The following is a 57671-nucleotide window of genomic DNA, read 5'->3' as shown; positions in this document are numbered from 1 at the left end:
TCTTCCGCCCCGACAGTCGATTTGTACATCGCGAGCACGCCCGTCGCCGTAAACGCTACCGCGGAAATAATGCTGACAATAAAGAACAGGCGGGCGTTGTCTTTTAAACGATAAACAAGATCAGAAACCCAAATGACATTTTTCCCGCGCAGATAAAAGGTTTTCCACTTCTTCAGCGCGCGCAGAATCCAGATGCTGCTTTGGCTGAAAAAGAAATACGTACCGATGACGGTAAGCAGTAAAATGATAAACGGTTGAGTCCCGTGGACATTGCCTTTAAGGACCATGCCGTACCCGCCGCACAGACAGGCGATGCCGAATAAGGACAGAAGCACGGACGGCTTCGGCTCCGGCTTGATCTTGTCAGTGCCCTTTATTAATTTGATCACCGTATTTGATCTGACAAAAAGGATCGTGAACTGCGATAAAAGGAAAAATAAGAGCAGAAATCCGCCGGCCGTAATGCCGAGCGCTTTCCAAGGCATGTACAGAGGCAGCGCGTCCATTTCTAAAATATAAGCGCCGACCGTAAAGAACGTCTTTGAAAAAATGAATCCTCCGATAATGCCGGCTGCAATTGACATGACGCCGATGATCATATTTTCCGCAGTAATGAGCTTTCTCAGCTGCCCCGGCGTGATGCCCTGCATGAGCAGGATGCCGAATTCTTTATTTCTCGATTTCAAAAATGCGTTAACCGAATACAGAACAAATAAGAAAGAAAAAACAAAGATCATCCATTCCGCGGCGGTTAAGCCTTTTCTGGCGATGTTATTCAGGTAGCCTTCCTTTAGTGCCGGATGAAACAGGAACATCGCAAAGGTAAAGAAAATCAAAACGGAAAAAGCGCTGCTTAAAAAGAAAGCAAGATAGGCCCTTTTGTTTCTCGTGACGTTTTTATAAGCGAACTGAAGAAAGGTCATTTGCGTTTCCCCCCAGCATAGACAGCACATCAAGAATCTGCTCATAAAAGACTTGGCGGTTTTCCCCGCGGTAAATCTCATTAAACAGTTCGCCGTCTTTTATAAAGATGACGCGGCGGCAGTAGCTTGCCGCAACCGGATCATGGGTCACCATCAAAGCCGTGATATGATCATCCTGATTCAGGCTCTGCATCGTTTCCATGACGTCTTTTGACGCTTTGGAATCAAGGTTTCCCGTCGGTTCATCGGCCAGAATGAGTGACGGCTTATGAATGACCGCTCTTGCGATGGCGGCCCGCTGGCGCTGTCCGCCGGATACTTCAAACGTCCGTTTGTTGAGCAGGTCTTCAATTCCGAGCTTTGCCGCGATGCCGTGCAGTTTTTCTTCCATGACAGACGGCGCTTCTTTTTCAAGCGTTAACGGCAGCATGATATTTTCACCGATTGTCAGTGTGTCCAGAAGGTTGAAATCCTGAAACACAAATCCGAGCTGCTTGCGGCGGAAATGAGCGAGCTTTGTCCGCTTCAGCCGGTGCGGGTTTTCTCCATGAATCAGGATATCGCCTGAATCCGGCCGGTCGATCGTTGAAATGATATTCAAAAGCGTTGTTTTTCCGGAGCCGGACGGTCCCATCACCGCCGTGAACCCGCCTTCTTCTATTGAAAACGAAATTTGTTTTAAAGCTTGATAGGACACTTGTCCTTTATAGGTTTTATTTATATGTTTGACTTCAAGCATATTCGCCATGAAAATCCTCCTTATGGTTTTATTCTTGTTGGTCTGGGCTGCTTTCATGTAGTGAGCCGGGGCATTTAACATAAAAATCCCCTTGACATAAATCCATGTTATCAAGGGGAAACAAAACGAGCTATGTTGTTTTCTTAACGCAGCCTTACATTTTTGTAAGAAATGAAAATCGGACCGATGTCCCTTCACCGGGGGACGAAGTGATGTCCACCGTATGATTGAGCTTGCCCGTAATTTCTTTGACGAGATGGAGGCCGATTCCCGTAGATTCTTGGAAACGCCGCCCGTTTTCGCCGGTGTAATAAGGGTCAAACACCCGCTTGATATCTTGCGAGGGTATGCCGACACCGTAATCTTTGACTTCAAGCACCGTCCTGTCTTCATCGCGGAAGACATTCAGCTCAAGTCTGTCACTCTTGCCTGCCGAATACTTGACCGCATTTGTGACCACTTGGCCGATCGCAAATTTGAGCCATTTCGCATCGGTGTAAATCTGATGATCATCGCGAATAACCATTTTCGGATAGACGCGGTATTGAATAAAAAATCGTTTATAGCTTTGAATGACCGATTGGAGAAGCTCTGATAAGGAAACCGCTTCAACTTTAAAATCCCGCTCAAACAGGTCGAGCCTTGAAGAATAAAGAAGCGTCTCCAGCCCGAATTCAATCTGCCGGACCTCTTTTTTGATTTGTTCAAAGACGGGCTCATCCTCTTCCTGAATGATTAAATTAATGACCGACAGCGGCGTTTTTACTTGGTGCACCCATTGGTTCATATACGTCACCCGCGCGTCAAGCTTGGCTTCGGTCTCATGGAGCTTCTGGTGCTGCATCCGGGTCAGCTCCATCTGCTTTTCATACAGCTCTGAACAAAACACTGAAGAACCGAGATACGGGATGTCCGTCCCTTCCTGCTCCGAGCTGAGCCAATGATACACGCCGCGGTCTTTGTACCAGCGATAGGCAAGATATCCCGCCAAAATAAGAAGCTGCACGCCCAATATGTAAAACAGGTGGGAAAAAGAATGAAGACCCGCAAACCAGTAATAAAAGAAAACAAACAGCCCTTGAAGGAGAAAAAGCAGAATCAGCACGGCATGAGACCGGAGAAACAGCTTCATGACAGCGCCCTCAGCTGGTAGCCTTCGCCCCGCACCGATTCAATGGAAACAGGCGCGTTCAGCTCCCGCAATTTTTTTCTGAGCCGCGTGATATACACGTTAAGCGTATTATCATCGACGAAAATATCGGTGTCCCACGTTTTTTCCATGAGCCGGTCTCTTCCCGTCACCTTTTCTCCCCGCTCCAGCAGCACTTCCAAAAGCTTGCTTTCTTTTTTAGAAAGCTCGCTTTTTTCGTCCTGAAAGCGCAGTTCAAACCGTTCCACAAAGAGCTGCACACCGGCATATTCAACCACTTTCTCTCCCTGCTTGGCGGCGTACTCTCCGTACGCCCTCCGGATCTGGCTTTTGATTTTCGCCAGCACAATATCGTAGGAAAACGGTTTTTCGATATAATCATCTCCGCCGTTTTCAATCGCCATCACTTGATCCATTTCCCCGCTTCTGGCTGAGATGAAAATGATCGGGCTTGTAGAATGCTGGCGGATCTGGCGGCACCAATAATAGCCGTCATAAGACGGCAGATTGATATCAAGCAGCACCACATCAGGCTTTTCCCGCAAAAAAACATCAAGAACAGCCGTGAAATCCGCGGCGGCCACGGTTTGATATCCGTATTTTTCAAGGTAATTCTGCAATAGTCCGCGAATGTCTTCACTATCTTCCACAATCATGATTTTATTCAAACTGAACCACTCCCGTTTCTTACACTGCTGCCATCATCATAATCGTTTCGGGCGTACGGGCGCAACACCGCACAAAAAAACCGCCACCTTGGCGGTTTCCGTTCTCATCAGCCGACCTGCTGTTTTACAGCTTTACCGGCTGATCCGAACTCTCTCATTTTGCTTCGCACCGTCTCTTCCACGGCTTCAATGCCGGGTGTCATGTAGCCGCGCGGTTCGTACAGATCACCGTTTTTCTGAAACATGCGGCGTGTTTCGTCTGTCCAGGCTACCATACATTCCGTGTTGATATTGATTTTCGCGTGGCCGAGCGTGATGGCTTTTTTGATCTGTTCCTGCGGAATCCCGGATGCTCCGTGAAGAACGAGAGGAATATCAGTCATGCGGGAGATAGCCTCCATTTCTTTAAATCCGAGATTCGGTTCACCTTGATATTTGCCGTGGACGGAGCCGAGGGCGGCGGCCAGCGCGTCGATATTGGTTTCTTTGACGATCCGCTCACATTCGGCGACATCGGCATAGCGGACCCCGCCGACCAGCCCGTCTTCCATGCCGCCGACCGTGCCGACTTCTGCTTCTACTGAGACGCCGTGCTTAGCCGCATAATCGGCGACTTCTTTTGTCATCGCGATGTTCTCATCAATCGGATGATGGGAGCCGTCAATCATCACTGAGCTGAAGCCGGCGTCAATGGCCTGTCTGCAGCGTTCCGCACTGCTTCCGTGATCAAGATGGAGCACGACGGGAACGGTAATCGCCATTTCTTCCATTAACGCGCCGACCATGGCGGAAATCGTTTTAAATCCGCCTAAATAGTCGACCAGACGATCGGAAGCCGCGGCGATGACCGGCGATTGCTCCTTTTGCGCCGCTTGCAGAATCGCCTTCGTCCATTGGAGGCCGTTGATATTAAATTGGCCGACTGCATAATGCTCCCGTTTCGCTTCTGCAAGAAGATGTTTCATGGTGACAAAAGCCATGTTCACGCCTCCTTCATGAAGTATTTTGATACGACGGCTTCCGTTGTTTCCTTTGCCGTTTTGATCGTTTCCTCCGCAGTCAGCTTATAATATTCAGGTCTGAACAGCTCTACGGAGACAACATCATTGAATCCGATTTCTTTTAACGCTGACAGATGGGCGTCTAAGTCAATCGCACCCTGTCCAGGCCAGACGCGGTCTTCATCTGTTAAAAAGCCGATCGGAAAGTCTTCTGTATCGTCGATATGATAGATGAAAATTTTCTTTCCGTCCGCCTGCTTCAAGCTCTCAATATTGGAGCCCATCGCGTGGAAATGGAAGCTGTCAAACACCAGTCCGACATTATCGCGGCCGACAGCGTTCACGATGTCATACGCCTGTTCAAATGTATTGACCGTACATTGCGGGTGGCCGACAAATTCAAGGGCAATGTTTACGCCGTACGGCTCCGCGATGTCCGAAAGCTCAGTCAGCACCTCTATGCTGCTCTTTTTGATCTCTTCTTTCAAGATCTTCCGCTCTGTCACAAGCGGCACGGCCACCACATATTTCACGCCGAGCGTCCTGCAGGTTTCCATCATGCTTTTGAATTCCGAAATGATCTCCCTATAGCCCTTCTCATCACGGTTGTTGAAGAAAACCAGTGCGTTCAGGGCAAGCGGTTTAATGTGATGGGTGCGAAAATATTCCGCCAGATCGGCCAGTGAATGGTCTTTTAAGTATTCCGGCAGTTTATCCATTGTGCGGATTTCAATATAATCATAGCCGTGCTTTTCGCACAGTTCTAAATCCTGTTTCAGGTTTGAATTCTCCAGCGTAGTCGCTTCATTAAAGCAAAGTTTCATGTCAGCCTCTCCCATCCGCGTTTTCGATAAGAAGGGAGTCCGGCTGGAGGGCTTTTTTGCCCCGCTCCGCCGAACTCCATACTCAGCTTATGCCATACCTAATTCTTCCTTTAATTTCTTAAGCGTGGTCCGGCTTGATTCATCCGCTCTTTCGCCGACCCAAGCAAAAACGGCGTTCGTCGCAATTCCGTCGAATTTCATCTCTCTCATCTTTCTGAAAATCGTTTCAAAATCAACCTCGCCTTGCCCGATGTCCAAATGCTGGTGAACCGTTACTTTCGCGTCAGGCGGGTTGACGATATAGCGCAGGCCATGCGCCGCTTTATGATTAAAAGTATCTGCAAATAAAACATGTGTGAGGCGGTCGCCGGCTTCATCAAACATAGTCGCAATATCGCCTTTGCCGTCATCATAGAAGAACGTATGCGCAGTCGAGTAGACAAGATTGATCCAATCCTTGTCAAGCGCGCGGATCATATCCATCGCCCCTTTGTGCGTTTCGATAAAATCGTATGGATGAGCCTGCAGATTGAGTTTAACGCCTTCTTTTTCAAAGACGGGCAGCAGCTCATCCATGGATTTGATAAATTTTTCTTCACTTGTCAACGGATCATATTTTGAACCGCTGAATTCACTGTTCATCAAATCCACTTCAAGTTCAACCGCAATTTCGATCGCCCGTTTCCAGTTGCGCACGGCGGCCTGACGACGGTCTTCATCAGGACCCGCCCAGTGGTAAAGCGGAAGAAGAGAGGACAGCTTCACACCTGTATCTTTTAAAAGGCGCTTCAATTGTTTGATTTTTGCTGAATCGACTTTCGGATATTTATAGAAAGGACAAAAATCCTCGCGCGGAGACAGTTCGATATATTCGTATCCGAGTTCCGCCGTTTTATAGACCATTTCTTCTAACGTTAAATCATCGCGGTACATGGATGGATCTAAGGCCAGTTTCATTTCTTTCACTCCCGATCTATTATTTGTTCACAGTCGTAAATGATTGGTAGAATGCCGGTTTCTCTTGCAGCGCCACTGGCTCTTTCTGGCCGGATTCCTGAGCTTTTACGCACGCGTCAGTTGTCACCGCGGCAATATAACCGTCCCATGCCGTCGGGCCGCTGACTTCGCCTTTATTCCGGATCGAATCAATGAAGTCTTGAATTTCCACATCATACGCAGCCACAAATCGGCGCTGCCAATCCATCAGGATATCGGTGCTGAATTTCCCTTCTTTTCTCAAGCTGATGCTTGATGGTTCCGGAAGCTTGATAACGCCGTCTTCCCCAACGATTTCACATTGAATGTCATAGCCGTATTTACAGTTCACGTAGATTTCGGCATTGATGACGATGCCGCCTTTTGTTTCGATGATGACCATCTGCGGATCTTTCAGATGCGGCAGCGCATTTTTTGATTTCTTCGGATAGATCACCTGTACGGATTCATAGTCGTCATTGACGAGCCAGTGGAGGACATCAATTTCATGAACGAGCGTATCGACGACGGCCATGTCCGTTGAATAATTCGATGCGACTGTCGGGTTGCGGTGCGCACAGTGAATCATGAGCGGCTCGCCGACCACGCGGTTGTCAATCGCTTCTTTCAGCTGAACGTAACCGCTGTCATACCTGCGCATGAAACCTACCTGCACCAATCGTTTTCCCGTCTTCATTTCTTCCTCGACAATGCGCATACAGCCTTCTGCCGTTGTCGCAAGCGGCTTTTCACAAAACACGTGCTTGCCGTGCTGAATCGCTTTCAAAACGCTGGACTCGTGAGCCGGGCCCCAGCTTGTCACTAAGACGGCATCCACATTTTCAGCAGCGAGGAGGCTGTCGTCATCAGGATAAACGGAGGCGTTCAAATTGAAATCCTGAACGGTCTGCTGCGCGGCCTCCTGATTCACATCTGTGACAGCGGTAATTTCCGCTCCGGACAGCTTATTTGTGATGCGGTTGATGTGCTCTTTTCCGATAGCACCGGTTCCGATAACACCTATACGTAAATTCATTGATCGCCACTCCTTCTGATAATCAAATAATGGTTCTCGTCTTTCTTTTCTCGCTGCCGTCCTGAGGAGCACCGTACAGTTCCTCCTGTATCTGTTCAAGCGACTTGCCGGACGTATTCGGCGCGAAGACAAGCCCGATGATCATACTGGCCGTCACACATATGAGCAGAATACCGGCCATAAAACCGATGCCGAATTGTGACATGATGACCGGCACAAATAAACTCCAAATTCCGATTGAAATACGGACGAGAAAGAACATGAGCCCTTGTGCTGACGCTCTGTGTTCTGTCGGGAACAGCTCGCTTGCCCACAGCTGGTAGTTCGCCTGCTGGCCGGCTCCGTTATTGATGCCGATCGCTAAAACAAACAGAAGCAGCATCGGGAGTCCCTGAAAGGGCAGTAAAAACAGCGACCAGCCGACAACGGCCATACATGCGCAGATTCCGAACACCGTTTTCCGATATTTATCTGCAAAAGGCATGAAGATACAGGCGACGCCGAGCCCGGTGAAGATAAACAGGGCCATCTGCAGAATGTTGGCCGTATTTGCGGATACGCCGCCGACCTGCTGGTAGATGTACGGCATGAAGAATCCCATGACGCCCGCTGCGAGATTCCATACGAGAAACACACCCATTAAAAACAAAATGTTCTTGAAAAATTTCGGCTGAAGCAGGTCAAAATAAGATGTTTTTTTCACGGCGGCAGGCCGCTCTTCACTGTTTTTCCAGGCATCCGACTCAGGTAAACGCTTTCTTATCACATATGTGATCAGGGCAATCACCAATAGATGCGCAAAGACAATTTTATTTCCTAAAAGCCCGAGGTCACCGACCAAAACGGATAACAGCAGAACCACAACGGCTCCTGCGGCCCACGCCACCTGCGCCACTCCGCAATGCCTCGCCCGGTTTTTCTCGGGGGCGTTTTCCGCGATAATGGTCCATGAAGCCGTAATATCCGCGCCTACAGAAATCCCGATAATCATGTATCCGCATAACAGCATGGGAAAGTTGAATCCAAACAAAACCAAACAAATTCCTAAGGCGTAGACGAGCATACTGTTTGTGTATACAGCTTTTCGGCCGACCTTATCAGCCAAATACCCGCCGAGCAGCGCTCCGATGGCCGCTGATATCGCGTTTGCGCTGAAGGCGCCGAGCAATCCGATCTGGCTGTCGGACAGCTTCAAATAGCTGACCCACATAGATAAACCCGCTGATCCTGCCACAATGGAACCCGCATCAATGTAATTTGCTAATGCTGCGGCGATGGTCCTTTTGCTGAAAGCTGATTCCGCCTTGGCACTATTCATATAAGTCCCCCTCTAATTTGCAGGATCAAGCAGTTCACTGTCGATGTACTTTCTCGCAATCAGCGCGTACTCAAGCGGATTGGCGACTGCCGGGTCTTGTTCGGCTTCGATGACGATCCAGCCTGAATAATCATGACGGACGAGCGTTCGGTATACTTCGGTAAAATCGATGCATCCGTCTCCGGGAACCGTAAAAATGCCCTGTAAAAACGACTGCCTGAATGACTTGCCTTCCTGTCTGCACCGCTCCATAATGTCAAACCGGGCGTCCTTGAAATGAACGTGTCTGATCCGATCCATATGCTTGTTGAGAATCGTCATATAGTCTCCGTCCGAGATATAGGCATGGCCGGTATCATAAAGTAAATGGACATACCGCGGGTCCGTTCCATCCATCAGCCGGTCAACTTCTTCCGCCGTCTGGACGCCTGTGCCGAGATGATGATGAAACGTGAGGTCCAGCCCGTATTCGCCAGCGATTTTCCCGAGACGGTTCAAGCCTTGGCACAGCGTATCCCATTCTTCATCTGAGAAATGCGGTTTTTCCTTAAATACATCAATGTCCAAGCCCTGAACGCTGTACGTCTGTTCAGAAACGATGGCGACATCCGCTCCGACTTTCTGCAAATAATCACAGTGTTCTGTAAATTGTTCAGCCGTTTTTTCAATACCGTCTTGTATGATAAAGCTGCTGAACCATTTCCCCGCAATCCGCAAGTTCCGGAGAGCCAGCTCCTTATTGAGGACGGAGGGTTCAGGGAAAAACCCTCCCACTTCCGTACCTTGAAAGCCGGCGACAACAATATCGCTTAACAAATGCTGCAGCGTATTCCCGGCTCCGATTTCCGGTATATCGTCATTGCGCCACCCAATGGGAGCGATGCCCCACAGAATATCTTGTTTGCCCATCGTGATGCCTCCCCTCTAGTACTGCTTTGCAGACTTCAGCTTCGTCTCTTTCGCTTCGTATGCCCGCTGAACGCTTTCCTGCTCCGACACTTCCGCCACGCCGACATGCCACCAGCTGTCATAGCCGTCCGTCATCGTTTTCGGCAGAACCTTCATTTCAATTAAAGTGGATACGTCTTGCGTTTTCGCATCTTCAAGCGCCGCTTTCAGTTCTTCAACCGTATTGGCTCTGTATGTTTTAGCGCCGTAGCCCTCTGCCACCTTCGCGTAATCAACGTTTAAAATCTGATTGTCCTCTGTGCGGAACTCGCAAAAATAACTGTCGCTCCCGTGATCCATCTGCAGGTTGTTAATACAGCCGAATCCCGAGTTGTCAAAAAGCAGGACATTGATTTTTTTGTTATATTGAAGCGCGGTAATCAGCTCTGAGTGCAGCATCAGAAAGCTTCCGTCGCCGACGAGTGAATAGACTTCTTTGTCGGGATGGGCCAGCTTGAGGCCGAGCGTGCCTGATATCTCATACCCCATGCAGGAATAGCCGTACTCGAGGTGGTACGTATTCGGGACATTGGAATGCCACAGCCGCTGCAGATCCCCCGGAAGAGATCCCGCCGAACTGATGACGACGCTGTCTTCAGGAATCGTGTCATTGATGGTCAACAGCGCCGTTGTCTGCGGCAGCTCAGTCCCGAGCGCGTCGGCATACTCGTTTAACACGTCCTGTGAAAAATGGTTCTTAATTTCCGGTTCAAACGCGTCACGTGTAAAAGTGACCTTGCCGAGCCGGTCCCGTTCAGCAAGCCATTCATCTTTCCAGTCTTTAATCGCCGTGCCGAATGCACTTTTATATCCGTCTAATAAGCCGTGCAGCCTGCCGAGCGTCACTTTCGCATCGGCTACAACCTGAAACGCGTCAAGCTTGTAAGCCTGCATGCGGCTGACGTTGATATTCAAAAATTTTGCTTTGTCAAAATCAAACGCCGTTTTCGAGGATGTCGCAAAGTCCGTGTACCGTGTGCCGACACCGATGATCAGATCAGCCTGGCGGGCGGCTTTGTTTGCGGCGAGGGTGCCCGTGATGCCCATGCCGCCCAGATTGTTGGCGAAATCGGCTTCAACCGTTGACTTGCCGGCCTGCGTTTCGACAAGCGGAATGCCGTATGTTTCAGAAAGCGCGATTAATTCCTCACGCGCGCCGGAGTACTTCGCGCCGCCGCCCACTAAAATGACGGGACGGCAGCTCTCCTTAATTCTTTCCGCGGCGCCTTTCAGTTCACGCTCGCTCGGCTGCATCCGGTCAATGTAATGAACGCGTTTTTCAAAGAAGCTTTCATCAAAATCAAATGCTTCTCCCTCTACATCCTGAGAAATACAGATGGTCGCCGGACCCGCTTTTGCCGGATCTGTCATCACTTCAAATGCCCGGATTAAGCTGCTCATCAGCTGCTCAGGTCGGGTAATGCGGTCCCAATAGCGGGACACGGGCTTTAACGCATCGTTTGTTGTGACGGCGGCACTGTATTCCTGCTCCACCTGCTGAAGCACCGGGTCAGGCTGCCTCGTCGCAAAGGTATCGGCCGGAAGCAGCAGCACCGGAATATGATTGGCCAGCGCCGTACCCGCGGCAGCCGTCAAGTTAGCGGCACCCGGACCGACCGATGTCGATACCGCGTAAATTTTTCTTCTCAGCATCTGCTTGCTGTATGCCATCGCGGCATGCGCCATGCCTTGTTCGTTTTTGCCTTGATAGACTTTCAGGTGCCCGGCGTCCTGCTCAAGCGCCTGCCCGATCCCCAACACATTTCCGTGGCCGAAAATCGTGAAGATGCCCTCAACGAACGGCTCTTCTTTTCCGTCAACATGAATGTACTGCCGGTTCAAGAATTGAATCAGCGCTTGTGCTGTCGTTAAGCGAATTGTCTTACCCACAAACGATCCCACCTTTTATACGTTCTATTTACCGTTAAGACTGTGCTGCGCTTCAATCAGTTCGATGATTTCACCGGCAGCCGGCATTGCTTCTGAGGAGCTGTGTTTGCTGACGACGATGGAAGCGGAAGCGCTCCCGTATTTTAAAGCCGTTTCAATATCCCGGCCGCTGACAAGTCCGTAGATGAAGGCTGACGCATAGGAATCACCCGCTCCGAAGGTCTTCAGCACCTTTGTTTTATAGGCATGCGCCCGGAAAACTTCTCCCGATCTGCTGTATGCGTATGATCCGTCAACGCCGTGCTTAATGACGACAAGGTCAGCGGAGTGCGCAAACAAATGGCGGACGGTTTCATCGTTATTTCCGCCGCTGCGGTTTTCCATTACGTCAAATTCATCACGCGTACCGATGACGATACCGGATTGTTCCGCCACCAGCGTGTAGTACACGGCTGTTTCTTCTGCCGATTGCCATGTATACGGACGGTAGTCGAGCTCAAACACGACTTTTACGTCATGTTTTTTTGCGATATGCACCGCTTTTAAGACGGCTTCGCGCGACGGGCTTTTCGCAAGCGCCGTACCTGATACGAGCAGCATTTTCGCGTTTGCGATGTAGCCTTCATTGACTTCGGACGGCTCAAGATACAAATCCGCCACGTCATCCCGGTACATCAGAATGCTGCACTCTTCCGGACTGAGAATTTCCGTAAAAGCGAGCCCGGCTTTGCGCCCTTCTCTGTCAACGGTCATTTGTGACGTATCAACGCCCTTTCCCTGCATATAAGAAACGATGAATCTGCCGTGCTGATCGTCCGGGATTTTGCCGATAAAACCGGCTTTTAATCCGAGCTTGGCGCTGCCGATCGCAATATTTGCCGGGGAACCGCCGACATATTTAGAAAACGTCATCGTTTCTTCCATCGGCCGGTTGTATTCCGCCGCGTTCAAATCAATACACGCGCGTCCGATCGCGACAATATCAAACTCTTTTTCTTCATTAAACGTATATTTCATCGTTATCTGCCACTCCTCACTTGTTAGCGTTCCAGGATCCATTCATGGGCCGGATCATTATGAAACTTCCATTTTCGTGTCGGTCCCGCCATTACATTCAGGTAGTAAGAGGTATACCCGTCCGGAACACCAACCGGGTGATAGCCCGCCGGTACGATGACAACGTTTTCATTTTCTGCGGTCATCGTCTCGTCAATCGAGCGGTCGTCCGTGTACACACGCTGGAAGACAAACCCCTGCGGCGGGTCCGTTTCATGGTAATAGGTTTCTTCTAAAAAGGATTCAGCCGGCAGATTGTCTTGGTCATGTTTATGAGGCGGGTAGCTCGACCAGTTGCCGCTGTCCGTGTAAACTTCAACAACGAGAAGGCTGTTTGCCGATGGATCTGAATCGGGGAGAATATTATGAACGGTTCGTTTGTTTGCCAGCTTGCCGCGATGTTCCACACCGTTGTCTTCCGCTTTTATCAGCTTTGTCGGAAGCTGGTGTTCGGACGGAGAATAGCACAGCGCGACCCTCGCCCCGCTGACCGCTGTGATTTCAAAAGAGCGGTCATTGGACACATAAACGCTGTCCGTCGGTTTTCTTTCAAATACGCTTTCACGGGTGCCGATGCTTTCAAATGTCTGATCATAATCAGTGACGGTGATTTTTCCCGTTACCGCAACGATGCAGCACTCCGTCTTTTTCAAATCCTCTGTATATGCGGAACCGGGAGTGAGGTCAACGACTTTAAATCCGACGTATTTGAGGTCTGAATTGGCTGAAGTGACGTCATGTATGATGTTCACGCCTTGAGAAATCTCATCGGCCTGCGGTTTGCGCAGCAAATGACTCATGTTTATTCCTCCTTAATGGATGGTAAAAGAAAACCCGGACGGAATCACAAAGCCGTCCGGGCCGGCTGTCAGATCAATTGAAGTCAGGAGACGGGTATCGTGCCGTCACAACTTTTTTACGTGTATAGAAGTCGACGCTGTCTTTTCCGTTTGCGTGCAATGTGCCGAAGAAAGAAGACTTCCAGCCAGAGAACGGGAAGAATGCCATCGGCGCCGGGACGCCAAGGTTGATGCCGAGCATTCCCGCGTCAATATTCTCACGGAAGTAGCGGATCGCGTTCGCATTTGAAGTGAACAGACACGCGCCGTTCGCAAATTCAGACTGGTTGGCGATGTCCACCGCTTCTTTTAAGTTTTTCACGCGGATGACCGACAGAACGGGCGCAAAGATTTCATCTTTCCAGATCGTCATATCCGTCGTCACGTTGTCAAAAATCGTCGGTCCGACGAAATAGCCGTCTTCCGTTGCGTTTTCACGCCCGTCACAAAGAAGTCTCGCTCCTTCTTCGATGCCTTTTTCAATATAGCTGTGCGTGCGTTTTTTGTTGTCCTCGCGGATGACCGGGCCTAAGAACACGCCGTCATCCAGTCCGTTTCCGATCTTGATGTCCGCTGCTTTTTCCTGTAATTTCGAAATAAACTCATCGGCGATTCCTTCTTCAACCGTCACAACCGCGCATGCCATGCAGCGCTCTCCTGCCGAACCGAATGCCGCGCCGATAATGTTTGCGACCGTATCTTCAAGGTGGGCGTCATTCAGCACGATCGTATGGTTTTTCGCGCCCGTTAACGCCTGCACGCGTTTCAAATGTTCGCTGCCTTTTTTGAAAACATACTCGCCGACAGGTTTTGAACCGACGAATGAGATGGCTTTAATCTCCGGATGTTCAAGAACGCCGTTTACGACGTCATGCGCGCCGTGCACGACATTGAAGACGCCCTTCGGCAGACCGGCCTGTTCAAACAGCTCTGCCAGTTTTTCCGTTAACAGCGGCGTGCGCTCAGACGGCTTCAGAATGAACGTATTTCCTAACGAAATCGCCATCGGGAACATCCAGCACGGGACCATCATCGGGAAGTTGAACGGTGCGATACCGCCGACCACCCCGATCGGATAGCGGTAGTTCGCCGCCTCTACATCCGTCGCAATAGAGGCAAGTGAATCGCCCATCATGAGTGACGGCGCGCCCGCTGCGAATTCGACGTTTTCAATTCCGCGACCCACTTCACCGAGTGCCTCCGTCGTGTTTTTACCGTTTTCCAAAGTAATCAGACGGGCAAGCTCTTCTTTGTTCTGCTGGAGAAGCTGCTGATAGTTAAATAGAATTCTCGCACGGCGCGGCACTGCCGTCTTTGACCATGTTTGAAATGCCTCTGACGCTGAGCGGACGGCGTATTCCACATCCTCCCGCGTAGAAATCGGAACCTGGCACATCACTTCTTTTGTAGCCGGATTGACAACGTCTTCATATTGATCTGTCTTACTTTCAACCCATTCACCATTGATGTAGTTTTTCAGTTTTCTGATCTCTGCCATTCTCATTGCCTCCTTAAATAGTAAACATCCTGTTCAGCTGGATAATAACGGATGAATATATTCATCTTTTACATATAAAAGACATGAATTAAACGCTTACAAATGCTAAAATGATGGTGACTCCCAATCTTTCCATGTAAAAGTTGGTCATGTACCGGAAAAAGCAAACGGTTACATCTTTCACTTTTGATTTTACAGGTTATGTTTTGGTCATTTCTTGGTTACATTGTAAGCCCAACACATCTTCAAGTCAATCTAAAAAATCAAAATTTTTTCATTATTTTTATCATACTTTTTTTGATCGGGAAAACAGGAACTTGGAGAACCGTGTCGAATCGTACGGCGTGAACCCTCTTTTTTATCATTTGTTAAGTAACTATTGATTAACTCTTGGTGTTTATTATATATTTTAATTACTTTAAGAATTCTAGAAGGAGTTTTTTTATGAAACTGATGCGGATTCAGGAGATGGAAGATTACATTCTCAAACACGGAGCCACTTCGCTGGATGAGCTGTGCGAGGTATTCAACGTCTCTAAAAACACGGTCAGACGCGATATTAATAAGCTTGCGGAAAAAGGGGTTATCAAAAAGGTGTACGGCGGCGTGACATCAGCCGAAAAATCTGTGCTCGTCCCTTTTGAGAACCGCACCATTCAACATCAGGACGAAAAAATCAAAATCGCCCGCTATGCGTCACGGTTTATCGAGGATCACGATCTTGTATTTATTGATTCCGGCACGACGACCAAATCGATGCTGGAGACGCTTGATCCCGATAAGAATGTGACGGTTTTGACGAACAGCCTTGATATTATTAACGCTGCTTCATCCATGAAAAATATCGACCTGATCATCATCGGCAATAATTACAAGCGGAAGACAAGGTCGTTTGTCGGCATTGATGATCCGAGCACACTCAATAAATACAACATTAACAAGGCGTTCATGTCCGCTACCGGGACAACGATCACCCACGGCCTGACGAATTCCGACTTACTGGAATACGAGGTGAAAAAGAGAATTTCCGAAAAGGCGAACGAAGTGTATCTGCTCGCGGATCATTCCAAATTCGGCAAATCCACGCTTTTGACATACGCGCCTTTCGACCGGCTTCACAGCATTGTCACTTCTCAGCAGCTCGATGAGGAATATACGAAGTATTGCCAAGAGCATCAAATCGACATTCACTTGGCATAGCGTTATAGTTAATAGAGAACGCTGCCGTATTTTTCCGGCAGCCGCTATGATATCCAATTTTTTCAGGGGGCGAAAACATGAGCAAAGTAACAATCGGCAAAACTGACCTAAAGGTATTTCCGATCGGTTTGGGAACAAATGCGGTCGGCGGACACAATCTCTACCCGAATCTGAATGAAGAGACGGGAAAAGAATTGGTCCGGGAAGCGATTAAAAGCGGCGTTACCATGTTAGATACTGCCTATATTTACGGTGTGGGCCGTTCTGAAGAATTAATCGGCGAGGTGCTGAAAGAATGCAAACGCGAGGATGTCTTCATCGCCACAAAAGCCGCTCACAGAAAAGAAGGCGATGACTTTGTTTTCGACAACTCACCGGCCTTTTTGAAACAATCGGTCGAAGACAGCCTGAAACGCCTGCAGACTGATTACATCGATTTATTCTACATCCATTTCCCGGATGAGCACACGCCGAAGGACGAAGCCGTTCAAGCATTGAATGAGCTGAAAAAAGAAGGAAAAATCCGTTCCATCGGCGTATCCAATTTCTCTTTGGAACAGCTGAAAGAAGCCAATAAAGACGGCTTAGTGGACGTGATTCAAGGAGAATACAACCTGCTGAACCGTGAGGCGGAAAAGACTTTCTTCCCTTATACGACAGAACACGGCATCTCATTCATTCCGTACTTCCCGCTCGTATCCGGACTGCTGGCCGGCAAATACGACGAGAACACAACCTTCCCAGAAGGCGACCTGCGCAATGATCAGGCGCATTTCCAAGGGGAGCAGTTTAAAGAAAACATCAAAAAAGTCAACCAGCTCAAACCGATTGCCGAAAAGCACAATGCCGATACGGCGCATATCGTGCTTGCCTGGTACTTGGCGAGACCTGAAATCGATATCCTGATTCCGGGCGCCAAACGCGCGGATCAATTAAAAGACAACATGAAAGCAGCCTCCATTACGCTATCTGCTGAAGAAATCGCGTTTATCGACAAGCTGTTTTCCTAAGAAAAAAAACACGCCTTTTAAAAGGGGCGTGTTTTTTTTATGTTTATATTTTTCTCTTCGGGGAATGAAATAGTTATCTAAATAAACTATTATGCGTTCCAAAAGATGAGGAGGATCATCTGTGAAGAAAAACACCAAAAAATACCTGATTTACTTTTTCGGAGCATTAGGCGGGCTGCTTTACGGCTATGACACCGGTGTGATTTCAGGAGCTTTGTTATTTATTAACAATGATATTCCTTTAAACACGCTGACCGAGGGATTGGTCGTCAGCATGCTGCTGCTCGGTGCGATTTTCGGGTCCGCCTTAAGCGGGACATGCTCTGACCGATGGGGCCGGAGAAAAGTGGTTTTCGTCCTTTCACTCATTTTTATTATCGGTGCGCTTGCCTGTGCGGCTTCGCAAACCGTCACCATGCTGATTATCTCCCGTGTCATTCTCGGGTTAGCCGTCGGCGGCTCAACGGCGCTGGTTCCCGTTTATCTATCTGAGATGGCGCCGACGAAAATACGCGGAACGCTCGGCACATTGAATAACTTAATGATTGTAACCGGAATTTTACTCGCATATATCGTGAATTACATATTCACCCCATTTGAAGCTTGGCGCTGGATGGTCGGTCTCGCCGCAGTACCGGCGGCGCTTTTATTAATCGGAATCGCGTTTATGCCGGAATCTCCGAGATGGCTCGTCAAACGCGGCCGTGAGCAGGAAGCCAGACAAGTCATGGAAATGACCCACGACAAAGAGGATATCGCCGTTGAATTGGCGGAAATGAAACAAGGAGAAGCCGAGAAAAAAGAATCTACGCTCGGCTTGCTGAAAGCCAAATGGATCCGCCCTATGCTGCTGATCGGGATCGGCCTCGCCATCTTCCAGCAGGCGGTCGGTATCAACACGGTGATTTACTATGCGCCGACTATCTTTACAAAGGCAGGACTCGGCACTTCGGCGTCCGTTCTCGGCACGATGGGCATCGGTGTCTTAAACGTCATCATGTGTATCACCGCCATGATCTTAATTGACCGGATCGGCCGGAAAAAACTGCTAATGTGGGGAAGTGTCGGCATTACCTTGAGCCTGGCGTCACTATCAGCCATTCTCCTTCTGGCCGGCCTGTCAGCTTCAACAGCATGGCTGACCGTGCTGTTTCTCGGCATCTATATCGTTTTCTACCAGGCGACATGGGGTCCCGTCGTTTGGGTCCTGATGCCGGAGCTGTTCCCGTCAAACGCACGCGGAGCCGCAACCGGATTTACGACATTGATTCTGTCGGCAACCAACCTGATCGTTTCGCTGGTATTCCCGCTTATGCTGAGCGCCATGGGCATCGGCTGGGTGTTCGGAATATTCTCAGTCATCTGCCTTACATCCTTCTTCTTCGCCGCTTACATCGTTCCTGAAACGAAAGGCAGAAGTTTGGAAGAAATCGAAACGCACTTGAAAAAGCGGTTCTCTTTAAAGAAGCGCAGCAAACAAAATCAAATTCTTAAACAGCGCACACTGTAATAAAAAAAGGAATCGCCCCCGCTGGGCGATTCCTTTTTAGCGTCATACCATAACTTTGCAAATGTCATTCGTAAATTCGACCGGATCATGGATCGGCAGCCCTTCAATCAGAAGCGCCTGATTGTAGAGAAGATTTGTGTATAATGCAAGCTTTTCCCGATCTTGTCCGTGCGCGTTTTTTAGCGTCTCAAACACTTCGTGATTCGGGTTGATTTCCAGCACTTTTTCCGCTTTGACCTGCTGGCTGTCAGGCATGGCGTTTAATACTTTTTCCATTTCGATCGTCACTTCGCCGTCTGTCGCAAAACAGACCGGATGAGATTTTAAACGTTTCGACGCTCTGACGTTCTTTACTTTATCCGCAAGAATCTCTTTCATGCTTTCGAACAGGTCTTTATATTCGTTCTCTTCGGCTTCAGTCTGCTTTTCATCTTCGTCACTGTCGATGCCTAAGTCGGCGCTTGATACGGATTTGAACTCTTTTTCCTCATAGCTTGTCAGCATTTTGATCGCGAATTCATCAATATCTTCCGTGAAATATAAAATTTCGTAGCCTTTGTCCGCCACCATTTCAGTTTGCGGCAGCTTTTCAATCCGCTCATATGAATCGCCGGACGCGTAATAGATATATTTTTGATCCTCAGGCATTCTGGACACATATTCGTCCAGAGTGACGAGCTTTTTCTCCTTAGATGAATAGAAGAGAAGCAGATCTTTTAATACGTCTTTATTCGCGCCGAAATCATTATAGACGCCGAATTTCAGCTGTCTGCCGAAAGATTCATAGAAAGATTCGTATTTTTCTCTTTTGTTCTTCAGCAGGCTCTTCAGCTCGGCTTTGATTTTTTTATTGATGTTTTTCGCAATCAGCTTCAGCTGGCGGTCGTGCTGCAGCATCTCTCTGGAAATGTTCAGCGACAGATCCTCAGAATCCACCATGCCTTTTACAAAGCTGAAATGGTCCGGAAGCAGGTCGGCGCATTTGTTCATGATCAGCACGCCGTTGGAATACAGCTCCAATCCTTTTTCGAATTCCTTCGTATAATAGTCAAACGGCATGTTTTCCGGAATAAACAAAATCGAATTGTAGCGCACCGCTCCATCAACGCTGATATGCACATGGGTCAGCGGTTTATCAAAACCGTAATGCTTCTCGGCGTAAAAAGCCTCGTAATCCTCATCTGTCAGCTCGCTTTTGTTTTTTCTCCAGATCGGCACCATGCTGTTGACCGTCTGTTCTTCCTGAACTTCTTCAAATTCGTTCTCGCTGCCCTCTTTCGGCTTGTTGACCGTCTCTTCCATTTTGATCGGGTAGCGGATAAAATCAGAGTACTTTTTCACGATCGCTTTGATGCGGTAGTTTTCTAAAAACTCATCATAGCTTTCATCTTCTGTGTTTTCTTTTATTTTCAAGGTGATGTCCGTACCGACGGTTTCCTTGTCACACGGCGCGATCGTGTAGCCGGCAGCCCCTTCCGACTCCCATACATACGCCTCGTCACTGCCGAGCGCCTTACTTTTCACCGTGACTTTATCAGCCACCATAAACGCCGCATAAAATCCGACGCCGAACTGGCCGATAATGTCATGGCCGTCTTTCGAGTCATTTTCTTGCTTGAAAGCGAGTGAACCGCTTTTCGCAATCGTGCCGAGATGCTGTTCAAGCTCGTCTTTTGTCATCCCGATACCGGTGTCTGTGACGGTGAGCGTTCTCGCCTCTTTGTCCGCGGTCACTTTTATATAGTAATTGTCTTGATCAAACGTTAATGAATCATCGGTTAACGCCTTGTAATAGATTTTGTCAATCGCATCGCTCGCGTTGGAAATTAACTCGCGGAGAAAAATTTCCTTCTGCGTGTAAATGGAGTTAATCATCATGTCCAGCAATCGCTTGGATTCTGCTTTAAACTTTTTTTTCCGCACTTCAGATCTCTCCTTTAATTATGCTTTGATGTTATGTAAAATCTTTTCAGCATCTATTTATCATATACAGTGACAATTGTCAACTAAGATTGGCAGATGCATATATTGTAAATTTAACATGTTAATGGATTCATTTCACCCATTTTATCAATAAAAAAGAGAGAATGTTGATCATCCTCTCCTCTCTGCTTCTTTCCGGCGGCCGAATTCCTTCTTCATCCATATGTATGACGGGTAGAAAAACAAACTAAATAAGATAAGAGATCCCAAGTTTCGCAAAGACTCATGCAGAACATTTCTTACAGTGAGAGGAAACGTGATGTCCTGAAATAGAATAGAGATAACGGTGTAAATCACAAATCCCATAGGAACAATGGCATAACAATAAAACGCTATCTCCTTCTTATGCTGTATCTTCAAAATATGTAAACCTCCCAATGATGTATATACATAATATTAACATATTTAATAGGTATTTAGAAACAGACCTTCATATGTTTATCCCCCTATTCAGCGGGAACAGATATAAAAAAAGGAGGAATCGCAATATGGGAAGATTAACAGACAAAACCGCAATCATCACAGGGGCCGCGACAGGCATCGGACAAGCGACGGCACGGGTTTTCGTCGATGAAGGCGCCCGCGTGATCTGCGGTGACATCAATGAAAGCGAACTGAATGAAACCGTCAGCGCCATCAGAAAAAACGGCGGAGAAGCAGAAGCCTTTCACCTTGATGTATCAAACGAAGAAAACGTAAAGTCTTTTGCGGATGGCATTCAGCAAAAGTACGGAACAATTGATATTCTGTTTAACAATGCCGGTGTTGACCAAGAGGGCGGCAAAGTCCATGAATACCCGGTCGAGCTTTTTGACCGGATCATCGCCGTCGATCTGCGCGGCACATTTTTGTGCAGCAAATACCTGATTCCGCTCATGCTCGAAAAAGGAGGCTCCATCATCAACACCTCCTCCATGTCCGGCCGGGCCGCAGACCTTGACCGCTCCGGCTACAACGCCGCAAAAGGCGGAATCACGAACCTGACGAGAGCGATGGCCATTGATTACGCCAGAAGCGGAATCCGCGTCAATTCCTTATCGCCGGGCACAATTGAAACGCCGCTCATTGATAAATTGGCAGGCACGAAAGAAGACGAAATGGGCGAGGCGTTCCGTGAAGCCAACAAATGGATCACGCCGCTCGGCCGGCTCGGAAAACCGGAAGAAATGGCGGCTGTCGCGCTCTTCCTCGCTTCAGACGACAGCTCTTACGTCACGGGAGAAGACATCACCGCAGACGGCGGCATCATGGCATACACTTGGCCGGGGAAAATGCTGATTGATAAGAAGTGGAAGGAAGAGACGGAGTGACGATAGATAATAAAAAAAGCCAGTGTAAAAAAACACTGGCTGAACAAGCTGAGGGCGGGTTACTTAAACCAGCCCTTTTCTTTTGACCGGGTAATGGCTTCAATTCGATTTTTCACTTCTAATTTATCCAGGATCATCGAAACGTAATTGCGGACTGTGCCGCTTTTGATACTGAGGGCGTTTGCGATTTCTTTCGTGTTTTTTCCGTCTGCGACAAGCTCGAGCACCTCTTTTTCCCGTTCGGTCAGCGGGTTTTCTTCACTATAGATGTCCTCCATTAATTCAGGTGCGTAGACGCGTCTTCCTTTCATGACGCTGCGGATGGCGCTGACGAGCTCATCGCTCGGGCTGTCCTTGAGCATGTACCCGCTGACGCCTGCTTTTAGCGCCCGCTGAAAATAGCCGGAGCGGGCAAAGGTCGTCAAAATGATGATTTTCACACCGCTGTCCTTGAGTTCTTCTGCCGCTTCAAGACCTGATTTCCCGGGCATTTCGATATCCATCAGACAGATGTCGGGCGCATGTTTTTCCACGAAATCGATGGCATCCTGGCCGCTTGTACCTTTGCCGACAACCGTCATATCCTCTTCTAAATTCAACAGCGAACCGAGTGCGCCGAGCAGCATTTGCTGATCCTCGGCAATGAAGATGTTGATCATCTGCTACCATCCTTTTCTTTTGATTTTGAATCATTCGGGATTCTCATGGTCAGCTTTGTTCCGGCGGCTGTATCGATGGCTAAACTGCCGTTTGCGAATTCAAGACGTTCCCTCATTCCAAGCAGGCCGTGCCCCTTTGAAAAAAAGCGGTCTTCTTTGCATTGAAAGCTGCCGTCATCTTCTACCGTAATGACAACCTCTTTCCAAAGCTGCTGAATGGTGATGCGGCATACTTTGGCGCCGCTGTGTTTCACGACATTGGTGACGGCTTCTTTAATGCACATGCTGACGATGTTTTCGTTCAGCAAAGAGATATGTTTTGGCGCTTCTTTTTCTTCATACACAAATTCAATTCCTGCCGCTTCAAGAATTTGCCGAACATTGCCGAGCTCATCCTTCAATCGGATGCCTTTCATCGATGAGACGATTTTTCTGACCTCATTTAAGGAGGTGCGGGCCGTCTGCTGCACGCTTTTCAGCTCAGTGCGGGCCTGTTCAGGGTCCTTGTAAATCAGCTTTCGGGCAAGGTCGCTTTTCAGTCCGATTAAGGAGAGCTTTTGTCCAAGTGTATCGTGAAGGTCCCGGGCGATGCGCTGCCTTTCTTCCAGCTTCACAAGATCGGCGATTCGCTCATTTGCATATTCTAATTTCTCTTCAAGGCGCTCCCGTGCCTTTCTGCTTCGAATGCTGAGCGGGAGCAGGATGGCACTGATCAGTGTAATGACGATAAACGGAATCTGTGTCAAAAACCACTCTTTTTTCAGAACAAGGCTGAAGTTGACGGCAACCGCCGCACTGATGATATGAATGTAATATAAGATGTAAAATGGAACTTTGTCTCGGATATGGCCGATGAAGTAGGCGATAAAGAAGGCGAAATAAATATAACTGAACAGCATGGCTGAGCCGGTCGAAATGCCGATCAGAAGAAGCGCCCATAAGTAAAGCGGCCAGCCTTTTGCAACAAACGCGAAGCGGTATGCGCCAAAGAAAACAAGTGTGAAAATGATGCCGGCCACGATGACAAAGGTAGAAGAGCTTTTAAAAATAAAATAAAAAGGCAAGATGAAAAAAATCATCCATATATAAGGAGAAATCCCATTCAGTTTTTGAAATTTAAAATACTTCTTCATCTTTGTTCCACCTTCTGCTGCTTGTGTCTACCATCACTTTATCAAAACACCGCCTTCATTGCATCCTCACGCATGAAGAGAAGGCTCTTTCTGATAAGAGAAAGAGCCGCGCGTCATATCAGGCATTTTTCTTTAAAGGTTCTTTCGGCACCGGATGGGGCGCCGGTTTTTTCCGCGCCTCCCGAAAGGTGACAAATTGCTTTTCGTCCTCATCCCACAAACGGAATTTCATGGATTCAAGACTTGTTTTAAGCGTAATGGTCGGTACGTTTTTTAAAGGCTCGTGCCCCTCATGAGCGGCTTCCAGCTTGTAGTTCGGCACTTTCGGGCTTAAGTGGTGGACATGATGGTAGCCGATATTGCCCGTCAGCCATTGCAAAAGCTTCGGAAGCTTGTAAAAGGAGCTTCCTTCTACCGCGGCCTGCACATAATCCCAATGCTCATCTGCTTCAAAATAAGAATCCTCAAACGTGTGCTGAACATAAAAGAGCCAGACGCCGATTGACCCCGCAATAAGGAAAATCGGACCCTGAACAAGCAAAAAGTTTTCCCAGCCGAAAAGCAGGCACGTCGCAGCAGCCAATAAGACAATCGCCGCGTTCGTGAAATAGGTGTTCCAGCGCTCCTTGCGGCGGGCGCCTTTTACATTGAAACGGTTTTTAATCAGAAATACGTAAATCGGTCCGAGAATAAACATAATAAACGGATTGCGATAAAGTCTGTAGCGTACTTTTGTCCAAGCTGACGCTTCGTTGTATTCCTTGACGGTCATCATCCAAATATCGCCGGTGCCCCGTTTATCTAAGTTGCTGCTTGTCGCATGATGAATGGAGTGGCTGCGCTGCCATTGAAGGAACGGAAACAGTGTCAGCACACCTGAAATAAACCCGAACAGCCGGTTCAGTTTCTTTTGTTTGAAAAAGGATTGGTGGCAGCAGTCGTGGAAAATAATAAAGATTCTTGTCAAAAATCCCGCTGCTATAACAGTAAAGGCGAGGGTCAGAAGATAGGAGACATTGAGGCTGAAGTAAGCAAGAAACCAAAGGGCAAAAAACGGCACAAACGTGTTGAAAAGCTGATTGACACTATGCTTTGTATCGGCACCGGAAAATGCAGCAACCTGCTTTTTTAAAGATGCTTGTTTTTGAGTTGCGGTGTGATTGGTCATGAATGTCATATCCCCTTTTTTTTATTATGATTCCAAGTATACCGAGGCGCTCGCGGCGGTTGTAGTAGCAGCCATCATGCCCCGAATATGACATTTGTCATGTTTGGCGGCAGAATGCTGATCAGGCGGCATATAGAAGGTTTTTTTATAAGGGGTAAAGCCGGACACTTCATATCGGCACTTCTCAAAAAAAACAGCAAAAAAGAACCCGGCCTGTTTTCGGCTGAGTTCTTTTTCATCATCCTCACAGCAAAATCACCCGATACTTCTTTACATCCAAAAACTGCAGAAACTCCCGGGCCAGCATGTCCGGCGCGTGGTCTTTTCCTTCATGAAGACGATATTGAATCAAACCGGCGAGCATGGACGCGACATAATATGCATAGAGTTTTTTGCCCGCCTGAATGTGCAGGGGCTGATGAAGATAAAACGATTGCAGCGCTCTGAACATTTCCGGAATGACGTCAGGCACTCCGGAGCCCTCTCTCAGAAAATGGACGAGCGGCAGGCCTTCCGACAGTGCCGAAAAGAGACGGACGAGCGCGGCTTCCGCTTCTTCCATGGAGCAATCGGCAGGCTCTCCTTTTACCGTCAATAATCCGATCAGATCCCGGCATGATTGATGGATGATCGTTTTCAGCAATGCTTCTTTGTTGGCGTAATGGTCATAAAAAGTGGCACGGCGGAGGTTGCTTTGACGGGCAATATCGGAAATCGTAATCGCCGCGTACTCTTTTTTTTCTGCCATTAAGCCGATCATGGCTTCTTGCAAGGCCTGCCTCGTCCTTGTCACCCGGCGGTCGGCGGGCTTTTTTTCTTCTTGTTCCGGCACCCGGCGGCCGAACAGCCAGTAAAACCGTTTTTGAGAAATCAAATCCCACACCTGTCCGCTGATCGCTTCCGGGGATGCCCCGGGCTCCTCATTCAGCCAGTACAACACAATGGCATACGTGTATAAAGCGCGGTAATGAATGTACATATCCTGTTCAGTCGGTGAGAAATCCGCATTGACCGGTGACAGCAGCACATCATGCCGGAACACATCTTTTAAAAAAGCATGAAAGTGAAAATAGGGCATTTTATTGCGATCCATCATCGTTTGGAAAAACACCCGATGCCGGTCAACAAAAGACAGGGTCGGATGCACTTTTTGCCATCCGCCATGTAAATGAAGCACATCTTTATTCTTCAGCGAATCATACAGCGCTTCGCTCAGTCCGTCTTTCATTTCTTCCTCTATATCCTCTAAAATCGCATATTTATCTTCGTAATAAAGGTACAGTGTCCCCCGGCTCACACGCGCCCGTTCGGCGATGTCCTTCATGGTCACACGGCGGATATCCCGCTCTCCAAGCATGGCCAAAAGCGCTTGTTTGATGTCAGTTGTCACAGAATCCGGCATAAGAGACACTCCTTTCATTAGACAGATCACCGCAATTTGTACGGTAACGTATAGATGTGTTTACGCTGTCTTTGCCGCAAAAACACATCACATTATAATAGGCCCTGAAGAAACAAAAAAGCAACCAGAGGAGGAAGACCGATGGATCAGCATATAAAAGCAGACATCAAACGCGTCTTTGCGCTTCAGAAAAAAAATCAAAAAACACTGCGTGCTTCAACAGCCGGGCAGCGCAGAGAAAAGCTTCAGCGCTTTTTAGATGCCGTCACCGCACATGAAGAAGAAATCATCGAGGCGATCAGACGGGACGTCCGCAAGCCTTATCATGAGGTAAAAAGAGCGGAAACGCAGGGAACGATTAAGGCGATTAAAGATAATATGAACAATCTCGACACCTGGATGGCGCCGAAACGCGTCGGCTCATCCGTCAGTCCCGACGCTGACGGCGTATTAATGTACGAGCCAAAAGGCCTTACCTTAATTCTCGGCCCATGGAATTATCCGTTTATGCTGACGATGGCTCCGCTTGCGGCTGCCATTGCGGCCGGCAACAGCGCGATTGTGAAGCTGTCCGATTTTACGATGGAGACGAGCCATATCGCCGCGACAGTTATTCGCGAGGCATTTCACGAAGAAGAAGTCGCCATTTTTGAAGGTGAGGTCGATGTCGCCACAGAACTGCTCGACCAGCCGTTTGACCACATTTTCTTCACCGGAAGCACGAATGTCGGTAAAATCGTCATGACGGCAGCGGCGAAGCATTTGTCGTCCGTCACGCTTGAGCTTGGCGGAAAAAGCCCGACGATCATCGACAGCGGCTATGATTTGATGGACGCGGCGAAAAAAATCGCCGTCGGCAAATTTGTCAATGCGGGGCAAACATGTATCGCACCTGACTATCTCCTTATGAAGAAAGAAGTGCAGAACACCTTTACAGATCTCCTGCAAACCATTGTCAATGCAGGTTTTATGGAGGATGATCATACGGTTGACCGCAACAAATTCACGCAGATTGTCAACGACCGCAACTTTAACCGTGTCAAAGCCCTGTATGATGACGCCATTGAAAAAGGGGCGAAGACGGCGTTCGGCGGCGTATTCGATGCGCATGACCGCACGATTTCTCCGACCGTGCTGACAAACGTCACGCCTGATATGAAGATCATGCAGGAAGAAATCTTCGCACCGATTCTGCCGATTATGAATTACGAAGATATCAGTGAAGCCGTTGATTACATCACTGAACGGGACAAGCCGCTTGCCTTGTATGTATTCAGCCATAATCAGGAGCTGATCGATTATGTGCTGCAGCATACGACGTCCGGCAATGCTTCTGTCAATGATGTCGTCGTTCATTTCACTGACGTCAACCTTCCGTTCGGCGGTGTCAATACGAGCGGGATCGGTTCATATCACGGTGTGTACGGCTTTAAAGAATTCTCTCATGAAAAAGGCGTATTTATTCAAGCCTCTAAATAAAAAAAGAATCCGCGCAGATGACGCGGATTCTTTTTTATTATTTTTTTGCCCCGAATGCGAGCAGTTTCGTATAAGTACCGACATAGAGCGTGCCGTCTTCAGCCAGAACCGGGGAGGAAATGACATTGCTGTCTGTTTGATAGCGCCATTTTTCATTACCGTCAGCGTCAACCGCATAGACATTTTTATCGTCAGAACCGAAGTACACATTGCCGTCCGCATCAATCAGCGGCGCCGTTCTCACAGGCCCGTCCGTATAGAAAGACCAGTTCATATTGCCGGTTTTGCTGATGGAAAACAGCTCCCCGCTTCCGGAACCGATATACACATTGCCGTTATGGTCGATCGCTAATGAAGAGCTGGAGAAACCGTTTAACGGGAACGTCCACTTTACAGCACCCGTTGATGTATAGGCGTATAAGTTGCCGTCCTGGTTTCCGGCGTAAACGGTGCCGTCTCTATCAATAACCGGATAGCCTTTAAACCCGTTGGACGTCGTTTTTGACCATTTCACTTGGCCCGTTCCGGAATTGATCGCGTAAAAGATATTATTGTACGTTGCCGTATACAGAGTGCCGTTTGATGCTAACACGGGAGCGGAGCCGACCACGCCGTTTGTTTTAAACTTCCACTTTTGCGTCCATGTCGAAGGCGACGTCGGTTTAATCGCATAGATATAGTTATCCAGCGTCGACACATACAGCGTGCCGTCAGAGCCGATAGCCGCATCGGAACTAGGCGCTCCGCTCAGCGGAACCGATGTTAAAATGTTTCCGGTTTCTTTGTCGATGAAATATAGTTTTTTATCGTGAGAAGGAAGATAAATGACACCGTTTGTTCCGAGCACCGGAGTCAGCGTATAGGTCGTCCCGAGGTTTTCCGTCACCCATTTCACAGTACCGTCCGGATGATACGCCGTCAGCTTCCCGTCTTTTGATTGAATAAATACGGTGCCGTCTCCGTCAACCGCGGCTCCCGCACCGTTTTGAGGATTGGCCGGAACATTCTTTTCCCATTTTAATGCGCCATCGGCAGTGCTTGTAAACCGGCTTTCTCTTGACCAGTTGAACATCGTCGGAGACATCGCCTGCGCGTCATACCGTCCCGCCAAGAAACCGGATGCCGCATGATTTTGTTTAAATACCGTTTCCGCGGCTTGAGCAGCCGCCGGATGCAGCCATTTTGCCCCCGGCAGATCAGTAACCGCTCCCACAGATAAAGCCGCAGCAACCGCAGCGCCGGCCGCCAATGTTTTCACTCGCAATGAAGCTGTCTTTTTTTTCAATGTCAGTTCCTCCCGTTTCTATTAAAAGCTGCTATATCACTATGATCATACCATAATTAACCTATGAAATATTTGTATTTTCGGTAGATTTATAGAACAAATGTCACATAGCCTGCTGATGCTTCGGGGATGATCGAAACGCGGCAATATACCACACCACATTGACGATAAAAGCCGCGCCTGACCAAATGAAAAGGCCGTAATAAAGAGACAGCTCCTGCCCTAAGGAAATTGCGGTCAATAACGCCACCAACAAGACAGCCGCGCAAATGATAAGCCCGATTCCGCAAAAAACGGCCATGATGATTTTCATGACACGAATACCGAGAATATACAAAATGAGCGGGACCGCATATATCACAAGGATCTGGCCGACGGCGGCCCACATGCCCGCGGAATTAAAACGATTCGCGTTCGGCCCCGTTTCCGCAAGCGGAGAAAGCGAGACGAGGACCGGCAATAAACAAAACAGCAGAGCGGAAAGCAAGGTCACCGCAACCGCACCTTTTTTCTTTTGATTCATGTGAATATCCTCCTGACAATAACCCGGCTTTTTTACCGGTAATCTGATAATATGTTATATTTTAGCACGATTTTTACTTAATTTGAGAATGTTTTGTTAAAAACGAATTTACAAATCCAGAAAAATAGATATAATAAACGTTATGGAACCGATATTGATTCATAAAGCGTTATCTAACAAAACACGAAGTGATATTATGACGTGGCTTAAACACCCGGAGGACCATTTTGATGAAAGACCTTATCTTGATCAGGGACTCAGTTTCCGCACCGGTATTTGCGTCGGTGATATTCAGGCAAAGTCGGGGCTTGCGCAGTCCGTCATCTCCAGCTACCTGCTGACCATGCAAAAAGCCGGCCTGCTGGAATCCGAACGAATCGGAAAATGGACCTATTACAGAAGGAATGAAAAACAAATTAAAGCCTTTGCTGACTATGTTCAGCACCAGCTATAACCATGAAAGGAGGGCTTTTTTTGTTCTAACATATCTATTTTTCTGTATATGTAGTTATAAAAGGAGGCATACATAACAATGAAAAAAAGCAGTTCCATCTTCATTCTGTTTTTGGCATTAGGGGTTTTCGGAATTATCACGACCGAAATGGGCATTATCGGCGTTCTTCCGCAAGTGGCGGACAGATTTCATATTTCTGCTTCAAAAGCGGGGTGGCTTGTCAGTATTTTCGCGTTCATCGTTGCTGTGTCGGGACCGTTTTTGACCTTGCTTGCTTCAGGTATAAACCGGAAATACATTCTGCTTTTGGCGGTGCTGATGTTTGCCGTTTCAAATGCGGTCTACGCGTATACGGCGCATTTCAGTGTCATGCTGGCGTTTCGGATCATTCCGGCTTTATGCCACCCGGTGTTCTTTTCTGTAGCGCTTGCGGCTGCGGCCCGGCTTGTCCCCGCCGGCCAATCCGGAAAAGCCGTAACGAAAGTCTTTTCAGGCATCACCGCCGGCTTTGCGTTCGGCGTGCCTTTCACGTCTTATCTGGCAATCGTCTCTCCCTTGAAGCCGCCTTCTTATTCGGCGCTATCATCAGTCTCATCGCGTTCACGGGCATTCTTCTCTTTTTGCCATCCATGCCGGTCACAGAAAAAATGTCTTTCAGAAGCCAGCTCGGTATCCTTCGCAAACCGGCTTTGTGGCTCAATATCGCTGCCGTCACCTGTCTCTTTGCGGCCATGTTTTCTGTCTACAGCTATTTTGCGGAGTACCTCGGACGGGTGTCCCATATGAATGGTACATTGGTCAGCTTCATGCTGATGGGCTTCGGAGTGATTATGATAGCCGGGAATTTCGTCTTCGGCGCTTTGTTATATAAAAATATGAAGAAGACCGTCATCCTGTTTCCGCTTCTTTATACAGCCGCCTACTTGCTCATATACGGGTTTGGGACGTCTTTTGCGCCGATGGCCGTCCTCGTCTTCGTATGGGGCGCCGTTCATTCCGGCGGTCTCATTGTCAGCCAGACATGGCTTACTGCGGAAGCAAAGGAGGCCCCCGAATTCGGCAACAGCCTGTTTGTCTCCTTTTCCAACCTCGGCATCACCATCGGAACGGCGGCGGGCGGCTGGTTTATTTCACATTTGGGAGTCCATCAGCTGATGTGGTGCGGCATCATGTTTGCCCTTCTGGCTTTCGGGCTGATCATGGGACGCTTGGCATGGGGAAAGAGGCTGCTCGCCGAAACTTAAGCTCCGTTGCAAAATCCGGAATGATTACGTATAATATTCCAGATTAAAGCAAGGGAGAGAAAAAGATACATGGAAAGACCGGCAGGATTTTGGATTCGGTTTCTGGCTTACGTCATTGATCAAATCATCATAGGAATTCCGATTTTTATCATTCAATTTATGGTCTCTTTTTTATTTGCGGCAGGCGTTGCGGCGGCTGACCCCTTCATGACCGAAAATCAGTTTAACATCTCTTTTCTGGTGTTCGGCGTCATCCCGATTCTTGTGAGCTCTTTTGTGATCAGTATCTTATATTTCAGCCTGCTCACGGCCTCAAAGATGCAGGGGACCCTGGGAAAAGCATTGCTCGGCCTTAAAGTCGTCAATGAGGATGGCGGACGGATATCCATCGGCCAGGCCTTCGGACGCGCTTTCGCATATATCATATCTAAGCTCATTCTTTATATCGGATTCATCATGGGCGCCTTCGGAGAGAAAAAAACGCTGCACGACATCATGTGCAGCACCCGTGTTGTCTATAAATAATGACCTCAAGTCCGGGCCTTTTGAGCCCGGGCTTTTTTATGACGGCTGTGCCCGCCTGATGTCAATGCCGCCCTTTCCGTCAGCCTCAATGCGGATCGTCCCGTTCACAATGACAGACAGCGAATGGAACTCCGCATGCTGATCAGAAAAAATCCAGCGGCGGCCGCTCGGCCCTAAAAGCAAAAACGCCCCATCATTGTAATCACCCATAAAATGAAACCCGTCTTCCCTAAGGGGCGCATGCTTTCTCACCGGAATGCCGAAACGCTGCAGCTCCCTCCCGGTTGATACGACCTCGGCAGCCGTCAGATTCACCTCGCCGATATTCAGAACGGACTCAATCGAAAAACGTTCCGCGCTTGGCGGCGATGTGTCTCTCGCGATGAATTCCGCCAGATTGTTGGACGGATCTTTGAAATAAAAGGAACGCGCCTGAATATGAGAGAAATACACCTCATCCTCCCCATCTTCCGTTTGAAAAACGACTTTATCCTTTATCCACGCCTTCGCCTCATCAAAACGATTATTCGGAATGTTAAACGCGAAATGATACGTCGGATGAGAGTGAGAATCGGCGCGCCTGAATTCCAACTCACTTTCTCCCGCCTTGATAGTAAACGAATCACCGGACTCATCAATTAAAGGAAAACCTAACACCCGTTCATAGAAGTGTTTCGTCTCCTCCAACGCACAACTGTACAAAGTAATGTTATTTATTTGCATGATCATACCCCCTTTGGTTTATACTGCCATATAGAAGGGTTGATTCCTACTGTTTCAATGCACCAATTGAGAATCCCCCTTTCGCCCGGCGCTAAACAGGACAAACAGCGCCAAACCGCTTATACCAGGTGTTTTTGAACGTCTAAAGCAAAAAAAAGCAGAAAATAATACCCCATATAGCTTGACAAAAAATAAATGTTATTTAATAATCTATATATAATTAGAATTATTATTGAAAGATAAAGTGAATGCTTTGTCTTTTTAATATATTTCAAATCACATTTCAGGAGGAAGATATTATGTCTTTAATCGGAAAAGAAGTACTGCCATTCGAAGCAAAAGCTTTCAAAAACGGTGAATTCATCGATGTAACAAACGAAGATTTGAAAGGTCAATGGAGCGTTTTCTGCTTCTACCCAGCGGATTTCTCTTTCGTTTGCCCGACTGAACTTGAAGATCTTCAAGGACAATACGCTGCACTGAAAGAATTAGGTGTTGAAGTATACTCTGTTTCTACAGATACTCACTTCGTACACAAAGGCTGGCATGACAGCTCTGAAAAAATCGGTAAAATCACTTATGCAATGATCGGTGACCCATCTCAAACGATCTCCCGCAACTTCGACGTTCTTGACGAAGAAACTGGTCTTGCTGACCGCGGAACATTCATTATCGATCCTGATGGCGTCATCCAAACAGTTGAAATCAATGCAGGCGGTATCGGCCGTGACGCAAGCAACCTAGTAAACAAAGTAAAAGCGGCTCAATACGTTCGTCAAAACCCAGGTGAAGTCTGCCCGGCTAAATGGGAAGAAGGCGGCGAAACACTTACACCTAGCCTTGATTTGGTAGGTAAAATCTAAGGAGTGCATTCCATTGGTACTTGATGCAAATATCAAAGCACAATTAAATCAATACATGCAGCTAATTGAGAACGACATTGTTCTCAAAGTAAGCGCCGGTGATGATGACACTTCTAAGGACATGCTGGCTCTCGTTGACGAGCTGGCTTCCATGTCATCTAAAATTTCAGTTGAAAAAACTGAATTAAACAGAACACCGAGCTTCAGCGTTAATCGTACCGGAGAAGACACAGGCGTTACATTCGCCGGTGTTCCTCTCGGCCACGAATTTACATCATTAGTGCTGGCATTGCTTCAAGTCAGCGGCAGAGCGCCTAAGGCTGATCAAAAGGTCATTGACCAGATTAAGAACATCAGCGGAGAATACCGCTTCGAGTCTTATATCAGCCTGACGTGCCACAACTGCCCTGATGTCGTCCAAGCATTAAACATGATGAGCGTGCTCAACCCGAATATCACTCATACAATGATTGACGGCGCGGCATTCAAAGAAGAAGTAGAAAGCAAAAACATCATGGCTGTTCCGACTGTTTTCTTAAACGGTGAATCTTTCGGAAGCGGCCGTATGACCATCGAAGAGATTCTCGCAAAAATGGGCAGCGGCGCAGATGCGTCTGAGTTTGCCGACAAAGAACCGTTTGACGTTCTTGTTGTCGGCGGCGGACCTGCCGGCGCAAGCGCGGCGATCTACACGGCGCGTAAAGGCATCCGCACCGGTGTCGTCGCTGAACGCTTCGGCGGCCAGGTACTCGACACCATGAGCATCGAAAACTTCATCAGCGTCAAAGCGACTGAAGGACCGAAGCTCGCCGCAAGCCTTGAAGAGCACGTGAAAGATTATGATATTGACGTCATGAACCTTCAGCGTGCGAAACGCCTTGAGAAAAAAGACCTCTTCGAACTTGAACTTGAAAACGGCGCTGTACTGAAAAGTAAAACAGTGATCCTTTCAACAGGTGCCCGCTGGCGCAATGTCAACGTACCTGGTGAGCAAGAGTTCAAAAACAAAGGTGTCGCTTACTGCCCGCACTGTGACGGACCATTGTTTGAAGGCAAAGACGTAGCGGTTATCGGCGGCGGAAACTCCGGAATCGAAGCGGCGATTGACCTTGCAGGTATCGTCAATCACGTGACTGTGCTGGAATTCGCGCCTGAACTGAAAGCAGACGAAGTCCTGCAAAAACGTCTTTACAGCCTGCCAAACGTCACTGTGCACAAAAATGCACAAACGAAAGAAATCACAGGCGATCAAAACGTAAACGGCATTACGTTCGTTGACCGTGAAACAGGCGAAGAAAAACACGTTGAACTTCAAGGTGTATTTGTCCAAATCGGTCTCGTGCCTAATACAGAATGGTTAGACGAAACGGTCGAACGCAACCGCATCGGCGAAATCATCGTCGATAAGAGCGGCGCGACAAGCGTTCCCGGCCTATTTGCCGCAGGGGACTGCACAGACGGCCCGTACAACCAAATCATTATCTCCATGGGATCAGGTGCAACTGCCGCTTTAGGCGCATTTGATTATTTGATCCGGAATTAATGTGAAAAGCGCTATCCTGCTTACACGGCAGGATAGCGCTTTTTTTATATTAAAACGGCATACTGCATGGCAGTACACCGTCTGAAGCAATTCAATCTGTCTTTCTCCCTCTCGCCCGATAGATAAGAAATAATCCAATAAACCACAGCGGCGTCAGCAGCAAAGCCGGGCGCGTTGCATCCGCAAACAGCATAATCACCAGAATGACGGCAAACAGCGCCAGCACGGCGTAATTGATAAACGGTGCAAACGGCGCCTTGAAAGACGAGCTTGCATGTAAGTCCGGACGGGTTTTCCTGTATCTGATATGACAGACAAGAATCACGCCCCACACCCAAATGAAACAAATCGCGCTGATGGTTGTCACGATGCCAAAAGCCGCTTCCGGTATCAATTTGCTTAAAAGAGCGCCGGCTGACAGTACAATAACCGATATCCATAATGCGCGGCTCGGCACATGATTTTTATTCAGCTTCGCAAAACTTGCAGGCGCTTGTTTCGTTTTGCTTAAGTTATACAAAATCCGGCTTGTTGAAAACATCCCGCTGTTACAAGCAGAAGCGGCAGACGTTAATACGACAAAATTAATGATTCCCGCGGCTAACGGGATACCGACCAGACTAAAGGTCTTTACAAAAGGACTTTCCGCCGCATTCAGCTGCATCCACGGGTTAATACATAAAAGAATGAGCAATGCCCCGACGTAGAAAAATAAAATCCGTAAAGGAATTTTATTGATAGCGGACGGAATATTTTTTTTCGGATTTGACGTTTCCGCCGCCGACACACCCACTAATTCCACACCGACATAGGCGAAGATCACCATCTGGAACGAAAGCAAAAAGCCTGAAAATCCGTTCGGAAACAAGCCGTCGTGCTCCCACAGATTCGCCGCTGAAACCGTTCCGGTATGCGTTTTGAACCCAATCACCAGCAGAACTACACCGATGACAATTAACGCGAGAATCGTGACTACCTTAATTAAGGCGAACCAAAACTCCAATTCTCCAAAAATCTTAACCGTTAACAGATTAAGCCCTAATAAAATGAGCAAACAGATAAGTGCCGGAATCCACTGCGGAATATCAAACCAATATTTCACATACACACCGACGGCGATCACATCCGCCATAGCCGTCATAATCCAGCAAAACCAATAGGTCCAGCCGGTGACAAATGCTGCACGCGGCCCTAAGTACGCCTCGGCAATATCCGTTAATGATTGGTAGCCCGCTTTAGATAACAGCAGTTCTCCCAGCGCCCGCATGACGAAAAAAAGCGCAATACCTACAATAAAATACGCAAAGATGATAGAAGGACCCGCCAGCTGAATCGCCTTACCGGACCCTAAAAACAATCCGGTGCCGATCGTGCCGCCAATGGCGATCAGCTGCACGTGCCGATTCGATAAGTCCCTCTTTAGCTCTCGCTGCTCCACATCTGACTCCTCCTTACCTCTCTAGTGAACGACGAGCAAAAAAAGCCAATAAAAAAAGAGATTGGATGCCCTCCAATCTCATGGTCATAAGAATATCAAATTATATCTGCGCCGCTGACAATCAACAGCATGACAAATACATATTCGGTACTCTTCTGTCCTTTTGCCTGAGATTGTGAACCCTTCGGCGCCGCGGAAAACCCGCGGTCTCTCCAGAAGCCGCTCCTGCTGTAGTGCGACCCACAGCAATCATAGCCTGCTACGTATTGAGTTTCTGATAGAAATACCTATCAGCTAACTTTTTATTTTAATGGAAGTTGAATTCATTGTCAATAGGGGGATGAGCTCACGGCGTTATCCCGGTCCAATTTTCGATGCCTGAAGCGCCGTATTTTCCGTTTTCATTGTCTCAAAAAGGCGATTTGCGGTACTATCATATAAGGTCTAATGATGTAAACTTTATGTCATACTTTAAATTCACCTTACCATACAATGGCTCGTAAATAAAAAGGGGATGGACGAGATTGGAAACCAAATATTTAGATCTGCTCGCACAAAAATACGATTGTGAAGAAAAAGTGGTCACGGAAATCATTAATCTGAAAGCGATACTGAACCTGCCGAAAGGAACCGAACATTTCGTCAGTGATCTGCACGGGGAGTATCAGGCATTCCAGCACGTGCTGCGGAACGGTTCAGGAAGAGTAAAAGAGAAGATCCGCGATATTTTCAGCGGCGTCATTTACGATAGAGAAATTGATGAACTGGCGGCTTTGGTCTATTACCCTGAGGACAAACTAAAGCTGATCAAACATGACTTTGATACGAAAGAGGCATTAAATGAGTGGTATAAAGAAACGATTCATCGGATGATTAAGCTCGTTTCTTATTGTTCTTCCAAGTACACCCGCTCCAAATTGCGCAAAGCACTGCCCGCCCAATTTGCTTATATTTCTGAAGAGCTGCTGTACAAAACAGAACAAGCCGCCAACAAAGAACAATACTATTCCGAAATCATAGAACAGATCATTGCGCTCGGCCAGGCCGATAAGCTGATCACCGGTCTTGCCTACAGCACGCAGCGATTGGTGGTCGACCATCTGCATGTTGTCGGCGATATTTACGACCGCGGACCGCAGCCGGATAAAATCATGGAAGAACTGATCAACTATCATTCAGTGGATATTCAATGGGGGAATCATGATGTTCTCTGGATAGGCGCTTATTCCGGCTCAAAAGTATGCCTGGCAAACATTATCCGCATCTGTGCCCGCTATGACAATCTGGATATTATTGAAGACGTTTACGGCATCAATCTGAGACCGCTATTGAACCTTGCCGAAAAATATTACGATGATAACCCGTCTTTCCGCCCGAAAGCGGACGAAAACAGACCGGAAGATGAGATTAAACAAATCACAAAAATTCATCAGGCGATCGCGATGATCCAATTCAAGCTTGAGAGCCCGATTATTAAGAGACGGCCGAACTTTAATATGGAGGAACGGCTGTTACTGGAAAAGGTCGATTATGACCGCAATGAAATCACGCTGAACGGAAAAACATATCAACTGGAAAACATCTGCTTTGCGACGGTGAATCCTAAACAGCCTGATGAGCTGTTAGAAGAAGAAGCAGAAGTCATGGACAAGCTGCTGTTCTCTGTTCAGAACTCCGAAAAGCTGGGCCGCCATATGAATTTTATGATGAAAAAAGGCAGCCTTTATTTAAAATATAACGGCAACCTGTTGATTCACGGCTGTATTCCCGTCGATGAAAACGGCAGCATGGAAACGATGATGATAGAGGATAAAGCTTATGCGGGCCGAGAGCTGCTAGATGTATTTGAGCGGTTCTTACGAGAAGCGTTTGCCCATCCGGAAGAAACCGATGATCTGGCGACAGATATGACTTGGTACTTATGGACAGGCGAATACTCCTCCCTCTTCGGAAAACGCGCCATGACAACCTTTGAGCGGTATTTCATTAAAGAGAAGGAAACGCATAAAGAAAAGAAAAACCCGTATTACTATTTGCGTGAAGACGAAGCAACCTGCCGGAACATCCTGAAGGAATTCGGCCTCAACCCGGATCACGGCCATATCATCAACGGCCATACACCGGTAAAAGAAATCGAAGGCGAAGATCCGATCAAGGCAAACGGAAAAATGATCGTCATCGACGGCGGCTTCTCCAAAGCCTACCAATCCACAACAGGCATCGCCGGCTACACGCTTTTATACAACTCCTACGGCATGCAGCTCGTCGCCCATAAACACTTTAACTCCAAGGCCGAAGTGCTGAACACGGGAACCGACGTCTTAACAGTGAAACGATTAGTCGACAAAGAGCTGGAGCGGAAGAAAGTGAAAGAAACAAACGTCGGTGAAGAACTGATGAAAGAAGTGGCGATTTTGGAGAAACTGCGGGAGTATCGGTATATGAAGTGAAGAATATGGAGTTCAGAGATAATTCTCTGGGCTCTTTTTTACAGTTGCGAACTAAGAAGTCCCTTTCCCTGTATGTAAAACGGATTTAACCGCTTCTTCAATCTCCCTGTAACCCGTACATCTGCAAATATTGGACTCCAGCCAATTTTTTATCGTGTCATCACTTGCATTCGGCTCAGTATTCACTAAAGCATGACAATTCATGAGAAAACCCGGTGTGCAATAACCGCATTGAAACGCGAATTTTTCAATAAAAGCCTTTTGAATCGGCGTATTGATCAGTCCTTCAATTGTCGTAATGTCCTTTCCTTCCCCTTCTGCCGCAAGCATTAAGCAAGATTTCATCGGCACCCCGTCCGTTAATACCGTACAGGCGCCGCAATCCCCATTTAAGCAGCCCGGTTTTGCACCAGTTAATCCGAGACGAAGACGAAGAGCAAATAACAAAGTATCAGCCGGTCTGACCGTCATCTGTCTTTCCTCGCCATTTACTTTCAACGTAATAGGATCAGACATTTGGACCTCCTTCTAATTCCTGTAAGGCATCTAAAATTGTATGTTGCAAGACAAATATTCGGTATTCACTTGAGCCTTCCGCATCATCAAGAACGGGTTTGGGTACATACTGTAAAGACCTGCGCACTCTATCTTCTAATGAATAGCTTTTATCGTTAAGCACAGCCTCCATTTCAGCAGAACGAAACGGAAATGGACATACGCCGCTGAAGGCCATTCTGATCTCATCATCTTTTTTCAGCGCACAGACTGTCACCAATGGATATCCGACATTCCACTGCTGTCTTCTTTTGATACTGACAAACGGCTGGTCAACATACGCTCGATCGACAACGATATGAAATAAAATATCACCTTTTTGCAATTGTATTTCCTTGTTAAATACTTTATTTATGGGGCGGTAATGAATCCCCGCTCTCCCTGCAATCCCTAGCAAACTATCAGAAATCAGCAACGGCAGCACGGCCTCACGGTAATAGATGCCCCCGCAAATGTTTCCGCCCAGGCTGATTTTATTTCGAGACGTCCGATCCGCAATTTCACTTACCGTTTTACTTAAAAGCGGAAATGGATTTTCTTCCTCCAGTTTCGTTAATGACACGCCCGCTCCGATCACCAGATAACGTTCATAAAAACGGATGGCGTGAAATTCCGGAAGCGCGTTCATATCTATCACCGCATCCGTATAGACGATATTCAGCCTTCCTAACGTGATAATTTCCGTCCCGCCGGAATAATACATTGGTGTTTTCTTTTCGGCCGCAAGAGAGTGAAATAGATTGATTGTTTCTTGAATGGTCTTCGGTTTAAAATAGTCAAAATCAAACGGTATCATCTTTCCACCCCTCTTGCGTTCTCCATAATTGTTCGGGAATGAGAGGAAGTTGATTCAATTGGACATCTAAAGCGGCGGAAAGGCAATTTCCCAATGCGGCCGGCATCCCCAGCAGTCCGTGTTCCCCTCCGCCGCGCGCTCCATAAGGCGCAATCACATGGGGGGTTTCAACAAATTCAATGATATATTCAGGCTGCTCTCCATAGTGAAGGGGGCGGTATGTTCTAAGCTGAGGATTTAATACTCTGCCATATGAATCAAATACAAAGGTTTCTCTTCCTCCGAATGCGATTCCCATACTCATCCCCCCCATCACTTGACCCCTTGCAGCTTTTTCATTCAGTACAGTTCCTATATCCACAACAGAATAGGCTTTTGTAATCCGATACGTATAATCCCGCTTATCCAACTCAACTTCAATTCCCTGAGCACCGACAGCCCACTCGGGTCCCGGCTTTCCTCTTCCCGTTTCCCGGTCTAAATTCGTCATCCGGGTTAGTGTATAATTGCCGCTCGCAATGATTTGGCCGCCAATGGTATTTCCATTCGGAAACGTATATCCGTAAGCAATGTCTTTTATGTCAACATGTACAGAAGGATGATCTATAAAATAAACCTTTCCGTCGGCCACTTCCAATTCCTCGACAGGAACCCGCAACACACATGATGCCGCGTCCTTAAGCTTTCGAATGGCTTCCTCCGCTGCATTCAGTACGGCTCTCCCGGCCATTAACGTCCCTCTGCTCCCTACGGTTTTCCAATGCTCGGGTGTTGTTTGTGTATCTACAAGCATTTTTACGTGAATTTTGCTTATATCCATTTTCATTCGTTCCGCTAAGATTTGGGCTAGCACTGTTTTTGTCCCTGTTCCAATTTCCACTACCCCTGACATCAAATTAATGCTTCCATCGGGATTAAAGGTTAAAAGAACCCCGGATGTTGCATTTGTATCAAATGTTGAGGTTTTCCAAATACAGCTGATTCCCTTCGCCCGTATCTTCCGGCCGTCGATTTCAATTCGCTGTCCCTCGTCCCAATTCATTAATTCCTTCAATCTTTCAATACATTTCGGCACATTTCCGACCGTGCTTGAATTGAGAAGAACTTGAGTCGGTGTGGTATCACCGGGGCGAATGGCATTTTTATAGCGAAGTTCTAACGGGTCCATGTTCAGCTTTTCCGCCAATACATCCATCGTCCGCTCAAAAGCAAATAACACTTCAGCATGGCTGTAGCCCCTGAATGCACTTGGATATGGGTGATTCGTATACATACAATATGAATCACACGATATATGGTCGATAGCGTACGGACCCGTACAATCAACCACCGCAGCCCGGCTGATGTCCACTCCTTTATCAGAGTATGCTCCGCCATCAAATAAAAGCTGAATGTCCGCCGCCTTTAAAATTCCATTCTTTGTGGCTCCTAATTTGACAATGGCATCCAATCCTACATGAACGGGAGATGTGATCATATCCTCTTCTCTCGTATTAAACAATTTGACGGGCCGGCCTCCGACTGCTTTTGAGGCCAAATAGGCAATCACCTCTAACTGAACGGCTGCTTTTCCCCCGTACGCTCCTCCTACTAAAGGCGTTTTGACGATAACCTTTCCGGGTTCAATTCCAAAATACCACTGCATTAATTTTTTAATGGCAAAAGGAGCTTGAGAGGATGTGGTAATGATAATCTCCTCATCCGCCCGAATTTCAGCGATCGAGCATCTTGTCTCCATCGCAGCGTGATCAGAAGGGTTAAAGGAAATCTGGAATTCTGCTGTCACATCACTTTCCCTAAACCCGTCTACAATATTTCCTTTTCTAACCTTATCCACGTTTGCGATATTTGTCTTCGGAACCGGGAATACACCTTTTGTCTTCTCATAGCGGTCCGCATGTTCATGGACGAGTGGCGCATCCTTTTGAAAGGCCTCACGGGGGGAATTGACGACGGGAAGAGGTTTATAGGATACTTTGATGGCATCCGCGGCCTTTTTAGCTGTAATCGGATTTTCCGCAACAACAACAGCAACCGGCTCACCATGGTATCTGACCCTTTTATAAGCAATCGGCGATCTGTCTTTAATTTCTTCACCTGCAAGCGGAAAAGGTTCGTCACCCAATATCGCTCTCACACCGGGAATCTTCCAAGCTTCTGAAAAGTCCATCAACACAATATCGGCATGAGCATATGGACTGGTCAGCATTTTTGCGTGCAACGTCCCTGTTTCTTGAAAATCATCCGTATATTTCGCTTTACCCGTCACTTTTTCAAGGGCCTCTTTCCGAATGACACTCTTCCCGATATACTCCAACTCATTCACTCCCCGAATTTATTCAGCAGCAGCGTATAATCTTCAACTGTATCGACGTCATAAAAAAGCAAAGGGTCTTGAAGGCTGATCATTTTTCCCGCCTTGATCATACTTTCACGGATCACATGCCGGGCGCCCTGATCTCCCTTTAACTGATGCAATACCGGGAAACATTGATTTGAGAATAAAATAGGGGGCATAGGAAGATGCTGATTTTCAGCGGCGATAAATAAATAGCGGCGCTCCTTTTGATAGGAATCAATTAACGTATTGATGATATCTGAGGTGACAAACGGCTGATCTGCAAGGAGAATGATAACGGCGTCAGCCTCGTACGCTGCCGCTTTTTGTAAACCGCATTGTATAGAATGGCCTTGGCCCATACCCGCTTGCTCACATTCTGCCTGGCTCCACTTATTTGACATGGGATCTAAAAAGAAAAAATCCGAAAGCCAATGCAGTGAATCTCCCTTTCCCGTAATAACAAAAATATGATCTAATTCAGATAACAAGGCATTTTTAAGAGCCATACTTCCCAAAGAGACGCCATTGAGAAATAAACTTCGCTTATCCGTCCCCATGCGTCTGCTTGTACCGGCTGCCAGGTAAATGGCTGCTGTTTTCATAAAGCTGACCTTTGTTTTCGCATTTTTTGAATCATCTCGCCGACAATACTTACAGCAATCTCCTCAGGGCCTTGTGCCCCGATGGGAAGTCCGATAGGGGAATGTATATCTTCCGGAATCTCAGCCCCCCCTAAAAGCCGCTCCGTGCGCTTTCTGGGGCCTAAAACGCCTTTATAAAACACATTCTCGTTTTTTATTGTATGTAAAATGATCTGATCTTTTTGAAAGCTGTGCGTCATAATGACAACAAAATCCCTTTTTGTCATGCTCAGCCCTTTCATGACTTCTTCCGGTGCTCCCGTTATCAAATGGCCGGCTTCAGGAAAATGGCCGTGATGACATAAAGCGGGGCGCCAGTCAATCACCGTCACATGAAAACCCGCACGAGCTGCCAACGAAACTAACGGCTTCGCATCTTCCCCTGCTCCGAAGACATATAAACAAGGTTTTGGCACCATCTGATGGATAAAAAATAAATCAGAGGTATGTTCATCCCTTTTGATTCCCTTTTCCGTCTGTCTCAGTTTTTGAATACGGCCTTGTTCCATAACATCCCCGGTTCCAAACACGCTGCCGTCTTCAGCTATATACAGATCTTCCTTCGGCTCTAACGTTTTAGTGAATCGTTTCATTCGGGTCACAGACTTTTTTTCATCTAAGCATGTCTTGACTGTCATCAGATGTCGTTCCAATTCTCCTTTTACAGGCTCAAGTAAAACCGTCAAAACACCATTACAGCCAACGCCCTGTCCCCAGGATAAATCGTCTTCCGAGCTCATATCAAAGCGGACAATCAACGGCTCTCCTGCAGTCCAGACCTGTTCCGACCGTTCAACGAGGTCTTCTTCCAGACAACCGGCGGATAACATTCCGACTCTTGTTTTATCCCCTAAAATCAGCATGGAGGCCCCTTCTTTCTTATAAGCGGACCCCTCTGTTTTAATGATGGTAGCCAGTACCTTAGTTTTTTTAGAATTGGCGATGACATCCAAAATCCGGTGTATATCATCCATCTCATGTCCCCCGCTTTTACCTGATCATATCTGCGTCTGTATATCCGTATTCTTTATTTCCGGAAAACATTACAAACGCTTCAGCAATTTCTTCGTTTCTAAAAAAAAAGAGTCTTTATAGACCTTATGACCGGGCGGCGGGTGCGACAGCATGTCGGAGCGGAGAGATTCCAATAACACGCTCTGTTCCTTCTGTTTCCAGTTGTCTGTTTCACCCTGCTGTATGCCTTTAAAGCCCGCAAAGTATTCACTTAACACTTGTAAATCATTCCCCAGCTCCCTTTTGTCACTTGAAGATAAAGCTCCTTCTTTTTCCCATTCTTTTAACGTTTCCACTATATTTGATAGATACTCAAATCCGGCGTTCAACTTTTGCATCTCTATTTGATAGCTTGAAATGATGATTTTATGTTTTTTTCTGACGGGGTTGAATTTTAAGCTGTCAGAGGCTGTTTGCAGCATCTCTTTTGCCGTATGCAGCTCTTGCAGAAGATTGTTCATTTTATACGCCATGAGGTTCCCTTTTCCTTGTCCCCACTCTGATTGCACCCATTTGGAGAGGTCTGAAAGTGTGCCGGAAAGCTGACGAGCCAATGTTTGAAAAGAGTCCGCTGCCTTTTTTGTGTAGTCCGGCGGAAAAAGGAACATGTGAACCAGAATGGCGATGATGACGCCGATCACCGTATCGATTATTCGGTCGAATGCATAATCTTTAGAGTTCCGTTCAAACGTAAAGACCAACAAAATGGTGAGCGCTACCTGATGTAAAACCGTTACATCTATTCGCAACCACTTCGCAATGTAAGTACCGCCTAACAGGAACAGCCCCAGCATCCAGCCATTCATTGGCAAGTGACTGACAAGAAAGGACGTTAGCATGATCCCAATCGCAGTTCCCGCAATACGATGAAAAGAAAAGCGAATCGACTGATCTATCGTTGGCTGTAAACATAAGATAACAGATAGAGGCGCTAAATAGGGATGATCAGAGCCCGCCAGTTTTGCCGCTTCCCAAGCAACCGCAGAGGCAATCGCCATCTTCCAAACCAAAGATGTTTTGTTTTGAATTTTTTCACTTTTCATCATACGCCCCCTCCTTTCAGAAACCTTTTCCACTAGGTTTCCGTTACGCAAAGGGATTTATACTGTCGTATGGAAAAAGCGAAAGAAGCTGTTGTTTGCAATAAAGGTGCTTCTCTGGGCTCTTCTGGTTTCTTCCCTCCTTGATAACTTCGCATCAGATATGAACCCTGCTCTCCTATGACTTTCGAAGGGAAACATACAAACCGTGTTGGTTAATGTGATGAAATTGGGTGAATTTTTTATCATTTTATATGGTAAGGGTTTAAGATGCAGATTGCCTTTGTTAGTATGGCAACCAAAGGAGGAGGATCAATTATGCAAAACAGAATGAAGCTAACCGCAGTGAAACTGGCAGCCTTGGTATTCCTAGTAGGTGCCTTTGCCCTCCCGGTTTTACCCCATGCTGCGGCTGCCGCAGCATCCCAAGCTACATACAAAGTTGAAAACCTCAACGACAGTGAGCTGAAGATGACGTTCAATCATGCAGATGTTCATATTGACGCTAAAGGCAATCCCCGTGATAGGTCTTGAGGGTTTAAAAGGTCTGGACGTTCTCATGTTGCTTTTATTTTGAATTATCTTTTTCTATCGAATATTATAGAAACATTTTAGAAAATTCTCTCTTGTCTCATTATTACTTCAATAAAACTTGGGAATATATCTAATAAATATATTCCCGATATTGATGTCTTTCATTATTCATTCATATTTCTATTTAGTTTGTTATTGTCTGATTATTCTTCAATGTAATCAAATTCATTAACATATTGATTGACTAATCCTTCTTGACCAGATAAGAACGTATATTTTGAATATTTTTTGTAACTGTTCGGTGGCGTATTATCAACAATGATCAATTGGTGGTTTTTGCTTAATTCAACAAAAATTTTATAAATTTCTTCATATACTTCTGGATCATTGATTCTGTTCTTATTATTCTTTTCTTCTTCGTCCATTTCAACTCGGATAGTTCCCAGATACTTACTTATGGAATCTAATAATAAAAACCCTGGATGTCCTTTTGCATAACCTCTATCTTTGCTAGACACTATTGCTGCTAAAAAAGATATTTGCATACATTCCAGAAGACCTCCACTTTCATGTTCAAAAACACTTGCTCCATCATGGTATGGAGTATAATTGTCGAAATCAATATATGTATTTTTTGTATTGTACTTCAACCTTTCCATATAAGATTTATACTTATCATTTAAATAGTCAAATATCCTCTTTTTTTCATCCTCACTAACCTTTAAATTTTCCAAATCACTTTCTAATCTTCCAATTTGGGCATTTAAATCATCAATAAGATTATTTTTTTCATCTATTTTACGATGAATTCTTATACATTCATCTGTAATTTCTTTCTTTTTATTATAACTATTGATGATACTATTGATACTGTCAATTTGAGAAAGATATGGAACAGATGTCTTTTTATTGAACTCACCGATAGCATTGCTTAGTATTTCCCGCTCCTTGTTAAGACTGAAGATTTTAGTGTTAATTCCTTCTATCTCTTTCAAGTCATTTTCAATTAACTTATTTACAAGCTTCATTTTATTTATTATATCTCTTTGAATTTTATTTAATATCTTCTGAGTGGGTTTATTTTCTTGGTGCATATGACTAATAACTGCTGAGTGACACAATGGACATTCTATTTTATGATCTTCAACAACCAAGTGATAATTAATTTCCATTGTTGCATCAGTTTCAGATTTTTCTTTTTCATACTCTCCTAATAGAAATCTCTTTGAAGCAATAGACATCCTTAAATCTTTTTTTTGTTTTTCATAAATAAAAATCTGATTTGCTATTTCGATTAACCTATCTTTTAATTTTATGTACATAACGTTTTCACTATTAACGCCATCTTTATGTTCATTAAGAATTACTTCCTTTTGTTTTTTTTGCTTAGTAATCTCCTTTTGAATTAAATCGACTTCACTTTGCAAACTACCAAAATCACTTGCTTCCTTATCTTCTAAATAAGAAATTAAACCTGTTTTTTCTCTTCTTATAGTTTCTACTCTATTTTTTGCGTTAACTAGTTGTTCGTTTAATTGGTCTTTATCAGATTCCACTAAATTAAAAATCATTTCAAATGCATAAGGGTTTTTATTTTTTTTAAATGTTGCGTTATTATCTAAAAAGTTACCCGTCCCAAGAGAATGTTGCTTTATATACACATATCTAAAAATATCTCTAAAGGATATTGTTTCTAGTTCCTGTTCGGTACTATGGGCTTTATATTTAGTACGCTTGTATTCATTAATATTAAGTTTTCCCATTATAATTTGTATTGCTTCTTTAATTTCCACATTCTTTGGTATATAACCGTTAATGTTATCAACATTACAAAAATATATGCTTATCTTTGATTGCTTTTGCTTAAGTGATCTGCTTAAAGTAAAGATTTCATCTTCTATGCTTATTTCAAGAAAAACTCGATCACAATGCTGGGCTAATTCTTTTTGAACTTTAAGTTTAATACTGTCACTTTTCCCCAAACAATAATCTATTAAACTTAGTACTAATGACTTTCCTGATGTTCTGTCCCCCCTGATTATAGTTAAACCTTTATCAAAATCAAGGGTTCTTTTATATCTAGTACCAAGAAGAATTAACTTATTTAAAATCATTTTATCACTCCCTTTAATTTATTGTTATTTTCTGGATTATTTTCAATTAAACTGATTATGTTAGAATATTCATTTATCAAGTCAGGAAAACTATTCAATTCTAGATTATTGAGGAACTCATTACCTTTTTGAGTTAAACGCATTCCTATTTGTGATGCTTTTGAAGTTAGATTTCCCTTTACTTCTATAAAGTCTAAGTGCACCATTTCTAAAATTATTTGGTTAATTCCTTGTTCATATCTATAATATAAATTCCTTGAGGCTTCTTCTCTTTCTCCATCAATTTCGATAAGCTTTATCATTCCGAAGTTTACAAGGCTATAATAAAAAACAATGTCTGATACCTTTACAAACTTCCTCTTACTTTTTTGATAAAATGAGTATAGAAGGCATAGGGTTTTTATCATCTCTAACTGACTGTTATCAAACAACAACCTAATTGATGGTGGCACAAAAGAATATTCATTATTAAAATTACTCATTTGATTCGTTTCTCCCCCCACCAAATATCTCTTTTTTCATCATCAGCTAAAATGTGAATTAATCCTCTATTTTCATCCTCGTCAGAAACTTCATTTTCACTGAACAATTTCGATCGTCTACCTAAATCTAACTTTTTTAATGTTTCATGAACAACTTCAACAAATTGCTGACTATTACCGAATTTTTCATATGTGTCTGAGTATTTTTCTTTATATTTAATGAAGACCTTCCCCAATAAAATATCAATTACTCCAATAGACATACCACTATTTTTAAGCTCACGAATATAACTTTCAGCAGCGACATAAAATAATGAACTTAAGTCTATAAGTCCAGACGTAATGTTTTCAACCTTTAATTTCTTATAAAAGAGATTACTCTCGACATTTTTATCCATGTCTGATATTTTAGCACCAGTTATCAACAGTTTATTGTCAATGATTTCACAATTTTCCCCTTCTTTTGTATTACTATCTGTATCATCCTCATTTTTTCGCTCTGCTACCAAACCTAAAACTTTCCTTATCTCTTTAGGATGAGATGAATTTTCCGAGTTATATTTAATTGTTGTTAATCCAAACTTATCTTTAAGCTCTTTAACTCTAAAATCAGGAGGATTATCCAGAAGAATATAATGTTGTCCTTTGAAGAACTCTCTGTGGTCCAATATTAACTTCTGAATAAATTGATCATCGAATGAGAATCCCATAAACAACAACTTCTTTGTACTTGTCACAGCCTTAAGTAGATTATTGTACTTTTCATCATTATAAAGATCTTTATAACTATCCCTACTAATTACAATTGATCCTGCATTAGACAAATAACCATGCAGATGAAACACCCGTTTTTTGTCAAATAATGTTTGTGTACTAAAATCTATATCTCTTAAAAGCATAGGGTATGTTTCACAATTAATATATTTATAAAGTAAGTTTTCATAATTAGTAGTTAGAAATAACTTAAAATCCATTTTTCCTATATCCACATAATTATGTAGAGATTCATCATCTATATGAATTTTTTTCTCTTCAATTATTTCTATTATTAAAGACTGTATATCTTGATCGTCCAAGCTCATGAACTTTTTTATTTGGTCAATTGCATCCCAGTAATCATTTCTTGCTAGTAATACATCTACTGCCGCTCTAACAAAATCAAAGTCACCAACTGCATATTTAGCAGTAATATCCTCGATTAACTCCTTCCAGGTCGGAACTTTAAAAGGAACGGATAATCCTGCACCAATAAAAGGCACAACTTTCCCCTCTAAATAATCTTTTTTAAGATTTACTAAATTAAAGTCCATTCTCTCTCTCCTCTTGAAGTACATCCCAAATAATAATTTCTTAAGCAAAGATATACTTACAATATTTTACTATTTAATAAATTTGGTACCAAACGATATAAAATATAGACCTAATCTTTGAGAATTTCCTTCTACTAATCCTGAAGTACTCTTACTTACTAAAGGTAATGCTCTCGTGATAATATCTATTTGAGAAAGAAAATTTTCTATTTATAATCAACATATATAGATGATTTCGAATATTCATAAACCATTTTATATTTATTAATATCACTAGTTATTCTATTCAGATAGTCTATCAAAAATGAATAAAATAAAGAGAATGAATGTTGCTCTTTAGTAAATGTATATCCATGTACTGTTTCTCCTGAAAATACATTATCAACTACATTATTCGAATACTCATTAGCTTCAGAAATAAGGTTATAAAGTTGTCCATCTGCACAAAATACTATATCAAAATTCTTTTCTTCTAATCGATTAAGATGTTCTAATATACTCCCTTCGGATTTATATGCAAATAATACTGCTAAAGGCTCTCTACTCAAAGATTGTCTAATTTCAACATCATTTCTATACAAAGCTTTTAGATTATTTACTTTTTTATTATCTTCTTCAATCTTTTTCTTATTTAACCTCATAGTACATTCAATTACTGCTCTTAAACTACCCATATGAATTATTTGGTTTGCATAACCAGAATAAAGAGGAGGATAATTATTTGCATCATATAAAAGGATATCACTCTGATTACTTATTCCCAAATCTGTATGAACAAATCCAGTTGTTACACTGTATTTTTTAGGTAAATATTTTTTCAGAAAGTTCTTTAATATCTCTTCTGCTTCTTTTCCTTTCTCACCGCTATGAGTTAATTTATATACTAAATCTAATTCACTTAGTATTTTTTCAAAATTACCTCTAAGTAGTTCAACATATAATCTTTTATTACTCTCTCTATTCATTGATGATAGTTTCTCCTCTCAACATCCAAGTTAATTAAAAAATAAACTGCACTAACTAAAGAATGCAGTTTATTTTATATTCTAATCCTCACTACTTTAAAGCTCACCTTAACGCTTTAAAAGTGAGTGAGCAATTAAATCCTAATTTCCCTTAAAGATAATAAAGAGAATACAGAGAAAAGATAGATTTTTTTTAACACTCTCCTTTTACTTGTCTAATTTATAAACATCTCCAAAAAAAGTATTGCAACAAATCTATAAAAGGACTGAATAAGCTGACTATTTTATTCTGCTTTTCATCACTTAACTGATAGAACAATGAAAGACCTGCAAATGTAGTTGCTGCTATGGATAATATAACCGTAAAAATTGAAAGTCCAAAGGACCTTCTTCTTAGAGAGTTGTTTGTTTTAATTTCAAGCAATCGAACCGTGTCATCTATCATTTTTGCAAAATGCTGTGAATGTTCAGATGTTTTATCAATATAATACTTAGTGTTCTCGATAATCATTTCAGTTGTACTCAAATTATTATATTTAGGATAAGATGGTTCGAACTCAGCTATTTTATTTATTTCAGATTTTACTTTATCAAAGTAGTTATTGCCAATTTCATTTTTAAATCTTTTAAGAATCTGCAAGTTTCGTTCTAATTCATACCTTATATTTATCAATTTATGATACTTGGGTTTTTCCTTTTGTATTGATGAAAAAGTGTTATTTTGTTTTATAGCAATCTTTTTACTTGTATCTACAGCATACTCTCTCATCACCATAGTCGGTAGGAGTAGCTTCACAAATTCTTCTAACATATAAACAATCTGAAATTCAAATGAATGATACATTGGTTCCCGTTTTATTGTTGAGTTACAAGTAACCTTTAATGAACTATCAATAAGATGTGGCTTTCTTCCTTCATTAAATAACTGCCAGTAACCATCCTTAGATATATCGCTAAATGCACTATCCATTCCCATAGAACCCCAGAATGAACTTATTTTCTCATTTTCACCGTGTTTAAAAACACAAGAAGTCTGATTCAATTTGTAGACTTCAATACTTGGAGGAATCAGTTTATTTTTTGTGAAATATAAGGGAAAGTATTTACTAATTTCTTTCATTGTCCTCCATTTTAGTTCTATAATTAAATCTTCTAACATCTGATTCTTTACAATATCACCTGATAATCCTTTCCCGCCCCAAAACTTAAAAAAGTTTTTGAAACTAAGGTCAAATGAATGCCCCTCTTTTATATCACTTTCAATTAACTTCTTATATTCACTAATGAATTTATCAGAGGGATTTATGACAAATTGCAAAATAATTGAAGATGAAGATAAGTGTGTTCCATGGATGTGAATGTCATTTACAAAATCTGAAACTTTTTTCTCGTTAGTAAGATCTATAAAGCCAAAGTTACTCCAACGTCCTCCATGAATACTCTTTTTCACCTCATTACAAAATTCATCTACATTCTCTGCTTGTCCATGTTGAAAACCGTATGGATAATTTTTTACCAGTTTTTTTAGTCCTTTATTAAGCATATCCACATTCTCAATTGGTATATATTCAGCTATATATATAGAAAGCAAATCTAAGTCAATGTCTTTAGGGATTTCAGCGGTACTGATTTTGTCTCTTTCCCCACCTTTTACGGTAATTTTTGCATATTTTAACACTTTAGGTATATATTTTGACTTTTTGTTCCGGTCCCCATCCGAAGGAATCCTTTTAATATAAGGGACGATAATACCAGTAAATTTTTCATTGAATTTTTCCTTCAAACTTAGTCTATTACGACTGTATGGATTCTTTAACTTTATCATTTTTGCCCCCTTCGATAAAATTTTTACGGAATAGTCAAACACATATTTTTTAAATAATGGATATATAGTTAATAAATGTTTATTACTGTATGTTTATATTTTACTCCAAATCGCTATCTACTTATGGTACGGCTCCCCACGATTAATCCGAAACGCCCGATAAATCTGCTCCACCAGAATCAGCCGCATCAGCTGATGAGGAAACGTCATTTTCGAGAAAGACAACTTTTCATCCGATCGCTTCATCACTGCGTCGCTTAGTCCTAGTGAGCCGCCGATGACGAAGGTGATTTTGCTTTTTCCATAAGTCGCCAGCTTATCTATTGTATCGGCCAGTTCTTCGGATGTTTTCATTTTTCCTTCGATGGCGAGGGCGATGACGTGGGTGTCCGGGCTGATTTTGGCCAGGATGCGTTCGCCTTCTTTGTCTTTGACGATTTTCATGTCTTGGTCGCTCAGGTTTTCCGGCGCTTTTTCGTCCGGGAGTTCGATGATGTCGATTTTTGCGTAGGCTGAGAGTCGTTTTTTGTATTCTTCAATGCCTTGCTTGAGGTATTTTTCTTTTAGTTTTCCGATGGTCACAATATTGATATTCACAGGTCATCCCCACTTTAGAAACAAGTTATTCATATATATTGTCCACAATTGTGGATATCTTTTCTGTATTTTGTGTAGGATCATTCGTTCCCTACTAGATATGTTGCAGTGTCCCCACATAATTCACAGGCTGTGGATAAACTGTTAGTATGTTCGATTTTTCTGATTTCGGGCGGAAGCTCATGATCATCTATGTACATGTCCAGCACGGTTTCGATATGTTCTTCACAAGAATAATAAGCGGTTTTCATAGTTACGTCCTCCGGTTTTCTTTTGCGCGCGGCAATTGTTCTCTTTTCAATATAACCTATTTATACACATGTTAGTAGTGCTTCGGGCTGAGTTTTATCCACAATTCGGCAAATCACGCGCAAAAAGAGCCGGTGTTTTCAGCATCCGGCTCTTTACGTGTTTTCTCTTTTTTCTAAGCGAAGGACGAACAGAATTCCTAATAGATACGCCAGCAGTGTAGAGCATACATCTATCCAGTCCAGCCTTCCGCCGTTTAAAAAAGAGTTGGTTATTACGGGTGACGGTCACCGCGGCAAGCTTTTTCTTCATCGGCTCCCTCTAAATTCCTCTATCTCTATGTTCGGTCGGCTTTTTTCTTGTTATATAGCCTTATCATGAGGGTCACAACGATATATACAATCATAATCAATGCCCCGTTGCTCACATCAGGGTATCCAATCAACATATTCATTATGACAAAAACAATGGTTATACAAATGACGGACAACAATAAGAAGATACTGAATGATTTCAAATGAACACCTTCTTTCTTGCAGTAAGATTTCATTATAAAAAGCTTACCAAAAGCGGCAAGCTCTTCCGAAATGTTTATACTCTTCAAAACCCACCCATCACCTGCACATCATACAGCTTGAGATGGCTTTTCGGCGTGACGATGTTTTTTAAGTTTGGGATGGTCAGGTCGTTCAGTTTTTTGCCCGTTTTCAGGTCGAAGGATTCGATTTTGGCGGGCTTTTTGTAGCTGTACGTGAACAGATACAGCTTTCCGTTTTGATGGGTCAGCTCCTTGAAGTCGGCCTTCATTCGTGATGCGGGGAGGGTGAAGGCCTTTTTGCTTTTTCCGGTCTCAGGGTTGATGCGGTAGACGGTTCCGAAGCCGTCAACGAAATAGAAGCTGCGCTGCTCCATGAAAAAGCTTTTTTTGAAGCTGAACGGCATGGAGTCATAGATCGTCTGTTCGTCATTTTTATAAGTGGCGATGTCATATGTTTTGATAGCGCCGCTGTGTTTCATGACTTTCACCATTTGATAGATGTGATCGGCTTTTTCCCCTCTGGTGACAAAGCCGATGGCGCTGTCGTCCGCGGCGAGCTGGGATTCGACAGACGTGCCTTCTTTATACGTCCATGTCGCGATTGATTTTGTATGGAGCTTCTCTTTATCGGCCTGAATGTCTTGGATGTGATAGCCTTTTTCGTCATCTGTCGGCGTGAGCGCGAAAAGATGATCTTTAAAAAAGCCTGAAGCGCGGATGTAGTGCGGAATGACGTCTTGCTTCCACCTGCCGTCAATCTGGCGGTACAGCTCTGAACGGTAGCTGCCGCCGCTCTTGTCATAGCCCGAATTATACAGCGTGTAAAAGCCTTTCGCCCGCTCGATATATCCCGCGCTGTCTCCCGTATGCTGGTACGCTCTTTTATACGTGTGAAGGCCGCCCTGAACGGTGTAGATTCCTTTTTTGTCCTCCAGCAGCACGCTTTCGTCATGCACTTTGGCCGATCCGAGCTCAAGCCCCTTCATTTGATAAGAAGAGAGCCGCCCTTTTTCATCGGCGAAGAGGGCGTAGCTTTTTCCGCCGCCGAACGTGTCTTGGTCAGCGGCAGTGGAGAAATACAGCAGCGCCTCTTTATCTTTCAGAAAATCAGGGTCATTTAATGTGTCTCTCGCAACCTCCGCAGGATCTTCCGTGCGAAAATAGAAGAAGCATAAGACCGCTGCGGCGGCGATGATCACTAAGGGTATCCAGATGATTTTTTTCACGTTATTCTCCTTAGTGAATGGTCAGAATCGTGGTTGTGTAGGACGAGCTTGTGATGTCGCGCGGATATACGCCTAAGCCGCCGTTAGAGTCGATATCAATCCCCGCTTTTAAAAGGAATGCCGACCACAGCAGTTTTGAGCAGTTTTTGGCGCCTTCATGGCCCGTATTTCTGTTATTGACGAAGTTGAAGGAGTACTCATCACCCACTCTTGATACGGCCCAGTCAGCGGCGGCTTGTTTTTGGGCATCAGTGACTTTCACGGTCTGGACGATTGAATTGTCTTCGACTTCTCTGCCGTTATAAGCAATCTGGCGTACGCCGTCTCCCGGCACGGATTCAACAATTTTGTCAGCGGATGAATACATGCCGACATGCCCGTGGTTGTAATAAGCCGTGTATGAGTTCGTGTAATAAATATTGCCTTTTGTGCTTTTCGGAAGTTTTTTTGTGCCTGATGATCCGCCCATTGCAGAGAGCCCTTCTTTGGAAGCGATTACATTTCCTTGCACCTTGTCTGCCGTGATTTCTTGATGAAACTGCTTGAGAATTGCTTCTGTTGAAACGTGCTTCTGTTTGGCAAGCTCTTTGGCGGATTGGAGAACGTCTTGAGGAGTCGTGCCCTGCTGAAGGTCTGCGATTTCTTTTGCGTAACGGGCTGCTTCTGTTTCTTTTGCTTTTACATTCAAACCGGAGAACGACAGAACCATGGTGAATGACAGGGCAAACGGGAGAACGGCTTTGAACAGCTTTTTACACATTGACTTCGCCTCTTTTCTTTGAGTATAATTTTTCCACATTTTCATTATATGACGAAATTGTGATAAAAAAATATACAATTTACAGATTTTTAAAAATTTTATAACAATATGTAAATCTTATGCATAAATCATTTTCAAATATCAGGAAATCCGGTTATCATACAAGAAAGGGGGAGGACATATGAAGGACAGAACGATCGGTTCGATGCGGGTTTCCGCAATGGGGTTAGGGTGCATGGGCATGTCGGAATACTATGGCAGCCAGAGTGAGGAAGAGTCGATTTCCACACTGCATCATGCCGTTCATCTCGGCGTGAATGTGTTTGATACGGCTGATCAATACGGATTGGGTGCGAATGAAGAACTTGTCGGCAGAGCGCTCGCCCCATTCAGAAAGGAGCTGTGCCTCGCGACGAAATTCGGTTATGTCCGAAGTGAAAAGGGTGAGTTTATCGAAATCAACGGACGGCCCGATTATGTGAAAAAAGCGTGTGACGCCAGTCTGAAACGCCTTGGGACGGATTATATCGACCTTTATTATCTGCACCGGGTTGATCCGCGGGTGCCGATTGAAGAAACTGTCGGCGCCATGAAGGAGCTGATAGACGAAGGAAAGGTGAGATATATCGGATTGTCAGAGGCTTCCGCAGAAACGATCAGGCGCGCCGTCCGCATTCACCCGATTGCCGCGCTTCAATCGGAATATTCTTTATGGAGCAGGGAAGCGGAGGAGCATGTGCTGCCCGCCTGCCGTGAGCTCGGTATCTCATTTGTGCCTTACAGTCCGCTCGGCAGAGGTTTTCTTTCCGGAAAGATGACGTCGACCGAGCAGCTGGATGCCGATGATTACAGAAGAAGAACGCCGAGATTCCAGGGAGACAATTTAGCGGTGAATATAGGACTCGTCCAAAAACTTACCGCCATTGCCCGGGAAATGAATATCACCGCGCCACAGCTTGCGCTCGCATGGGTTCTCGCAAACGGCGATGATCTCATTCCGATCCCGGGCACAAAAAAGAAACACTACTTGGAAGAAAACCTCGCCGCTCTCGACATTGTGCTTCCCGAGGATGTGAAGGCGCAGTTGGATGAGATGTTTCCGATCGGCACTGCGGCCGGCGAGCGTTATCCGGAACACATGATGACATTGTTAGATGAATAACAAAAGAGGCCCATCGTGCGGGCCTCTTTTCATGACAGCTTTTTGCTCATGATGACATCCGTCTCCAGAAATCCGGTCTTCTCATACAGCTTCCGCGCCGTTTCGTTATGAGCGAACACATGGAGAGAAATCTTGCGGACACCCAGGTCTTTGGCTTTGTCCTCCAGCCTTGCGAGTGCCTCTTTCGCATAGCCTTTGCCGCGGAAAGGCGGATGAAGGCCGAAATCATAAATAAATGCGTCCTGCTGCGGGTGGTCCGGATCGGCGTGCAGCCACAGCCAGCCGGCATTTTCCTTTCCGTCCAATGTCAGCGTCCATAAATAGTGATCGGCTGTCTCCAAACCGTCAGGAAGCAGGTCTTCAAACGCCAGCTCCGCTAATTCCGGTGCTTCGTCAGGCAGCCACGTTCCCGCTTTTACCTTTTCTTCAGCGTAATGCTTGGTTGAATGGGCGAGATAGGACTGAAATTCTTGTCCTGTCATCGGCTGCAGTGTGATAGCCATTGAATCACTCCTTACAAAACACAGACTGAAAGCGGTATCATGCAGTATTATCCGAAGGCTCCGTTTTCCGCCGGTTTTATGATTTGTTCGGCTTGTGCCGTTGAACCAGTTTGCGCAAATAATCCAATCGAAATGAGACTTGCCAAAGCTGCTGAGAGTACAATGAATTTACATGTTTTCATTACGAATCCCCTCCGTTAATCTCAAAATTTGGTCATTGGCATCAATTGATTCCTGAAAATACTTCGCCGC

Annotated in this window: 54 protein-coding genes, 2 pseudogenes and 1 riboswitch (2 of these 57 running past the window's edge); of the genes and pseudogenes, 13 read left to right on the top strand and 43 right to left on the bottom strand. The window is 45.2% G+C overall.

Features of this window, described 5'->3' with window-relative positions:
* The 14 genes from yxdM to iolA all read right to left on the bottom strand — a co-directional run.
* Positions 1 to 923, bottom strand: partial view of an ABC transporter permease YxdM gene (gene yxdM, locus OTK50_RS13635; RefSeq protein WP_094031414.1) — the 5' end (the start) only. Its footprint begins 946 nt before the window's first position; the window shows 923 of its 1869 coding nt (coding positions 1-923); it begins with the start codon at positions 921 to 923; its stop codon lies off the left edge, out of view.
* Entirely contained in the window at positions 898 to 1671 is a 774-nt protein-coding gene (gene yxdL, locus OTK50_RS13630; protein WP_007614823.1) for an ABC transporter ATP-binding protein YxdL, read from the bottom strand. Before yxdL ends, yxdM begins: the two co-directional genes overlap by 26 nt.
* A 145-nt stretch (positions 1672 to 1816) precedes the next feature.
* Positions 1817 to 2794: a two-component system sensor histidine kinase YxdK gene (yxdK, locus tag OTK50_RS13625; RefSeq protein WP_094031415.1), complete on the bottom strand. Its 978-nt coding sequence runs from the start codon at positions 2792 to 2794 to the stop codon at positions 1817 to 1819.
* Complete coding sequence (yxdJ, locus tag OTK50_RS13620; protein ID WP_004393241.1) at positions 2791 to 3480, bottom strand: two-component system response regulator YxdJ; 690 nt, start codon at positions 3478 to 3480, stop codon at positions 2791 to 2793. The genes yxdK and yxdJ overlap by 4 nt, the downstream gene beginning before the upstream one ends.
* A gap of 107 nt (positions 3481 to 3587) precedes the next feature.
* Positions 3588 to 4460: a class II fructose-1,6-bisphosphate aldolase gene (fba, locus tag OTK50_RS13615; RefSeq protein ID WP_012118840.1), complete on the bottom strand. Its 873-nt coding sequence runs from the start codon at positions 4458 to 4460 to the stop codon at positions 3588 to 3590.
* A gap of 2 nt (positions 4461 to 4462) precedes the next feature.
* Positions 4463 to 5305 (bottom strand): 2-keto-myo-inositol isomerase, encoded by an 843-nt coding sequence (gene iolI, locus OTK50_RS13610; RefSeq protein WP_007407832.1) that lies wholly within the window; start codon positions 5303 to 5305, stop codon positions 4463 to 4465.
* Between the two features lie 87 nt (positions 5306 to 5392).
* On the bottom strand, positions 5393 to 6262 hold the full coding sequence (locus OTK50_RS13605; RefSeq protein ID WP_007407833.1) for a sugar phosphate isomerase/epimerase family protein: 870 nt from the start codon (positions 6260 to 6262) through the stop codon (positions 5393 to 5395).
* Between the two features lie 19 nt (positions 6263 to 6281).
* Positions 6282 to 7316 (bottom strand): Gfo/Idh/MocA family protein, encoded by a 1035-nt coding sequence (locus OTK50_RS13600; RefSeq protein ID WP_020958069.1) that lies wholly within the window; start codon positions 7314 to 7316, stop codon positions 6282 to 6284.
* Between the two features lie 22 nt (positions 7317 to 7338).
* Complete coding sequence (locus OTK50_RS13595) at positions 7339 to 8634, bottom strand: MFS transporter (RefSeq protein ID WP_032867917.1); 1296 nt, start codon at positions 8632 to 8634, stop codon at positions 7339 to 7341.
* 12 nt (positions 8635 to 8646) lie between these two features.
* Positions 8647 to 9543: a myo-inosose-2 dehydratase gene (gene iolE / locus OTK50_RS13590; protein ID WP_038460461.1), complete on the bottom strand. Its 897-nt coding sequence runs from the start codon at positions 9541 to 9543 to the stop codon at positions 8647 to 8649.
* A gap of 15 nt (positions 9544 to 9558) precedes the next feature.
* Entirely contained in the window at positions 9559 to 11472 is a 1914-nt protein-coding gene (gene iolD / locus OTK50_RS13585) for a 3D-(3,5/4)-trihydroxycyclohexane-1,2-dione acylhydrolase (decyclizing) (RefSeq protein WP_094031416.1), read from the bottom strand.
* Between the two features lie 24 nt (positions 11473 to 11496).
* Positions 11497 to 12489, bottom strand: coding sequence for a 5-dehydro-2-deoxygluconokinase (gene iolC, locus OTK50_RS13580; RefSeq protein ID WP_094031417.1), 993 nt, complete (start codon positions 12487 to 12489; stop codon positions 11497 to 11499).
* Between the two features lie 23 nt (positions 12490 to 12512).
* Positions 12513 to 13328: a 5-deoxy-glucuronate isomerase gene (gene iolB, locus OTK50_RS13575; protein ID WP_012118847.1), complete on the bottom strand. Its 816-nt coding sequence runs from the start codon at positions 13326 to 13328 to the stop codon at positions 12513 to 12515.
* Positions 13329 to 13401: 73 nt separating this feature from the next.
* A complete protein-coding gene (gene iolA / locus OTK50_RS13570; protein WP_094031418.1) occupies positions 13402 to 14865 on the bottom strand; it encodes a methylmalonate-semialdehyde dehydrogenase in 1464 nt (487 codons plus the stop codon).
* A 444-nt stretch (positions 14866 to 15309) separates the two neighbouring features.
* Between iolA and OTK50_RS13565 the strand changes: the two genes are divergently transcribed.
* From OTK50_RS13565 to OTK50_RS13555, 3 genes are all read left to right on the top strand, one after another.
* The gene (locus OTK50_RS13565; RefSeq protein ID WP_007407842.1) at positions 15310 to 16065 is read left to right on the top strand and encodes a DeoR/GlpR family DNA-binding transcription regulator; all 756 of its coding nucleotides are present in this window, start codon (positions 15310 to 15312) and stop codon (positions 16063 to 16065) included.
* A 77-nt stretch (positions 16066 to 16142) separates the two neighbouring features.
* Positions 16143 to 17075, top strand: coding sequence for an aldo/keto reductase (locus tag OTK50_RS13560; protein WP_015240911.1), 933 nt, complete (start codon positions 16143 to 16145; stop codon positions 17073 to 17075).
* Between the two features lie 121 nt (positions 17076 to 17196).
* Positions 17197 to 18585: a sugar porter family MFS transporter gene (locus OTK50_RS13555; protein WP_038460470.1), complete on the top strand. Its 1389-nt coding sequence runs from the start codon at positions 17197 to 17199 to the stop codon at positions 18583 to 18585.
* A 42-nt stretch (positions 18586 to 18627) separates the two neighbouring features.
* Here OTK50_RS13555 and htpG read toward each other — a convergent pair whose 3' ends face one another.
* Both htpG and OTK50_RS13545 read right to left on the bottom strand, forming a co-directional pair.
* Entirely contained in the window at positions 18628 to 20508 is a 1881-nt protein-coding gene (htpG, locus tag OTK50_RS13550; RefSeq protein ID WP_038460473.1) for a molecular chaperone HtpG, read from the bottom strand.
* 171 nt (positions 20509 to 20679) lie between these two features.
* Entirely contained in the window at positions 20680 to 20928 is a 249-nt protein-coding gene (locus OTK50_RS13545; protein WP_014306134.1) for a hypothetical protein, read from the bottom strand.
* A gap of 128 nt (positions 20929 to 21056) precedes the next feature.
* Between OTK50_RS13545 and OTK50_RS13540 the strand changes: the two genes are divergently transcribed.
* Positions 21057 to 21878 carry an SDR family oxidoreductase gene (locus tag OTK50_RS13540; RefSeq protein WP_038460476.1) on the top strand — a complete coding sequence of 274 codons (822 nt, stop codon included), beginning with the start codon at positions 21057 to 21059 and terminating at the stop codon, positions 21876 to 21878.
* A 59-nt stretch (positions 21879 to 21937) separates the two neighbouring features.
* Here the strand turns inward: OTK50_RS13540 and OTK50_RS13535 are convergent, their stop codons facing one another.
* From OTK50_RS13535 to OTK50_RS13520, 4 genes are all read right to left on the bottom strand, one after another.
* Complete coding sequence (locus tag OTK50_RS13535) at positions 21938 to 22537, bottom strand: response regulator transcription factor (protein ID WP_007407848.1); 600 nt, start codon at positions 22535 to 22537, stop codon at positions 21938 to 21940.
* Entirely contained in the window at positions 22534 to 23670 is a 1137-nt protein-coding gene (locus OTK50_RS13530; protein ID WP_038460478.1) for a sensor histidine kinase, read from the bottom strand. The genes OTK50_RS13535 and OTK50_RS13530 overlap by 4 nt, the downstream gene beginning before the upstream one ends.
* A 118-nt stretch (positions 23671 to 23788) precedes the next feature.
* Positions 23789 to 24838, bottom strand: coding sequence for a fatty acid desaturase (locus tag OTK50_RS13525; protein ID WP_038460480.1), 1050 nt, complete (start codon positions 24836 to 24838; stop codon positions 23789 to 23791).
* Between the two features lie 244 nt (positions 24839 to 25082).
* Entirely contained in the window at positions 25083 to 26240 is a 1158-nt protein-coding gene (locus tag OTK50_RS13520) for a TetR/AcrR family transcriptional regulator (protein ID WP_038460482.1), read from the bottom strand.
* A gap of 141 nt (positions 26241 to 26381) precedes the next feature.
* Here OTK50_RS13520 and OTK50_RS13515 point away from each other — a divergent pair, with 141 nt between their 5' ends.
* The gene (locus OTK50_RS13515) at positions 26382 to 27719 is read left to right on the top strand and encodes an aldehyde dehydrogenase family protein (RefSeq protein WP_038460485.1); all 1338 of its coding nucleotides are present in this window, start codon (positions 26382 to 26384) and stop codon (positions 27717 to 27719) included.
* 37 nt (positions 27720 to 27756) lie between these two features.
* On the opposite strand, the gene OTK50_RS13510 is transcribed toward OTK50_RS13515, so the two are convergent.
* A complete protein-coding gene (locus OTK50_RS13510) occupies positions 27757 to 29004 on the bottom strand; it encodes a PQQ-binding-like beta-propeller repeat protein (RefSeq protein WP_101670282.1) in 1248 nt (415 codons plus the stop codon).
* A 103-nt stretch (positions 29005 to 29107) separates the two neighbouring features.
* Entirely contained in the window at positions 29108 to 29527 is a 420-nt protein-coding gene (locus OTK50_RS13505) for a DUF5391 family protein (RefSeq protein ID WP_088461908.1), read from the bottom strand.
* A 142-nt stretch (positions 29528 to 29669) separates the two neighbouring features.
* Between OTK50_RS13505 and OTK50_RS13500 the strand changes: the two genes are divergently transcribed.
* The 3 genes and pseudogenes from OTK50_RS13500 to OTK50_RS13490 all read left to right on the top strand — a co-directional run bounded on the left by OTK50_RS13500 (position 29670) and on the right by OTK50_RS13490 (position 31750).
* A complete protein-coding gene (locus tag OTK50_RS13500) occupies positions 29670 to 29981 on the top strand; it encodes an ArsR/SmtB family transcription factor (protein WP_007407855.1) in 312 nt (103 codons plus the stop codon).
* Between the two features lie 78 nt (positions 29982 to 30059).
* Positions 30060 to 31225: pseudogene (locus OTK50_RS13495) on the top strand (MFS transporter).
* A gap of 69 nt (positions 31226 to 31294) precedes the next feature.
* The gene (locus OTK50_RS13490; RefSeq protein WP_004393190.1) at positions 31295 to 31750 is read left to right on the top strand and encodes an RDD family protein; all 456 of its coding nucleotides are present in this window, start codon (positions 31295 to 31297) and stop codon (positions 31748 to 31750) included.
* A gap of 36 nt (positions 31751 to 31786) precedes the next feature.
* On the opposite strand, the gene OTK50_RS13485 is transcribed toward OTK50_RS13490, so the two are convergent.
* Positions 31787 to 32473 (bottom strand): VOC family protein, encoded by a 687-nt coding sequence (locus OTK50_RS13485; protein WP_088461910.1) that lies wholly within the window; start codon positions 32471 to 32473, stop codon positions 31787 to 31789.
* 299 nt (positions 32474 to 32772) lie between these two features.
* Between OTK50_RS13485 and ahpC the strand changes: the two genes are divergently transcribed.
* On the top strand, positions 32773 to 33336 hold the full coding sequence (gene ahpC, locus OTK50_RS13480) for an alkyl hydroperoxide reductase subunit C (RefSeq protein WP_004393188.1): 564 nt from the start codon (positions 32773 to 32775) through the stop codon (positions 33334 to 33336).
* A 13-nt stretch (positions 33337 to 33349) separates the two neighbouring features.
* Complete coding sequence (gene ahpF, locus OTK50_RS13475) at positions 33350 to 34879, top strand: alkyl hydroperoxide reductase subunit F (protein ID WP_007614902.1); 1530 nt, start codon at positions 33350 to 33352, stop codon at positions 34877 to 34879.
* 91 nt (positions 34880 to 34970) lie between these two features.
* Here the strand turns inward: ahpF and OTK50_RS13470 are convergent, their stop codons facing one another.
* Entirely contained in the window at positions 34971 to 36317 is a 1347-nt protein-coding gene (locus tag OTK50_RS13470; protein WP_224223922.1) for an amino acid permease, read from the bottom strand.
* A 145-nt stretch (positions 36318 to 36462) separates the two neighbouring features.
* A riboswitch (glycine riboswitch) is annotated at positions 36463 to 36543 on the bottom strand.
* 298 nt (positions 36544 to 36841) lie between these two features.
* Between OTK50_RS13470 and fbp the strand changes: the two genes are divergently transcribed.
* On the top strand, positions 36842 to 38767 hold the full coding sequence (gene fbp, locus OTK50_RS13465) for a fructose-1,6-bisphosphatase (RefSeq protein ID WP_224223923.1): 1926 nt from the start codon (positions 36842 to 36844) through the stop codon (positions 38765 to 38767).
* 51 nt (positions 38768 to 38818) lie between these two features.
* On the opposite strand, the gene OTK50_RS13460 is transcribed toward fbp, so the two are convergent.
* The 6 genes from OTK50_RS13460 to OTK50_RS13435 form a co-directional block, all read right to left on the bottom strand.
* Positions 38819 to 39283 (bottom strand): (2Fe-2S)-binding protein, encoded by a 465-nt coding sequence (locus tag OTK50_RS13460; protein WP_071392502.1) that lies wholly within the window; start codon positions 39281 to 39283, stop codon positions 38819 to 38821.
* Positions 39276 to 40118 carry an FAD binding domain-containing protein gene (locus OTK50_RS13455; protein ID WP_252206651.1) on the bottom strand — a complete coding sequence of 281 codons (843 nt, stop codon included), beginning with the start codon at positions 40116 to 40118 and terminating at the stop codon, positions 39276 to 39278. Before OTK50_RS13455 ends, OTK50_RS13460 begins: the two co-directional genes overlap by 8 nt.
* Positions 40105 to 42435 carry a xanthine dehydrogenase family protein molybdopterin-binding subunit gene (locus OTK50_RS13450; RefSeq protein ID WP_266121905.1) on the bottom strand — a complete coding sequence of 777 codons (2331 nt, stop codon included), beginning with the start codon at positions 42433 to 42435 and terminating at the stop codon, positions 40105 to 40107. Before OTK50_RS13450 ends, OTK50_RS13455 begins: the two co-directional genes overlap by 14 nt.
* A gap of 5 nt (positions 42436 to 42440) precedes the next feature.
* Entirely contained in the window at positions 42441 to 43061 is a 621-nt protein-coding gene (locus OTK50_RS13445; protein ID WP_266121904.1) for an NTP transferase domain-containing protein, read from the bottom strand.
* Positions 43058 to 44074 carry an XdhC family protein gene (locus OTK50_RS13440; RefSeq protein ID WP_224223927.1) on the bottom strand — a complete coding sequence of 339 codons (1017 nt, stop codon included), beginning with the start codon at positions 44072 to 44074 and terminating at the stop codon, positions 43058 to 43060. Before OTK50_RS13440 ends, OTK50_RS13445 begins: the two co-directional genes overlap by 4 nt.
* A gap of 69 nt (positions 44075 to 44143) precedes the next feature.
* Positions 44144 to 45160, bottom strand: coding sequence for an FUSC family protein (locus tag OTK50_RS13435; protein ID WP_224223928.1), 1017 nt, complete (start codon positions 45158 to 45160; stop codon positions 44144 to 44146).
* Positions 45161 to 45472: 312 nt separating this feature from the next.
* On the opposite strand from OTK50_RS13435, the pseudogene OTK50_RS13430 reads away from it, so the two are divergent.
* Positions 45473 to 45670, top strand: a pseudogene (locus tag OTK50_RS13430) (Pathogenicity island protein); the annotation flags it as partial.
* A 221-nt stretch (positions 45671 to 45891) separates the two neighbouring features.
* Here the strand turns inward: OTK50_RS13430 and OTK50_RS13425 are convergent.
* From OTK50_RS13425 to OTK50_RS13380, 10 genes are all read right to left on the bottom strand, one after another.
* Entirely contained in the window at positions 45892 to 47802 is a 1911-nt protein-coding gene (locus OTK50_RS13425) for a hypothetical protein (protein ID WP_224223929.1), read from the bottom strand.
* Complete coding sequence (locus tag OTK50_RS13420) at positions 47799 to 48284, bottom strand: hypothetical protein (protein WP_045209423.1); 486 nt, start codon at positions 48282 to 48284, stop codon at positions 47799 to 47801. Before OTK50_RS13420 ends, OTK50_RS13425 begins: the two co-directional genes overlap by 4 nt.
* Entirely contained in the window at positions 48281 to 49594 is a 1314-nt protein-coding gene (locus tag OTK50_RS13415; RefSeq protein WP_045209424.1) for an SIR2 family NAD-dependent protein deacylase, read from the bottom strand. Before OTK50_RS13415 ends, OTK50_RS13420 begins: the two co-directional genes overlap by 4 nt.
* A gap of 206 nt (positions 49595 to 49800) precedes the next feature.
* Complete coding sequence (locus OTK50_RS13410) at positions 49801 to 50559, bottom strand: DUF6602 domain-containing protein (protein ID WP_052510559.1); 759 nt, start codon at positions 50557 to 50559, stop codon at positions 49801 to 49803.
* A 220-nt stretch (positions 50560 to 50779) separates the two neighbouring features.
* Positions 50780 to 52384, bottom strand: coding sequence for a hypothetical protein (locus OTK50_RS13405; RefSeq protein WP_224223930.1), 1605 nt, complete (start codon positions 52382 to 52384; stop codon positions 50780 to 50782).
* 117 nt (positions 52385 to 52501) lie between these two features.
* Positions 52502 to 52981, bottom strand: a complete 480-nt coding sequence (gene rlmH / locus OTK50_RS13400) for a 23S rRNA (pseudouridine(1915)-N(3))-methyltransferase RlmH (RefSeq protein ID WP_224223931.1) — start codon at positions 52979 to 52981, stop codon at positions 52502 to 52504.
* A gap of 80 nt (positions 52982 to 53061) precedes the next feature.
* The gene (locus tag OTK50_RS13395; RefSeq protein ID WP_004393147.1) at positions 53062 to 53232 is read right to left on the bottom strand and encodes a CxxH/CxxC protein; all 171 of its coding nucleotides are present in this window, start codon (positions 53230 to 53232) and stop codon (positions 53062 to 53064) included.
* 94 nt (positions 53233 to 53326) lie between these two features.
* The gene (locus tag OTK50_RS13390; RefSeq protein WP_032875455.1) at positions 53327 to 53542 is read right to left on the bottom strand and encodes a hypothetical protein; all 216 of its coding nucleotides are present in this window, start codon (positions 53540 to 53542) and stop codon (positions 53327 to 53329) included.
* A gap of 288 nt (positions 53543 to 53830) precedes the next feature.
* Positions 53831 to 54994, bottom strand: a complete 1164-nt coding sequence (locus OTK50_RS13385; protein ID WP_224223932.1) for a hypothetical protein — start codon at positions 54992 to 54994, stop codon at positions 53831 to 53833.
* 10 nt (positions 54995 to 55004) lie between these two features.
* Positions 55005 to 55754: a YiiX/YebB-like N1pC/P60 family cysteine hydrolase gene (locus tag OTK50_RS13380; protein ID WP_038464616.1), complete on the bottom strand. Its 750-nt coding sequence runs from the start codon at positions 55752 to 55754 to the stop codon at positions 55005 to 55007.
* Positions 55755 to 55935: 181 nt separating this feature from the next.
* Here OTK50_RS13380 and OTK50_RS13375 point away from each other — a divergent pair, with 181 nt between their 5' ends.
* Positions 55936 to 56916, top strand: a complete 981-nt coding sequence (locus OTK50_RS13375) for an aldo/keto reductase (RefSeq protein ID WP_239033897.1) — start codon at positions 55936 to 55938, stop codon at positions 56914 to 56916.
* 29 nt (positions 56917 to 56945) lie between these two features.
* Here OTK50_RS13375 and OTK50_RS13370 read toward each other — a convergent pair whose 3' ends face one another.
* The 3 genes in view from OTK50_RS13370 to OTK50_RS13360 are tightly spaced (at most 47 nt apart) and all read right to left on the bottom strand, a layout consistent with a single transcriptional unit that may run on beyond the window.
* Positions 56946 to 57419: a GNAT family N-acetyltransferase gene (locus tag OTK50_RS13370; protein WP_022554029.1), complete on the bottom strand. Its 474-nt coding sequence runs from the start codon at positions 57417 to 57419 to the stop codon at positions 56946 to 56948.
* 47 nt (positions 57420 to 57466) lie between these two features.
* Positions 57467 to 57601 (bottom strand): hypothetical protein, encoded by a 135-nt coding sequence (locus OTK50_RS13365; protein WP_007407881.1) that lies wholly within the window; start codon positions 57599 to 57601, stop codon positions 57467 to 57469.
* Positions 57588 to 57671, bottom strand: the end of a protein-coding gene (locus OTK50_RS13360) for an aspartate phosphatase (RefSeq protein WP_038464530.1). 1032 nt of this gene lie beyond the right edge of the window; only the last 84 of its 1116 coding nucleotides appear in the window; its start codon lies off the right edge, out of view; it ends in the stop codon at positions 57588 to 57590. Before OTK50_RS13360 ends, OTK50_RS13365 begins: the two co-directional genes overlap by 14 nt.

The organism is Bacillus sp. NEAU-CP5 (assembly GCF_026420705.1).
Lineage (GTDB): Bacteria > Bacillota > Bacilli > Bacillales > Bacillaceae > Bacillus > Bacillus velezensis.
Note: the sequence above shows the minus strand (reverse complement) of the source record. Positions and strands in the feature narration are given on the sequence as shown.

Bases quoted from the DNA above. Each gene is read 5' to 3' on its own strand.
- yxdL (WP_007614823.1), bottom strand. From the start codon at position 1,671: ATGGCGAATATGCTTGAAGTCAAACATATAAATAAAACCTATAAAGGA.
- yxdK (WP_094031415.1), bottom strand. From the start codon at position 2,794: ATGAAGCTGTTTCTCCGGTCTCATGCCGTGCTGATTCTGCTTTTTCTC.
- fba (WP_012118840.1), bottom strand. From the start codon at position 4,460: ATGGCTTTTGTCACCATGAAACATCTTCTTGCAGAAGCGAAACGGGAG.
- iolI (WP_007407832.1), bottom strand. From the start codon at position 5,305: ATGAAACTTTGCTTTAATGAAGCGACTACGCTGGAGAATTCAAACCTG.
- OTK50_RS13605 (WP_007407833.1), bottom strand. From the start codon at position 6,262: ATGAAACTGGCCTTAGATCCATCCATGTACCGCGATGATTTAACGTTA.
- OTK50_RS13600 (WP_020958069.1), bottom strand. From the start codon at position 7,316: ATGAATTTACGTATAGGTGTTATCGGAACCGGTGCTATCGGAAAAGAG.
- OTK50_RS13595 (WP_032867917.1), bottom strand. From the start codon at position 8,634: ATGAATAGTGCCAAGGCGGAATCAGCTTTCAGCAAAAGGACCATCGCC.
- iolE (WP_038460461.1), bottom strand. From the start codon at position 9,543: ATGGGCAAACAAGATATTCTGTGGGGCATCGCTCCCATTGGGTGGCGC.
- iolC (WP_094031417.1), bottom strand. From the start codon at position 12,489: ATGAAATATACGTTTAATGAAGAAAAAGAGTTTGATATTGTCGCGATC.
- iolB (WP_012118847.1), bottom strand. From the start codon at position 13,328: ATGAGTCATTTGCTGCGCAAACCGCAGGCCGATGAGATTTCTCAAGGC.
- iolA (WP_094031418.1), bottom strand. From the start codon at position 14,865: ATGGCAGAGATCAGAAAACTGAAAAACTACATCAATGGTGAATGGGTT.
- OTK50_RS13565 (WP_007407842.1), top strand. From the start codon at position 15,310: ATGAAACTGATGCGGATTCAGGAGATGGAAGATTACATTCTCAAACAC.
- OTK50_RS13560 (WP_015240911.1), top strand. From the start codon at position 16,143: ATGAGCAAAGTAACAATCGGCAAAACTGACCTAAAGGTATTTCCGATC.
- OTK50_RS13540 (WP_038460476.1), top strand. From the start codon at position 21,057: ATGGGAAGATTAACAGACAAAACCGCAATCATCACAGGGGCCGCGACA.
- OTK50_RS13535 (WP_007407848.1), bottom strand. From the start codon at position 22,537: ATGATCAACATCTTCATTGCCGAGGATCAGCAAATGCTGCTCGGCGCA.
- OTK50_RS13530 (WP_038460478.1), bottom strand. From the start codon at position 23,670: ATGAAGAAGTATTTTAAATTTCAAAAACTGAATGGGATTTCTCCTTAT.
- OTK50_RS13525 (WP_038460480.1), bottom strand. From the start codon at position 24,838: ATGACCAATCACACCGCAACTCAAAAACAAGCATCTTTAAAAAAGCAG.
- OTK50_RS13520 (WP_038460482.1), bottom strand. From the start codon at position 26,240: ATGCCGGATTCTGTGACAACTGACATCAAACAAGCGCTTTTGGCCATG.
- OTK50_RS13515 (WP_038460485.1), top strand. From the start codon at position 26,382: ATGGATCAGCATATAAAAGCAGACATCAAACGCGTCTTTGCGCTTCAG.
- OTK50_RS13505 (WP_088461908.1), bottom strand. From the start codon at position 29,527: ATGAATCAAAAGAAAAAAGGTGCGGTTGCGGTGACCTTGCTTTCCGCT.
- OTK50_RS13500 (WP_007407855.1), top strand. From the start codon at position 29,670: ATGGAACCGATATTGATTCATAAAGCGTTATCTAACAAAACACGAAGT.
- OTK50_RS13490 (WP_004393190.1), top strand. From the start codon at position 31,295: ATGGAAAGACCGGCAGGATTTTGGATTCGGTTTCTGGCTTACGTCATT.
- OTK50_RS13485 (WP_088461910.1), bottom strand. From the start codon at position 32,473: ATGCAAATAAATAACATTACTTTGTACAGTTGTGCGTTGGAGGAGACG.
- ahpC (WP_004393188.1), top strand. From the start codon at position 32,773: ATGTCTTTAATCGGAAAAGAAGTACTGCCATTCGAAGCAAAAGCTTTC.
- OTK50_RS13460 (WP_071392502.1), bottom strand. From the start codon at position 39,283: ATGTCTGATCCTATTACGTTGAAAGTAAATGGCGAGGAAAGACAGATG.
- OTK50_RS13455 (WP_252206651.1), bottom strand. From the start codon at position 40,118: ATGATACCGTTTGATTTTGACTATTTTAAACCGAAGACCATTCAAGAA.
- OTK50_RS13445 (WP_266121904.1), bottom strand. From the start codon at position 43,061: ATGAAAACAGCAGCCATTTACCTGGCAGCCGGTACAAGCAGACGCATG.
- OTK50_RS13440 (WP_224223927.1), bottom strand. From the start codon at position 44,074: ATGGATGATATACACCGGATTTTGGATGTCATCGCCAATTCTAAAAAA.
- OTK50_RS13435 (WP_224223928.1), bottom strand. From the start codon at position 45,160: ATGATGAAAAGTGAAAAAATTCAAAACAAAACATCTTTGGTTTGGAAG.
- OTK50_RS13425 (WP_224223929.1), bottom strand. From the start codon at position 47,802: ATGATTTTAAATAAGTTAATTCTTCTTGGTACTAGATATAAAAGAACC.
- OTK50_RS13420 (WP_045209423.1), bottom strand. From the start codon at position 48,284: ATGAGTAATTTTAATAATGAATATTCTTTTGTGCCACCATCAATTAGG.
- OTK50_RS13415 (WP_045209424.1), bottom strand. From the start codon at position 49,594: ATGGACTTTAATTTAGTAAATCTTAAAAAAGATTATTTAGAGGGGAAA.
- OTK50_RS13410 (WP_052510559.1), bottom strand. From the start codon at position 50,559: ATGAATAGAGAGAGTAATAAAAGATTATATGTTGAACTACTTAGAGGT.
- OTK50_RS13405 (WP_224223930.1), bottom strand. From the start codon at position 52,384: ATGATAAAGTTAAAGAATCCATACAGTCGTAATAGACTAAGTTTGAAG.
- OTK50_RS13395 (WP_004393147.1), bottom strand. From the start codon at position 53,232: ATGAAAACCGCTTATTATTCTTGTGAAGAACATATCGAAACCGTGCTG.
- OTK50_RS13390 (WP_032875455.1), bottom strand. From the start codon at position 53,542: ATGAAGAAAAAGCTTGCCGCGGTGACCGTCACCCGTAATAACCAACTC.
- OTK50_RS13380 (WP_038464616.1), bottom strand. From the start codon at position 55,754: ATGTGTAAAAAGCTGTTCAAAGCCGTTCTCCCGTTTGCCCTGTCATTC.
- OTK50_RS13375 (WP_239033897.1), top strand. From the start codon at position 55,936: ATGAAGGACAGAACGATCGGTTCGATGCGGGTTTCCGCAATGGGGTTA.
- OTK50_RS13370 (WP_022554029.1), bottom strand. From the start codon at position 57,419: ATGGCTATCACACTGCAGCCGATGACAGGACAAGAATTTCAGTCCTAT.
- OTK50_RS13365 (WP_007407881.1), bottom strand. From the start codon at position 57,601: ATGAAAACATGTAAATTCATTGTACTCTCAGCAGCTTTGGCAAGTCTC.